52 protein-coding genes and 1 pseudogene (1 of these 53 running past the window's edge) are annotated in these 57,671 nt (G+C 44.8%); 30 read left to right on the top strand and 23 right to left on the bottom strand.

Going from position 1 to position 57,671, the window contains the following annotated elements; genetic code table 11:
* The 3 genes from R7E00_RS18320 to R7E00_RS18310 form a co-directional block, all read left to right on the top strand.
* Positions 1 to 138, top strand: partial view of a cytochrome c-type biogenesis protein gene (locus tag R7E00_RS18320; protein WP_005380519.1) — the 3' end only. 348 nt of this gene lie to the left of the window's left edge; only the last 138 of its 486 coding nucleotides appear in the window; its start codon lies off the left edge, out of view; it ends in the stop codon at positions 136 to 138.
* The gene (gene ccmI, locus R7E00_RS18315) at positions 138 to 1,352 is read left to right on the top strand and encodes a c-type cytochrome biogenesis protein CcmI (RefSeq protein ID WP_005384453.1); all 1,215 of its coding nucleotides are present in this window, start codon (positions 138 to 140) and stop codon (positions 1,350 to 1,352) included. Before R7E00_RS18320 ends, ccmI begins: the two co-directional genes overlap by 1 nt.
* Before the next feature lie 216 nt (positions 1,353 to 1,568).
* On the top strand, positions 1,569 to 2,342 hold the full coding sequence (locus R7E00_RS18310; RefSeq protein ID WP_005380523.1) for a VacJ family lipoprotein: 774 nt from the start codon (positions 1,569 to 1,571) through the stop codon (positions 2,340 to 2,342).
* Positions 2,343 to 2,416: 74 nt separating this feature from the next.
* Here R7E00_RS18310 and R7E00_RS18305 read toward each other — a convergent pair whose 3' ends face one another.
* The 4 genes from R7E00_RS18305 to R7E00_RS18290 form a co-directional block, all read right to left on the bottom strand.
* On the bottom strand, positions 2,417 to 3,733 hold the full coding sequence (locus R7E00_RS18305) for an outer membrane protein transport protein (RefSeq protein ID WP_033907381.1): 1,317 nt from the start codon (positions 3,731 to 3,733) through the stop codon (positions 2,417 to 2,419).
* A 309-nt stretch (positions 3,734 to 4,042) separates the two neighbouring features.
* The gene (locus R7E00_RS18300) at positions 4,043 to 5,302 is read right to left on the bottom strand and encodes an outer membrane protein transport protein (protein ID WP_005384451.1); all 1,260 of its coding nucleotides are present in this window, start codon (positions 5,300 to 5,302) and stop codon (positions 4,043 to 4,045) included.
* A 297-nt stretch (positions 5,303 to 5,599) separates the two neighbouring features.
* Positions 5,600 to 6,331: a DUF3379 domain-containing protein gene (locus R7E00_RS18295; protein ID WP_033907380.1), complete on the bottom strand. Its 732-nt coding sequence runs from the start codon at positions 6,329 to 6,331 to the stop codon at positions 5,600 to 5,602.
* Complete coding sequence (locus R7E00_RS18290) at positions 6,324 to 6,899, bottom strand: sigma-70 family RNA polymerase sigma factor (RefSeq protein ID WP_033907378.1); 576 nt, start codon at positions 6,897 to 6,899, stop codon at positions 6,324 to 6,326. Before R7E00_RS18290 ends, R7E00_RS18295 begins: the two co-directional genes overlap by 8 nt.
* 720 nt (positions 6,900 to 7,619) lie before the next feature.
* On the opposite strand from R7E00_RS18290, the gene fadI reads away from it, so the two are divergent.
* Positions 7,620 to 8,927 carry an acetyl-CoA C-acyltransferase FadI gene (fadI, locus tag R7E00_RS18285; protein ID WP_258494100.1) on the top strand — a complete coding sequence of 436 codons (1,308 nt, stop codon included), beginning with the start codon at positions 7,620 to 7,622 and terminating at the stop codon, positions 8,925 to 8,927.
* Entirely contained in the window at positions 8,927 to 11,038 is a 2,112-nt protein-coding gene (fadJ, locus tag R7E00_RS18280; RefSeq protein ID WP_213915936.1) for a fatty acid oxidation complex subunit alpha FadJ, read from the top strand. The genes fadI and fadJ overlap by 1 nt, the downstream gene beginning before the upstream one ends.
* A gap of 62 nt (positions 11,039 to 11,100) precedes the next feature.
* Here fadJ and R7E00_RS18275 read toward each other — a convergent pair whose 3' ends face one another.
* Both R7E00_RS18275 and R7E00_RS18270 read right to left on the bottom strand, forming a co-directional pair.
* On the bottom strand, positions 11,101 to 11,355 hold the full coding sequence (locus tag R7E00_RS18275; RefSeq protein WP_213915937.1) for a CG2 omega domain protein: 255 nt from the start codon (positions 11,353 to 11,355) through the stop codon (positions 11,101 to 11,103).
* A gap of 166 nt (positions 11,356 to 11,521) precedes the next feature.
* A complete protein-coding gene (locus R7E00_RS18270; protein ID WP_213880827.1) occupies positions 11,522 to 14,299 on the bottom strand; it encodes an insulinase family protein in 2,778 nt (925 codons plus the stop codon).
* Between the two features lie 376 nt (positions 14,300 to 14,675).
* On the opposite strand from R7E00_RS18270, the gene sixA reads away from it, so the two are divergent.
* On the top strand, positions 14,676 to 15,140 hold the full coding sequence (sixA, locus tag R7E00_RS18265; protein ID WP_005380537.1) for a phosphohistidine phosphatase SixA: 465 nt from the start codon (positions 14,676 to 14,678) through the stop codon (positions 15,138 to 15,140).
* Between the two features lie 96 nt (positions 15,141 to 15,236).
* On the opposite strand, the gene smrB is transcribed toward sixA, so the two are convergent.
* The gene (gene smrB, locus R7E00_RS18260; RefSeq protein ID WP_005380539.1) at positions 15,237 to 15,767 is read right to left on the bottom strand and encodes an endonuclease SmrB; all 531 of its coding nucleotides are present in this window, start codon (positions 15,765 to 15,767) and stop codon (positions 15,237 to 15,239) included.
* A 62-nt stretch (positions 15,768 to 15,829) separates the two neighbouring features.
* On the opposite strand from smrB, the gene prmB reads away from it, so the two are divergent.
* Together prmB and aroC are read left to right on the top strand one after the other, a co-directional pair.
* The gene (prmB, locus tag R7E00_RS18255; protein ID WP_005380541.1) at positions 15,830 to 16,762 is read left to right on the top strand and encodes a 50S ribosomal protein L3 N(5)-glutamine methyltransferase; all 933 of its coding nucleotides are present in this window, start codon (positions 15,830 to 15,832) and stop codon (positions 16,760 to 16,762) included.
* A 180-nt stretch (positions 16,763 to 16,942) separates the two neighbouring features.
* Positions 16,943 to 18,028 carry a chorismate synthase gene (gene aroC / locus R7E00_RS18250; RefSeq protein WP_031780893.1) on the top strand — a complete coding sequence of 362 codons (1,086 nt, stop codon included), beginning with the start codon at positions 16,943 to 16,945 and terminating at the stop codon, positions 18,026 to 18,028.
* Between the two features lie 223 nt (positions 18,029 to 18,251).
* On the opposite strand, the gene R7E00_RS18245 is transcribed toward aroC, so the two are convergent.
* Positions 18,252 to 18,875 carry a trimeric intracellular cation channel family protein gene (locus R7E00_RS18245; protein WP_005380544.1) on the bottom strand — a complete coding sequence of 208 codons (624 nt, stop codon included), beginning with the start codon at positions 18,873 to 18,875 and terminating at the stop codon, positions 18,252 to 18,254.
* 332 nt (positions 18,876 to 19,207) lie between these two features.
* On the opposite strand from R7E00_RS18245, the gene R7E00_RS18240 reads away from it, so the two are divergent.
* From R7E00_RS18240 to R7E00_RS18230, 3 genes are all read left to right on the top strand, one after another.
* Positions 19,208 to 19,738 carry an elongation factor P hydroxylase gene (locus tag R7E00_RS18240; RefSeq protein ID WP_005380546.1) on the top strand — a complete coding sequence of 177 codons (531 nt, stop codon included), beginning with the start codon at positions 19,208 to 19,210 and terminating at the stop codon, positions 19,736 to 19,738.
* Positions 19,739 to 19,763: 25 nt separating this feature from the next.
* A complete protein-coding gene (locus R7E00_RS18235) occupies positions 19,764 to 20,027 on the top strand; it encodes a YfcL family protein (protein WP_005380548.1) in 264 nt (87 codons plus the stop codon).
* A 146-nt stretch (positions 20,028 to 20,173) separates the two neighbouring features.
* The gene (locus R7E00_RS18230; RefSeq protein WP_005380552.1) at positions 20,174 to 20,698 is read left to right on the top strand and encodes an NADPH-dependent FMN reductase; all 525 of its coding nucleotides are present in this window, start codon (positions 20,174 to 20,176) and stop codon (positions 20,696 to 20,698) included.
* Between the two features lie 76 nt (positions 20,699 to 20,774).
* Here the strand turns inward: R7E00_RS18230 and mnmC are convergent, their stop codons facing one another.
* Positions 20,775 to 22,793, bottom strand: a complete 2,019-nt coding sequence (gene mnmC, locus R7E00_RS18225; RefSeq protein WP_213908094.1) for a bifunctional tRNA (5-methylaminomethyl-2-thiouridine)(34)-methyltransferase MnmD/FAD-dependent 5-carboxymethylaminomethyl-2-thiouridine(34) oxidoreductase MnmC — start codon at positions 22,791 to 22,793, stop codon at positions 20,775 to 20,777.
* Positions 22,794 to 22,921: 128 nt separating this feature from the next.
* Here mnmC and fabB point away from each other — a divergent pair, with 128 nt between their 5' ends.
* The 10 genes from fabB to purF all read left to right on the top strand — a co-directional run bounded on the left by fabB (position 22,922) and on the right by purF (position 37,336).
* Positions 22,922 to 24,133: a beta-ketoacyl-ACP synthase I gene (fabB, locus tag R7E00_RS18220; RefSeq protein ID WP_005380557.1), complete on the top strand. Its 1,212-nt coding sequence runs from the start codon at positions 22,922 to 22,924 to the stop codon at positions 24,131 to 24,133.
* A gap of 340 nt (positions 24,134 to 24,473) precedes the next feature.
* Positions 24,474 to 25,607, top strand: a complete 1,134-nt coding sequence (locus R7E00_RS18215) for a 4-phosphoerythronate dehydrogenase (RefSeq protein WP_005380560.1) — start codon at positions 24,474 to 24,476, stop codon at positions 25,605 to 25,607.
* Positions 25,604 to 26,617, top strand: a complete 1,014-nt coding sequence (locus R7E00_RS18210) for an aspartate-semialdehyde dehydrogenase (protein ID WP_005380562.1) — start codon at positions 25,604 to 25,606, stop codon at positions 26,615 to 26,617. The genes R7E00_RS18215 and R7E00_RS18210 overlap by 4 nt, the downstream gene beginning before the upstream one ends.
* A 197-nt stretch (positions 26,618 to 26,814) precedes the next feature.
* Positions 26,815 to 31,254, top strand: coding sequence for a FimV/HubP family polar landmark protein (locus R7E00_RS18205; protein WP_262606210.1), 4,440 nt, complete (start codon positions 26,815 to 26,817; stop codon positions 31,252 to 31,254).
* Between the two features lie 142 nt (positions 31,255 to 31,396).
* Entirely contained in the window at positions 31,397 to 32,191 is a 795-nt protein-coding gene (gene truA, locus R7E00_RS18200; protein ID WP_017820799.1) for a tRNA pseudouridine(38-40) synthase TruA, read from the top strand.
* Between the two features lie 197 nt (positions 32,192 to 32,388).
* The gene (gene accD, locus R7E00_RS18195) at positions 32,389 to 33,315 is read left to right on the top strand and encodes an acetyl-CoA carboxylase, carboxyltransferase subunit beta (protein WP_005380583.1); all 927 of its coding nucleotides are present in this window, start codon (positions 32,389 to 32,391) and stop codon (positions 33,313 to 33,315) included.
* A gap of 46 nt (positions 33,316 to 33,361) precedes the next feature.
* The gene (gene folC, locus R7E00_RS18190) at positions 33,362 to 34,624 is read left to right on the top strand and encodes a bifunctional tetrahydrofolate synthase/dihydrofolate synthase (RefSeq protein WP_017820798.1); all 1,263 of its coding nucleotides are present in this window, start codon (positions 33,362 to 33,364) and stop codon (positions 34,622 to 34,624) included.
* A gap of 14 nt (positions 34,625 to 34,638) precedes the next feature.
* A complete protein-coding gene (locus tag R7E00_RS18185; protein WP_017820797.1) occupies positions 34,639 to 35,232 on the top strand; it encodes an SPOR domain-containing protein in 594 nt (197 codons plus the stop codon).
* A 61-nt stretch (positions 35,233 to 35,293) separates the two neighbouring features.
* A complete protein-coding gene (locus R7E00_RS18180) occupies positions 35,294 to 35,785 on the top strand; it encodes a CvpA family protein (RefSeq protein ID WP_005380590.1) in 492 nt (163 codons plus the stop codon).
* Between the two features lie 36 nt (positions 35,786 to 35,821).
* A complete protein-coding gene (gene purF / locus R7E00_RS18175) occupies positions 35,822 to 37,336 on the top strand; it encodes an amidophosphoribosyltransferase (RefSeq protein ID WP_005380592.1) in 1,515 nt (504 codons plus the stop codon).
* 66 nt (positions 37,337 to 37,402) lie between these two features.
* Here the strand turns inward: purF and R7E00_RS18170 are convergent, their stop codons facing one another.
* Positions 37,403 to 38,278, bottom strand: a complete 876-nt coding sequence (locus R7E00_RS18170) for a LysR family transcriptional regulator (RefSeq protein ID WP_005384959.1) — start codon at positions 38,276 to 38,278, stop codon at positions 37,403 to 37,405.
* A 289-nt stretch (positions 38,279 to 38,567) separates the two neighbouring features.
* Between R7E00_RS18170 and R7E00_RS18165 the strand changes: the two genes are divergently transcribed.
* From R7E00_RS18165 to recR, 7 genes are all read left to right on the top strand, one after another.
* Positions 38,568 to 39,674 carry a response regulator gene (locus tag R7E00_RS18165; RefSeq protein WP_005380606.1) on the top strand — a complete coding sequence of 369 codons (1,107 nt, stop codon included), beginning with the start codon at positions 38,568 to 38,570 and terminating at the stop codon, positions 39,672 to 39,674.
* A 223-nt stretch (positions 39,675 to 39,897) separates the two neighbouring features.
* Complete coding sequence (locus tag R7E00_RS18160; protein WP_005380608.1) at positions 39,898 to 40,029, top strand: hypothetical protein; 132 nt, start codon at positions 39,898 to 39,900, stop codon at positions 40,027 to 40,029.
* 33 nt (positions 40,030 to 40,062) lie between these two features.
* Positions 40,063 to 40,449, top strand: coding sequence for a YbaN family protein (locus tag R7E00_RS18155; RefSeq protein ID WP_080276930.1), 387 nt, complete (start codon positions 40,063 to 40,065; stop codon positions 40,447 to 40,449).
* Between the two features lie 162 nt (positions 40,450 to 40,611).
* Positions 40,612 to 41,157: an adenine phosphoribosyltransferase gene (gene apt, locus R7E00_RS18150; protein ID WP_005380615.1), complete on the top strand. Its 546-nt coding sequence runs from the start codon at positions 40,612 to 40,614 to the stop codon at positions 41,155 to 41,157.
* Between the two features lie 8 nt (positions 41,158 to 41,165).
* Entirely contained in the window at positions 41,166 to 43,271 is a 2,106-nt protein-coding gene (gene dnaX / locus R7E00_RS18145) for a DNA polymerase III subunit gamma/tau (RefSeq protein ID WP_262606211.1), read from the top strand.
* An 82-nt stretch (positions 43,272 to 43,353) separates the two neighbouring features.
* Positions 43,354 to 43,683: a YbaB/EbfC family nucleoid-associated protein gene (locus tag R7E00_RS18140; protein ID WP_005380618.1), complete on the top strand. Its 330-nt coding sequence runs from the start codon at positions 43,354 to 43,356 to the stop codon at positions 43,681 to 43,683.
* A 30-nt stretch (positions 43,684 to 43,713) separates the two neighbouring features.
* Entirely contained in the window at positions 43,714 to 44,313 is a 600-nt protein-coding gene (recR, locus tag R7E00_RS18135) for a recombination mediator RecR (protein WP_005380619.1), read from the top strand.
* Between the two features lie 51 nt (positions 44,314 to 44,364).
* Here recR and aqpZ read toward each other — a convergent pair whose 3' ends face one another.
* The 3 genes from aqpZ to R7E00_RS18120 form a co-directional block, all read right to left on the bottom strand.
* Complete coding sequence (gene aqpZ / locus R7E00_RS18130) at positions 44,365 to 45,063, bottom strand: aquaporin Z (RefSeq protein ID WP_053349564.1); 699 nt, start codon at positions 45,061 to 45,063, stop codon at positions 44,365 to 44,367.
* 229 nt (positions 45,064 to 45,292) lie between these two features.
* Positions 45,293 to 45,541 carry a YkgJ family cysteine cluster protein gene (locus R7E00_RS18125; RefSeq protein ID WP_017820793.1) on the bottom strand — a complete coding sequence of 83 codons (249 nt, stop codon included), beginning with the start codon at positions 45,539 to 45,541 and terminating at the stop codon, positions 45,293 to 45,295.
* Between the two features lie 137 nt (positions 45,542 to 45,678).
* Positions 45,679 to 45,927 carry a GlsB/YeaQ/YmgE family stress response membrane protein gene (locus R7E00_RS18120; protein ID WP_005380625.1) on the bottom strand — a complete coding sequence of 83 codons (249 nt, stop codon included), beginning with the start codon at positions 45,925 to 45,927 and terminating at the stop codon, positions 45,679 to 45,681.
* 188 nt (positions 45,928 to 46,115) lie between these two features.
* Between R7E00_RS18120 and R7E00_RS18115 the strand changes: the two genes are divergently transcribed.
* On the top strand, positions 46,116 to 46,556 hold the full coding sequence (locus R7E00_RS18115; protein ID WP_005384948.1) for a YcgN family cysteine cluster protein: 441 nt from the start codon (positions 46,116 to 46,118) through the stop codon (positions 46,554 to 46,556).
* 191 nt (positions 46,557 to 46,747) lie between these two features.
* Positions 46,748 to 48,427, top strand: a complete 1,680-nt coding sequence (locus tag R7E00_RS18110) for a mechanosensitive ion channel family protein (protein WP_005380681.1) — start codon at positions 46,748 to 46,750, stop codon at positions 48,425 to 48,427.
* Positions 48,428 to 48,496: 69 nt separating this feature from the next.
* Here R7E00_RS18110 and R7E00_RS18105 read toward each other — a convergent pair whose 3' ends face one another.
* From R7E00_RS18105 to R7E00_RS18060, 10 genes and pseudogenes are all read right to left on the bottom strand, one after another.
* Positions 48,497 to 48,781: a putative quinol monooxygenase gene (locus R7E00_RS18105; RefSeq protein ID WP_005384942.1), complete on the bottom strand. Its 285-nt coding sequence runs from the start codon at positions 48,779 to 48,781 to the stop codon at positions 48,497 to 48,499.
* A gap of 17 nt (positions 48,782 to 48,798) precedes the next feature.
* Positions 48,799 to 49,194: a VOC family protein gene (locus R7E00_RS18100; protein WP_005380685.1), complete on the bottom strand. Its 396-nt coding sequence runs from the start codon at positions 49,192 to 49,194 to the stop codon at positions 48,799 to 48,801.
* A gap of 140 nt (positions 49,195 to 49,334) precedes the next feature.
* Positions 49,335 to 49,634 (bottom strand): ribbon-helix-helix domain-containing protein, encoded by a 300-nt coding sequence (locus R7E00_RS18095; protein WP_005384938.1) that lies wholly within the window; start codon positions 49,632 to 49,634, stop codon positions 49,335 to 49,337.
* Positions 49,635 to 49,770: 136 nt separating this feature from the next.
* Positions 49,771 to 51,348: an alkaline phosphatase gene (locus R7E00_RS18090; protein WP_005380687.1), complete on the bottom strand. Its 1,578-nt coding sequence runs from the start codon at positions 51,346 to 51,348 to the stop codon at positions 49,771 to 49,773.
* 398 nt (positions 51,349 to 51,746) lie between these two features.
* Positions 51,747 to 52,106 carry a hypothetical protein gene (locus R7E00_RS18085; RefSeq protein ID WP_053349598.1) on the bottom strand — a complete coding sequence of 120 codons (360 nt, stop codon included), beginning with the start codon at positions 52,104 to 52,106 and terminating at the stop codon, positions 51,747 to 51,749.
* Between the two features lie 251 nt (positions 52,107 to 52,357).
* Positions 52,358 to 53,305, bottom strand: a complete 948-nt coding sequence (locus R7E00_RS18080) for a ChaN family lipoprotein (RefSeq protein ID WP_053349599.1) — start codon at positions 53,303 to 53,305, stop codon at positions 52,358 to 52,360.
* Between the two features lie 97 nt (positions 53,306 to 53,402).
* Positions 53,403 to 54,230, bottom strand: a complete 828-nt coding sequence (rlmA, locus tag R7E00_RS18075) for a 23S rRNA (guanine(745)-N(1))-methyltransferase (RefSeq protein ID WP_062730495.1) — start codon at positions 54,228 to 54,230, stop codon at positions 53,403 to 53,405.
* 96 nt (positions 54,231 to 54,326) lie between these two features.
* Positions 54,327 to 56,363 carry a methyl-accepting chemotaxis protein gene (locus tag R7E00_RS18070; protein ID WP_033907353.1) on the bottom strand — a complete coding sequence of 679 codons (2,037 nt, stop codon included), beginning with the start codon at positions 56,361 to 56,363 and terminating at the stop codon, positions 54,327 to 54,329.
* Between the two features lie 197 nt (positions 56,364 to 56,560).
* Positions 56,561 to 57,445, bottom strand: a complete 885-nt coding sequence (locus R7E00_RS18065; protein WP_262606212.1) for a D-hexose-6-phosphate mutarotase — start codon at positions 57,443 to 57,445, stop codon at positions 56,561 to 56,563.
* A 156-nt stretch (positions 57,446 to 57,601) separates the two neighbouring features.
* Positions 57,602 to 57,671, bottom strand: a pseudogene (locus R7E00_RS18060) (glyceraldehyde-3-phosphate dehydrogenase); the annotation flags it as partial.

Raw genomic sequence — 57,671 nt, 5'->3', positions numbered from 1 at the left:
GGTTTTGGTTTGATTGTGCTGCGTAGCCGTAAATCTAAAGTTAAGGCAAAAGCGAGCAGTGACGAGCAATGGGATGAGCAAAAAGAAGCTCGTTTAAAAGCATTGCTTGAAGAAGAGAACAACGGAGATAAGAAGTAATGACACTATTTTGGATTTCCACCGTTGTTCTCACGCTTATTGCTTGTGCGCTGGTGGCTTTGCCGCTGCTTAAACAAAAAGCGAACAATGATGATGTGTTACGCGATGAGCTTAACAAGGCATTTTATAAAGACCGACTATCTGAGCTTGCAGAAGAAACTGACGAAGGTCTAGTTGAAAGTGAAGACGAACTGATTTCTGATCTAAAGCAATCACTGCTTGACGATATCCCTGGTGATAAAGCGCAAAAAGAAACTAAGGTTTCTCCAATCGCGGTTTTAGTTCCATCGGTAATTCTGACGGTGGTGCTGAGCTATGGTTTGTATTATAAATTTGGCGCGTCAGACGATATTGTTCAATGGCAAGAAGTGTCTGCAAATCTACCTGAGTTATCGAAAAAGCTGATGTCGGCTTCTTCTGAGCCGCTGAGTGACGATGAAATGGCGGATTTGACCCTTGCCCTTCGAACTCGCTTACATTACCAGCCGGAAGACTCGACAGGTTGGTTACTGCTAGGTCGTATTGCGTTAGCAAATCGTGATGTCACCACAGCTATCGATGCGATGGAAAAATCGTACCGCCTAGAGCCAAAAGATCCTGATGTGATGTTGGGTTATGCACAAGCTCTGATGCTGTCTCAAGAGGAAATGGATCAAGCGACGGCTCGCTCATTACTCGGCAAGCTGATGCAGCAAGACTATGTCGATCTGCGTGTGTTTTCTTTGTTAGCGTTCGATGCGTTTGAGCGTCAAGACTTCCCGGCAGCCATCAAGTACTGGGGAATCATGCAGCAAATGATTGGTCCAGAAGATAGTCGCTACGAGATGTTGTCACGCAGTATTGAGAGTGCTCGTAAGCAAATGGGCGAAGCGGTTTCACCGGATAAGAGTGTAGCAGTGACAATTAATGTGGCACCAAATGCTCAGTTGGATCCAAACGCAGTTCTGATTGTGTCAGTACATCGTTCAGATGGCTCCCCGATGCCTGTGGCTGCTGCTCGTTATCCGCTAGGTACTTTCCCTCGCACAGTCGTATTAGATGATGGCAATGCCATGATGCAAGGGCAAAAGTTATCTTCACTCGATAAGCTAATCGTCCGTGTGCGTGTAGATTCTGACGGTAACGTAGCAACGCGTGATCAAGATTGGCACGGAGAAAGTGACGTCGTTGAATTTGGCGCACCAGTAGAAGTGACCATTGATCAGCAGTATTAATTGTTAACATCTGTCTCTGAAACATGACAACGAGGTAGAGTCAGTTGCCTTTAGTGGTATGACTCTAAACGATCGAGTAGAATACCGAAGGCCAGCGATTGCTGGCCTTTATTTATTCCCATATCTGAGTCATCTTTACTATGTATCCTGCTCAACATACGTACAATGGTTAATCGGGGTGACTTAGGTACATTAATAGTCGTTATGGAAAATAAAATGTATAACAAGGGTAAATCTACCTTCTTGTTGCTGTTAGCCGTTGGACTGGTTGGCTGTTCAAGTGCGCCTGATGAAGCAGTAACAGGACAAGAAACAAATCAAACGACTTCTGATGTGTATGACCCGTTGGAAGGCTTTAACCGAACCATGTGGGAACTCAACTACGAATATTTAGATCCGTATTTGGTTCGTCCTGTATCACTTGCGTATGTAGAATACACGCCAGTTCCTATTCGTTCTGGTATCGCTAACTTCTTATCGAACTTAGATGAGCCAGCAAGCATGGTTAATAACTTAATCATGGGTAATGGTACGAAAGCCGTGGACCACTTTAACCGTTTTTGGATTAACTCGACGTTCGGTATTTTCGGTTTATTCGATATTGCAAGTGCCGCGGGTATTACGAAGTACGACGAGAAAGCGTTCAGTGATGCAGTAGGCCACTATGGTGTTGGAAATGGTCCTTACTTCATGGTTCCAGGTTATGGTCCGTATACCTTACGTGAAGTGACAGATACCGTAGATAGTACGTATTTACCCCTCTCTTATCTCAACTTCTGGGCGAGTTTGGGTAAGTGGGCGTTTGAAGGAATGGAGAAGCGTGCTTTATTAGTACCGCAAGAAGCGCAGCTAGACTCGTCGCCGGATCCATATATTCTAACTCGCGATGTTTATATCCAGCGTCAAAACTTTAAAGCAGAAGTTGAAACGGTAGAAGAAGTTAACATCGAAGAAGAAGAGTATTTAGATGAATATCTAGAAGACTTTTAAGCGTTGTTCTTCATAATCGAGAAATGAAAAAAGGCTTAGCTGATGCTAAGCCTTTTTTGTATTTTGCAGCTTGGTTAGAAACGGTAGTTTGCTTGAACACCGATTAGCCAAACATTACCCGTAGTTTCGCCTACAAATTGCCCGCCGACTTGTTCTGCAGTGTCGTCTGACTTGTAACCACGAGACTCAACGATTGGTGCGTCTTTCGCAAAAATATAGGTGAAGCCAGCGTCTAGGCTGAAGTCTTTCGTCCAATCGTACGTTGCGCCAATACTTAGCCAAGTACGGTCAGTTTCTGGAATAGTAATCGTGCGGTTTTTGTCGCTTACCGCTGAAGTATCGTATGCAATACCAGTGCGTAGCGCTAGCTTAGGATCAAGCTGGTAAGTAGCACCAACAGCAAAGCGATAGTTGTCTTCCCAGTTTTCTACTTTAACCATATGCGTGCCAGCAGTATTTAGACGTGCTTCCAATTTCTCGAAAGAGCTCCAATCCGTCCAGTTAACGCTTGCGTGTAACGCAAGTTGGTCTGTTACTTGGTGGAAGCTTGCCAACTCAGCCGTTGCAGGCAGGTTTAGATACATGTAGCCGTTGTCGCGTTCAGAAGTACCGAAGCCAAAACCAAGACCTTCAGCATGGCCTTCAAGCTTTAGTTCAACTTCAGATTTGTACGCGAAGCCGATACGGTTATTTTCATTGATCTGCCATGCTGTACCAACTTGCCAGCCCCAAGCGGTATCGTCACCTTCCATGTATTTTAGAGCGGTACCTTGAGGAACACTGATTGGTTGATTAGTTTCAGGATTTAACCCTACAACGTTATTCCTAGGAGCTGCTGCGCCAAAGCTGCCTTCGCCGATGATGTAACGGATACCACCACCAACGCTGATTGATTCATTGACTTTGTAAGCTGCGTTCAAGTTCGCTTCCATTGTCGTTACGCTTGCTTCGTTACCGAAGTGCGAGGCACCAAAGCCTTTACCTAAATCGGTTTCCATGCCGTAGTTGGTGCCAAATGCCAAACCAATCGCGAATTTCTCATTATATTGGTGTGATAGGTAGAAGTTTGGAATGATTGCATCATGTGCGAAGTCATCTGAAGATGCAGAAGAAGTGCTACCGTGGAAGTTTACATCACCTTCAATATCAATATTTGGGTTCACATAGATTGCACCAACGGACACTTGAGTGCCTTCCAAATAAGTTAGCATTGCTGGGTTACGCCATTGTGCACTTGCGTTGTCAGCCATTGCAGCTTCACCAGCATATGCTCGACCTAGGCCTGTTGCAGAATATTCAGCAAGTTGGAAACCTGCTGCGTTAGCCATGCCCGTTGTGCCAAGTAGGCTTAATGCCACTGCTGTTGATAGAAGAGTCTTGTTGGTTTTCATTCGAATGTTCGCTGATTTGTTTATAACGTGGGACGAAAGTTTAAAGGTAGAGTTTTTACTTTAGAAATGAAAATCCAGCGTAAGTGGTCATTTGGAATATTATCCTTTCAAATATTATTTATGTGGTTTAATAATCTAACTGTGAAAGGCTTGTAAACGGAATTCAGCGAACAGCTGTGCGTCCTAATTGTGAGATTTAGATACACGTGTTCACTCAAATTGAGTGGGCAATAAATCGCAGATATGAAAAAAGGCTGGAAATCCAGCCTTTTATATAAAGTATTTTTCTACTAACTAACAGCGAAGCGTTTAGAAGCTACGGCTGTATTGTAAGCCGAATAGAATTGCATCAGCATGAGTTGTTGCTGTTACACCGGTAGAAAGACCAGGAGCTAATTGAGTATTCTCATTAACTTTTACATCTTCACCTAACAAGTACGTGAAGCCAAAATCGATGTTTGAGCTATTATCAATATGGTAAGAGAAACCTGTGGAGAACCACTGGCGATCTGAGTCTGGTACCGAGATAGACGTTACTTTATCTTGAGCGCTTGTGTCGTACATGTAACCAGCACGAAGTGTCCAGTTGTTGTTTAGGTAGTAAGTACCACCAATTGCGTAGTGCCAGCCATCTTGCCATTGATAGTCTTTCGAGTAACCACCTTTAAGTAAACCCTGATTTAGGTTCTCAAAATCAATTTGGTCGAAATCTTTCCAGCCGATGTATTGGATGCTGTAGTGTACAGCAAATTTAGTGTCTTGGATTTTGTGGAAACCGGAAAACTCGGCCATATCTGGTAGAGGTAGCGTGATTTCCTGACCTTTGTCGTCTTTCGCCGTAAATTCAGGGCTGTAACGATACGCTAGACCAAAACGGTTGTTTTCATCTAGTTCGTACACAGTACCTACGTTAAAACCAACAGCCCAACCATCAGCTTTATCTACGTCCAGAATTTTTTGACCGCCAACCCTTGGGACTGAAGAGCTAGTTGTACGCTTCATTGTGCCTTGGCCGTAGATTAAATCTAAACCAGCACCAAAGCTCCATTGTTCGTTTAAACGGTAAGAACCCGCCAATCCAAAGTTGAAGCTTTTTACATCCGTAAGACCACCGTACTCTGTTGCGGTGTAGTTATCTGAAAATTCAGTTTTAGTGCCGAAATTAGAGTATGCGTTTACGCCCCATGCAAACTTGTCATTTACTGGAACGATTAGGTGAATGTTTGGAGCTATTGACGTATCACCCACATCATCAGTATCAGCAACACTTACAGTATTGGAGCCCAAAGGAGTATTAACGTTATATTTCGCATCTTTCACTTCAATCATTGAAGTAATGCTTTCGAAACCTAGCGACAGTTCCATTTTATCAAACAGAGCCATTGCTGCTGGGTTACGAGCCATTACTGCTGCATTATCTGCGATTACCGCATCACCAGCAAATGCACGGCCGATGCCAGTTGCTGATTGAGCGTTGATTTGGAAACCCGCTGCCATCGATTGACCTGAGGCAAAAGCTACCGTTACTGCAAGGAGAGTCTTTTTAAACAGACGCGTGTTCTGAGTCATTTGTTTTTCCTTATTAGATTCGTCTCTTTGGACGATAAATTGAGCTTTTGCTCAGTGGCGCAGATAGTAGTATCAATAGTTGCTTGGACAAATCCGACCATTGGATAAAATTGAATAAAAATTGCAGAAATGATGTCTAAAAGACGGGAAATTGCACTTAAAATGCATAATTTAGAGTTTAAGCTCTAAATGCGATAGGGGTGGTGAATGTTTTGTGTTCTATTTATACAAAAATGCCGCTAAATAAGATCATTTAGCGGCATTTAACCTTTTGAAGGCTGGAAATCGTCGAAGTTGTTACATCGGCTTAATCATTGATGCAAGAGTCGTAGCGAGCGCATCAATATTTTCACCTTCTTCCCCGACTAAAATCAGGCTTGAACTCCCGACGGGCTGAACGATTCCGGTCATGCCATCCTTACTAAAGTCGGTACTTTGTTCGCTTGGAATACCAGTAATAAATAACGTTACTTTACCTTTTGGACCTTGGAACACCATATGCACCGCATTGGATTCGCCAAAACCGCAGTGGTTTAGGTAGTAAACGTGATATGGAAAGTTTTCACTAAACTGGTAATGAAATGGCGACATTTTCGCATTAATTTGCGAGCTCGGTACATCCTCATCAAGATGACGAACAAACGGTTCTTCATGAATAACGTGTTTCATCGCGGTATCCGCTAAACTGGCTTGTGCTGGAGACACCAAAACATTTCCCCAGTTTACTTGGCCAACTAATAACCCTGCGGTGAACGCAATAGAAGCGGCAAGTGCCATTGCTTTGCGGACAAAGTTTGGTCTTACGACCTTCTCTTCATCAAGTGCACTCGACGTCTGGCTAAATAAAATCTTATCTGCGAGATCTTCGGGTACATCCACATTCATGGCTTGTTTAATTTTTACATCGAGATCCAAAACGTCATCAACAAACTTATTGTTGGCGTCGCTACCAGCTAAAGCTTGCAGAATCTCTTCATCCTTTTGTTTTGGATCCGACAAAATACGACGACGAAATTCTAAATCATCCATTCTTTTGTCCTCTCTTGGTATCTTGAGAATCCAACATCTCTTTAAGTTGATTACGAGCGCGAAATAGTCGAGTCATCACTGTGTTTTTATTTAAATCAAGAATGTCACCAATTTCTTCTCCACTGAAACCACCAACAACTTGGAGAAATAAAGGCTCACGGTATTCAACATCGAGCTTCATGATCTGTGCCTGCAGCCATTCTTGCTGATGATGTGGTTCATCGCTGACTTTAGCATCATTGCCGTAATCATCGATATCAACTAAATCAAATTGTTTACGTTCGAAGCGGCGCGCATTTTCTCGTCTCAATATTGTGATGAGCCAAGACTTGGCAGCTTTTTCGTCCTGGAGGCTATCGAGTGACTTCCAAGCTCTAAGACAGGTTTCCTGAACTAGATCTTCCGCGACCGCTTTATCTTTGCACAACCAATATGCGTAGCGGTACAAGTCACGATGATACCCTCGGACGAGCGCTTCGTATTTTCTTTGCTTGTCCATATCAGAGTTGACCGGACTGTTGGAATTTTTCTTTCCAAACATTTTTAATATGGCCACAGGAGCCTCCATCCTCGCTCTGTGAGTTTCTTATTTGTTCTGAGCATGACTTTACTTGCTTCATCGCTTAGCGGTTTTGGTTGCAGGATTTGTCATGCAACCCCTTTGACACAATAAGCCATGTGGTTACCTAAAAGTGTATACGCAAATGTCAGATATCATCGAACACGAATTGATATATATTGTTAACAATATCATCATTAGTAATCAATGGCTTGGATAAGTTCATTCGATGGAGCATTAAAAGGGACTTCTGATGGTGGATTCTTGAATTGTTTTGAATCAATAATCGCTTTAGGTGAGCTTAAAACTCGTAAAATCACTATAAAATTGATCTATTTCAAAATATCAAGCAGTGAAGGGGTTATAGTACACCTTGTCATCTCGTTAGTCATTGCGACTAACATGTTGAGCAAGATGACACTTCCTTTTGAAGGCTGACTTTACTTTCTCCTAATCAGGAAACTGATTACTTTTCAATTGGCGTAAGTTAATTGTTTTATAGATATTCCGACCACACAGTTATGTGTGGTTTTTTTTTGCTTCGATTTTACTTTCCGTATACCTCTTACCGTTTTAACTCTCTATAGTTAACCATTAGTAATCGCATAAGAATCAAAGAAGTAGAGTAATTGAACTACTTGCTTCACGTTTATTTAAACGCACGTTTGATAAATTTAACAAATTCATTACAATGCATCAGGTCAGACCTCTTGTATTTAAGGAGAAACAATGGGCAAGCAGGAAGTAAAAACACGCAATGGTGAGCGTGTCGCTATTGTCGCGGGGCTTCGAACTCCCTTTGCTCGTCAAAGCACGGAATTTAGCCAAGTGCCAGCGGTCGATTTAGGGAAAATGGTAGTAAGCGAAATGCTTGCTCGAACAGATATTGCTCCGAAGCTAATCGAACAAGTGGTATTTGGACAAGTAGTACAAATGCCTGAAGCGCCAAACATCGCACGAGAAATCGTATTAGGCACTGGTATGAACATCCATACTGATGCATACAGTGTGACTCGAGCGTGTGCGACGAGTTTTCAAGCGGCGGTTAATGTCGCAGAAAGCATCATGGCGGGAACCATCGATATTGGTATTGCTGGCGGTGCAGACTCTTCTTCCGTCCTGCCTATTGGCGTATCAAAGAAACTGGCCGCTAATCTGCTTGCTCTTAGTAAGACAAAAACAATGGGTCAGAAGCTTAGTATCCTCAAAAACTTGAGCTTTAAAGACCTGATGCCAGTGCCACCAGCAGTAGCAGAGTACTCTACGGGTTTATCCATGGGACAAACTGCAGAGCAAATGGCTAAAACACATGGTATTTCTCGCGCAGAACAGGATGCGCTTGCACATCGTTCTCATACGCTGGCTTCTCAAGCTTGGAAAGAAGGAAAAATCCAAGATGAAGTGATGACGGCTTTCCCTGAACCATACAAAAAGTGGATTTCGGAAGATAACAATATTCGTCATGACTCAACGGTTGAGGGATACGCGAAATTGCGACCTGCGTTTGATCGTCAGTATGGCAGTGTTACGGCTGCGAACAGTACGCCATTGACTGATGGTGGTGCGGCAGTGATGTTGATGCGAGAAGGTAAAGCGAAAGAGCTCGGAATGGAGATTCTTGGTTACATCCGAGGTTATGCATTCTCTGCTATCGGCGTGGAAAAGGACATGCTGATGGGGCCGACTTATGCTACAGCGAAAGTGCTTGAAAATACAGGCTTGGAACTGTCAGACCTGACGTTGATCGACATGCACGAGGCCTTTGCTGCTCAAGCATTGGCGAATGTGAAGATGTTTGCTTCCGATAAGTTTGCTCAAGAAAACCTTGGTCGCTCAAAAGCGATTGGTGAAATTGACATGGATAAGTTCAACGTGCTTGGCGGATCAATTGCTTATGGTCACCCATTTGCTGCGACTGGTGCGCGTATGATGACGCAAACCCTACGAGAGCTAAAACGCCGTGGCGGTGGTATTGCATTGAATACCGCATGTGCTGCTGGTGGTCTTGGTGCGGCAATGATTCTGGAGGTTGAGTAATGAGCGAGCAAAAAGCATTTAGTCTAAAGGTTGATGAGCAAAATATTGCTTGGTTAGCAATTGATGTTCCTAATGAAAAAATGAATACGCTGCAGGCGGCTTTTGCTGACGAAATGAAAGAAATTTTTGCTCAGCTAAAAGACTCCAGTGGTATTAAAGGGATGATCATCCACTCCCTCAAACCGGACAATTTTGTTGCGGGTGCTGATGTTCGAATGCTAGAAGCATGCACCACAGCAAGTGAAGCGGAAGCCTTAGCAAGGCAAGGTCAGGAGTTGTTCCAGCAGCTATCGGACTTACCTTATCCTGTCGTTGCGGCTATTCATGGCCCATGTTTGGGCGGTGGTTTAGAACTGGCTCTTGCATGTGATTATCGTGTTTGTACGGATTCTGACAAAACGCGTTTAGGTCTGCCAGAAGTACAACTTGGTTTATTGCCAGGTTCTGGTGGTACTCAGCGTCTGCCACGTTTGATTGGCCTGTTACCGTCGTTAGACTTGATCCTGACGGGTAAACAACTTCGTGCGAAGAAAGCTAAAAAATTGGGCGTTGTGGACGCCTGTGTGCCTGACACCATTTTGCTCGACGTAGCAAAACAGTTTATCGACAAAGGTAAAAACAAGGGCACGAAAAAGCTATCGACGAAAGAAAAGGTGATGTCTGGTAGCGGGCTAGGGCGCAAGTTTGTATTTGAGCAAGCTGCGAAGAAAACGAATCAAAAAACTCGCGGTAACTATCCAGCAACGGTTGCAATTCTAGAAGTTATTCAACATGGCTTAGAGAAAGGCTTCGCTAAAGGTCAAGAACTTGAAGCGAAGCGCTTCGGTGAGCTTGTGATGAGCTCAGAGTCAAAAGCGCTCCGTTCGATCTTCTTTGCCACAACAGAAATGAAGAAAGAAAATGGCACGGATGCGAAACCAGCACCAGTTCATAAAGTTGGTGTGCTTGGTGGTGGTCTGATGGGCGCCGGAATCAGCCATGTGTCTGTTGCAAAAGCAAAAGTACCTGTTCGCATCAAAGACGTTAGCAACGATGGTGTTTTAAATGCGCTCAACTACAACTACAAGTTATTTGAGAAACAGCGCAAACGTCGCATTCTATCCAAGGCCGATCTGCAAGCGAAAATGCTGCAACTGTCTGGTGGTGTCGATTTTACCAGTTTTAATCATATTGATGTCGTAATTGAAGCCGTTTTTGAAGACTTAGATCTTAAGCAAAAAATGGTGGCGGACATTGAAGCGAACGCTAAGACAGAAACTATCTTTGCGACCAATACTTCTTCGTTGCCTATCCACAAAATTGCAGAAAAAGCAGAGCGTCCAGCAAACGTAGTTGGTTTGCATTACTTCAGCCCAGTAGAAAAAATGCCTTTGGTGGAAGTGATTCCACATGAAACGACGTCAGATGAAACCGTTTCAACAGTTGTTGCACTTGCTAAGAAGCAAGGTAAAACCCCAATCGTAGTGAAAGACAAAGCGGGCTTTTACGTGAACCGCATTCTTGCTCCATACATGAACGAAGCGGCGCATATTTTGTTGGCTAACGAGCCGATCGAAAAGATTGATACGGCGTTGCTTGATTTTGGTTTCCCTGTCGGCCCGATTACCTTACTGGATGAAGTCGGTGTCGACATTGGCGCGAAAATTATGCCGATTCTGGTTAATGAGTTAGGTGACCGATTCAAAGGCCCGGATGTGTTTGATATCTTGTTAAATGATGGACGTAAAGGACGCAAGAGTGGTAAGGGCTTTTACACTTACAAGGGCAAGAAGAAAGATGTCGACAAATCAGTTTACAAACTGCTTAAGCTCGACCCTGAATCTAAGCTAAGCGATAACGATATTGCGTTGCGCTGTGTGCTGCCAATGCTGAATGAAGCGGTACGTTGTTTGGATGATGGCATCATTCGCTCGCCACGTGACGGTGATATTGGCGCGATATTTGGTATTGGTTTCCCACCGTTCTTGGGTGGTCCGTTCCGTTACATGGACCAATTTGGCATTAAAGAGCTCGTAGAGAAAATGAATGAGTTTGCATCGAAGTATGGCGATCGTTACGCGCCATGTGATGGTTTGCTTACTCGAGCTGGTGAAGGGACAACGTTCTATTAAACGTTGCTTCGGTAGAGAAAAAGGCTTGCCAGTGGCAAGCCTTTTTCATAAAGAAGAAATGGTTACTTCTTCTTGTCTTTCTTATCTTTATTGTGGCCTTTACCTGGGTTGTCGTCCCCGTGAACGCTGCTGTTACCTTTTTTGTCTTTATCATTCCACTGCTTTGAAGAGCAATCATCTGATTTGATGGATACATTGTCTCCGCTAAGGCGCACACAGTCGTCACTTAATTCGAAGCCATCGCCTTTGACTGAGAGTTCAGCGTAAGCAGATGCCAATGGCAGTATAAGAGCCACTAGTAAAAGTGCTTTTTTCATGATTACCTCATTAAGTTATTTTTAGTGCGGTAATTAGAGATAAGCCGCAATGGCGTAATTTCAATTTTCTGCCAATTATGGTGCCGATTCAATCTATGAGACCGACAACCTCATGGGTTTGTAGGTACATTCTAGTAATCGACAATTTTATTTCTGAGCAACTAGATCACCCCAAGCCGCAATCTTTTGGCCGAAGTTGGAACTCTTCAATCGATCCTATTTCTTGTCCTAGATGGATGCGCGGAGCCTCCGAATGCGCTTGACCTTGAGAGTGCATGATCAAACGATTTGCAGTACGAGGTTTCAATTCGTTCACAACGAAGCGAATCATGTCTGCGCGCGTCAGCTTCTTCAACTCCGTAAGTACCTTGTCACGTTGGTTAAACTCAGTGTCTTTGTTTCCTATTGCAACCCAAAGACGTTGAGCTCGTCCTCGAAGAGTGGTGTCAGGCGTTGCTATTTGGTTCCACAAGCCGCGCTTACTGCTGTGCCATTGGTAATCGTTTAACTCTAACAACACCATATAAAAGGCATTTAAAAACTCATCGATTGAGGTAACCAGCTCGGCAGGTGCTGCATTAGGTGACTGCACATACAGTACAATACCAGGGTGACGATTTAGCGGCATATTGCCAGTGCCTACCATGTAACCTAATTGCTGCTTGGTACGGATTTCGTGGAAAAACGTTGCCGACATAAGGTGATTGGCCAATGAGTATAGCGCGATACTGCGAGGCTCAATATCCTCGCACTGGTGGTAAATAACGACTGCGGAATCTTGCTGATTACAATGCACCTCACGTTGAAAACTGCCATTTTTACCTAGCATAATGAGCGGACGAAGTGCTTCTTCATAACGTTGCTCGTTCACTCTTAGAGCATCCTTTAAGGTCGTTGCCATGTCATGGGCTTGCTGGCGTTGCCAGTCTCCGTAGACAAACATTTCGACGTGCAGTTCTGCAAGAATGGATTCTACGAATACCGAGAGTTCATCGACTTCGATTTCTTCTAGCGCTTCGACTAAGGTTGCGAAAGGCGGGTTATTGGGTTGAAGTAACCCAGTAAGTGCGTTAAACAGCTGAGAAATAGGGCGATCTTGTGAAGCATTTCTCCAGTTTCGTAACAGTTGTTGTTTGATGGTTTCAAAGCGAGCAGGGCTGAAATCTCGAGAAGCAAAACGGTGCAGAATCATTTCTAGCAACTGAGGCAGCTTTTGACTGAACCCTGAGAGGGTTAAGGTCACGCCACCTTGGTGAGCGTACATATTGTAACCCATCCCTGCGATTTCTGCTTGATAGGTTTCTTTTGCTAGCGAATCGAGGAACATCTCTACACATAAGCGCGTTTTGACGATGTTCTTTGGTGATGCAACGGCATGAGAGCTGTCGATAGCGACATAAACGACACCTTTTGGCACGCGAAATTCGTCATCTTGTAAATGCCACAGCCGAAACCCTTCGAGATCCTCAATCAACTCTGGCAGTGAATCACCATTTTCGAGTGGCATGGGGTCGAGGTCGTAGCAAATATAAGGGTTCTTTTCCGGTAAGACGAATTGCCAGCTTGGGTCGATTTGTTGATAGAAACGACGTTGGTCTTCACTAAAAGGTGTGACGGAGTACGGGGTAAAGTACCATTCGGCAGTACGGTTGTATTCCAGGCCTTTAGCAATCAAAGTGACGCGTACATTATCGATGGTTAAGTATCGCAGCAATGAACGCTGTAACTCCTCATCGTAGCCCGCCATTTTGTAGTCACCATAAACCGTGTCTTCCGGTTGATAGTGCTGCATGTTGATCACCAGATGGCTGACGAGATCCATTGGGCGCGATGGCTCTTGGAAGCGAAAAGCCGATTCTAATACCGCTTGTTTTTCGAGATAGCGCCATTCATCTAACCCGTCTTGTTTGATCATCGAGAGGTATTGAAAAACTGCTTGAACGATATCATCAACATGATCTAAGCCGTTTGGCGTCAGGGTGCAGCTTACGGTAAAGTCTCGGTAGTTACTGCCACTCGCGCCGCCGCCCGCTGAGAGAGAAGTAATCCAGCCTTTTTCTTTGAGTTGAAGCATCAAACTGCCTTCTCCTTCGTAACCCAACAGGTGCGCAAAGTAGGAGAGTGGCTTCACGCTATAATGCGCATCCATTCCCGGCATGGGAAATGTGAGAATCAGTTTACGGAACTCTTTGAGCGGCTCGACTTGAACCAAAATGCCCGTGCTTTCCTCAGTGCCGATCGGTACATCAATCGATTTTCCACGGAGGTGGTGATTTGGGATGTCGGCAAACATGGCTTCTACCCAAGCTTGCTGTTCATCGAGCGACTGTGGCCCAAATAGAGTCAGTGTCATCAAATCGGCGGAATACTGTGAGTGGTGAAACTCCACAATTTCGTCGCGGATGGATTTACCATCTCGGTCGCCAAGAGTATCTAAGTTTCCGACAGAGAATTTTGAAAACGGGTGCTCTGGATTGATGACTTCTTTGTTAACTTGATACAGGCGACGAGAATCATCATTAAGTTTGAGCTTGTATTCGGAGTCGACAGCCTGTCGCTCTTTGTCTAATGCTTCTTCGTTAAACAAAGGTGCGGTAAAGAATTGGCTAAATCGATCTAAGGCACTTTCAAAGGCATTTGGAGCAATATTGAAAAAGAAACAAGTGTGCTCTGTACCAGTCCAAGCGTTGTTTGTTCCACCGTGTTGGCTAATATAGCTTTGAAATTCGCCCACTTTAGGGTATTTTTCCGTACCCAAAAAAAGCATGTGTTCTAAATAGTGTGCCAGACCTTGGCGATCGTTTGGGTCGTCGAAGTGTCCAACGTTCACTGCCAGAGCAGCTGCCGACTGTTGAGCCGTATCGGAATGAATCAGCAGTACACGCAGATCATTGCTCAAGGTAATGTAGCGGTATTGATTTGAATCGTTAGGACTTAGATGCACGATGCGTCTCCAGATTTCGCATTACAGTAATTTAGGCTCCCCTCGCGGGGGGGGCGCAAAGTTTGCGTTTCGACAAATACTGCTTGCCGTATTTTTGTTATTCGTAGACTTCTGCACAGGCCCATCGCGTTTGCGTATGGGGAAGAACTGTTTGAGTGAATGCTCTGAACTCATTGCACAGTTAAATAGTGTGATGAACTGAGTACATTCTTTTAATAGATTGTTAAGAAAGTCGCTATCTTTAACAAGCGAATTGGTATAATGAACAGATAATTATATCAGTATTTTTGTTTCGTCATTGTTAAAGTTAGCCCCGTCTATCTAATAAAGATAGCAGTCAACCTTTTGGTAGCGTTAGCTATCCCTAGGAAATAACATGAAAATATTCATCATGCGTCACGGTGAAGCCGAGCATTTTGCAGATTCAGACGCAGCACGACAATTGACCCCAAGAGGCAGAGTCGAATCAGAAGCGGTTGCGAGAGCCTGTAAAGAACAGGGTTTTGCGCAATTCGATAAAGTGTTGGTGAGTCCGTACATTAGAGCTCAACAAACTTGGCAAGAGATCAGTGCGTATTTCTCTGCAAAAAGCATTGAAACTTGTGAAGATATTACACCTTATGGCCAGTCCGAGCATGTCTTCGATTTCGCAAGTGCGTTAATAGAAGTCGAACAATTGGACTCGCTTTTGTTCGTATCGCATTTGCCTTTGGTCGGTTATCTGACTTCAGAGTTTGTAAAAGACATGACACCACCGATGTTTCCTACATCAGGGCTAGTGTGCATTGAATATGATTTACAAACACAAAATGGTGAAGTGCTATGGCATATTACGCCATAAGTGTCTAAACCAAAATAAGCGTTTGCAAATTAGAGACCGAATAAGAAAGGCAGGATATCCCTGCCTTTTCGTTTCGTCGTGTCTACAGCAAGCTTGTTACTTTTCAGGAATAGAAAGCAACACTAACAACGCACCATCACCACCAAATTCTAGTGGCGCTTGGTGAAAAGCCATAACGTCAGGATGCTGTGCTAACCAAAGTGGGGCTTTCTGTTTCAGGATGTGTTTCCCAATACCATGTTGCACACACGCACAATGAATCTCGTTTTTGATGCAATAGGCTATCATCGCACCAAGCTCGCGTTTTGCTTCTTGCTGTGTCATGCCGTGCATATCGAGGAACACGTCCGGTACATACACGCCACGACGTAGACGTTTGACTTCATAAGTGGAGACGTCGTCACGTGCATAACGAGTTGGACCTTCATCGTTTAATAGAGGGACAAACTCGTCTGAAAAGTAAAATTCAGAGTCACTCGCTTCACGGTTGGAGCGCTTGATTTCTTTTTGCTTAGTATTTTTTTTTGGTTGCTGGATTATGGTATCCTGTCGCAACTTTTTTACGCCCTGTACTGCTTCCTGAAACAAGGCGAAATCGTCATCGTTCTCGGTGTCTTTTTTGCTCATTAGGTAAACAATTTCATTAATAAACTTTATTGGCAGTATTGTAGCGCTTTTCGGAGGCAATTTTGGATAAGATTTTTGTAGAAGAAGCGGTATCGGAGCTGCATACCCTTCAAGATATGATTCGTTGGACGGTAAGCCGCTTTAATGCAGCGAACCTGTTTTACGGTCATGGTACTGATAATGCGTGGGATGAAGCAGTTCAGCTTATCCTGCCAACCTTATACTTGCCGATTGATGTGCCTCCGCACGTATTGAACTCTCGCCTAACGACAAGCGAGCGTCTGCGTATTGTTGAGCGCGTAGTAAAACGCATCAACGAGCGTACGCCAACAGCATACCTAACCAACAAAGCATGGTTCTGCGGTCTTGAGTTCTTCGTTGATGAGCGTGTACTTGTGCCACGCTCTCCTATCGGCGAATTGATTCAAGCGGAATTCCAACCTTGGTTGGTGGAAGAGCCTACGCGCATCATGGACCTATGTACGGGTTCTGGTTGTATCGCGATTGCTTGTGCGCACGCTTTCCCTGAAGCAGAAGTGGATGCGATCGACATCTCTACAGATGCTCTACAAGTGGCTGAGCAAAACGTACAAGATCACGGTATGGAGCAGCAAGTGTTCCCAATTCGCTCTGATTTGTTCCGTGATCTTCCAAAAGAGAAATACAATCTAATCGTGTCCAACCCACCATATGTGGATGAAGAAGACATGAACAGCCTGCCAGATGAGTTCACGCATGAGCCTGAGCTTGGTTTAGCTGCGGGTACGGATGGTCTAAAACTAGTGCGTCGTATTCTTGCTAACGCGCCAGATTATCTAACAGATAACGGCATTCTTATTTGTGAAGTCGGCAACTCAATGATTCATATGATGGAACAGTACCCAGAGATTCCATTTACTTGGATTGAGTTCGAGAACGGCGGTCATGGCGTATTTATGCTAACGCGTGACCAGCTGGTTGAGTGTGCAGAAGAGTTTAAACTGTACAAAGACTAATAGAGTCTTGCACTAAACATCAAAACACCGAGCTTTATGCTCGGTGTTTTTTTTATGCATACCTCGCCGATATTAACTCTTTACATCAAAACGTAATAAAGCCACTATGAATCCACGAAGAATTGGAAAGCAGCTATGCTCTGTTTTGAGAGAGTGTGGCGATAAAAACTTGAGGAAGTAATGGCAGGAAACAGTATCGGACAACATTTCCGAGTGACGACATTCGGGGAAAGTCACGGTATCGCACTGGGATGTATCGTAGACGGATGTCCTCCGGGGTTGGAAATTACAGAAGCAGATCTACAAATCGATCTCGACCGCCGTCGTCCAGGCACATCACGTTACACCACACAACGTCGTGAACCGGATGAAGTTAAAATTCTTTCTGGCGTTTTTGAAGGCAAAACCACGGGCACATCGATCGGTTTGCTAATTGAAAACACCGATCAGCGCTCAAAAGACTACTCTGACATCAAAGATAAGTTCAGACCGGGTCATGCTGATTACACTTACCACCAAAAATATGGCATCCGCGACTATCGCGGTGGCGGCCGTTCTTCAGCTCGTGAAACCGCAATGCGTGTGGCTGCTGGTGCAATCGCGAAGAAATACTTAAAAGATGAGTTTGGTGTTGAGATTCGTGCTTACTTGTCACAAATGGGTGATGTATCTATCGACAAGGTAGATTGGAACGAAATCGAGAACAATGCATTCTTCTGCCCTGATGCTGACAAAGTAGAAGCATTTGACCAACTTATCCGTGACCTGAAAAAAGAAGGCGACTCTATTGGCGCAAAAATCCAGGTTGTGGCAACTAACGTGCCTGTTGGTCTTGGGGAACCCGTATTTGACCGTTTGGATGCAGACATCGCGCACGCACTAATGAGCATCAACGCGGTGAAAGGCGTGGAAATCGGAGACGGTTTCGAGGTGGTAAACCAAAAAGGCAGTCAGCACCGTGATACGCTTGCTCCTGAAGGTTTTGGTAGTAATCATGCGGGTGGCATTCTTGGTGGTATCTCGACTGGTCAAGACATTGTCGCAAACATTGCGCTTAAGCCAACATCAAGTATCACTGTGCCGGGTGAGACCATCACAAAAGAAGGTGAACCAACTCAGTTGATCACCAAAGGTCGTCATGACCCATGTGTGGGTATTCGTGCTGTGCCTATCGCAGAAGCGATGCTGGCTATTGTGGTGATGGATCATTTACTACGCCACCGTGGTCAAAACCATGGCGTAACAACTGAAACACCGAAGATTTAAGAGCTTTGTGTCATTCCAGCGAGCTATAGCGAGACTAGGAATCTAATTTCAGCGCGATGAAAAGAGAAAGAAACATCTCTGACAACAGAGTGCTCGGATAATAGATCCTGAATCATGCTCCTTCGTCGCTGTTCAGGATGACTGAATATAAAATTATGCCACTCACTGAATCGCGGGTGGCACAATTTTATCAGGCAACCTTTTTTGTTTAAGTAGTTTTTGCTTAATGAATCGAGCCTTCGGTTTCCAAATGAAAAGAAGGCAGACGCCACTTAAAGCGTACCGCAGCCATACGCAACATGTAACCAGTAACCAGTGTAATAATAGTGGCAGTGACATCGGGAACATTGAATTCTAATAGCGCTAAGTACATTCCTGATGCGATAAGAGCGACAGAAGCGTAAAGCTCTTCATGCAGTACCAATGGTGTTTGGCGACAGATCAAGTCGCGAAGTAGCCCACCGAATACACCAGTTACTAACGCTGAAACCATACAAATACCAGGGTGCAAGCCCATGCCCATCGCAATTTTTGTTCCGATGATACTAAACACGATTAAACCTAATGCATCGAGGCGAATGAACAGGCCTTTTAGCTTAATCACCCATTTCGCTAAACCTGTTGTTAGCACACCTGCAACACACGTAATTGCAAGGAACTCTGGGTTTTTTACCCAACCAAGAGGGTAGTGGCCTAATAGAATGTCACGTACGGTGCCACCACCAATGGCCGTTGCGCTGGCCACCAACATAACACCAAACCAGTCCATCTTTCTTCTACCAGCACTTAACGCACCTGTCATGGCTTCAGCCGTGATACCAATGATATACAACACACTTAGCAACATAGGGAAACACTCAACGTAAAAAGTCACTACGTTCTACGAGAATCAGCGTAGGCGAAGTAACAACACTTACAAACGGTTCTATCTCTCTTAAAAAGTGATTAAAACCAGCAACATGCTTGTAATCAAACGGCTTAAAAATAGCGGTTTGAACGGCATCAAAATAAGGCGAGAGTGTAGTGGTAAATAAGTACGCTGACGAATGAGAAATTGTATGGAGAAAGCGACCTTCAGATAAATTCAACTAATAACCAAAAATGTGGGGGTGCCTTTACCTCATAGCTAAAAACAGCGACAATATGCAGCGCATGTCAAACTGAAGTACAAACTCGACGATGACCCACGAATACCAAGACTTAATCACCATTTTTAATGACACCTTTTTAGAACAATTTAATACGAAATTAGAGTTAGGTGGTGATGAGCCTATTTATCTTCCTGCTGATGATGAACACCCTCATCATCGGATTATTTTTGCTCGGGGTTTTTACGCCTCTGCTTTACACGAGATCTCGCATTGGTGTGTGGCTGGTCCAGAGCGTCGTTTGCTGGAAGATTTTGGTTATTGGTATGAACCTGATGGGCGAACAGCAGAAGTTCAAGCGGAGTTTGAGAAAGTTGAAGTGCGACCTCAAGCTTATGAATGGATTCTGGCACAAAGCGCTGGCTTCCCTTTTACGGTGAGTTGTGACAATCTACACGGCGATTTTGAACCAGATAGGCTCGGCTTTATGAAAAAAGTGCATAAAGAAGTGCTAGGTATTTTGGACGTTGGCTTGCCTTTGCGAGTGAAAATGCTTTCTGATGCCCTGCGCGCATTTTATCAAACTAAGCCATTGGAAGCGTCGGACTTTTGCGTTAAATAACCACTAATAACCTCAGAGATACACCATGATTATTGAATTTGAAGAAAAACTACTGGAACTGATTGATGCTCGAATTGAAACAGCATCTGACGATGAATTGTTTGCTGGTGGTTATTTACGTGGTCACATCTCTTTATCCGCGGCGTCTTGTGAAGAAGAAGGGATTAGCGATATTACTGAGCTGAAGTCACGCATTGAGAGCAGCTTAGAAGATGCGCGTACCGAGTTAAGCCCGGCCGATCGCGTGATTGTCAGTGATTTGTGGCAAGAGCTCCAGGCTCAGGCTTAGTCCCTAAGCAGCGTTTTCCCTTTATTTAATCCTAGTCATTTACTACTTCGAAAAATTCGAACCTCTCCATAAAATTTTTGTGGTTGTAGCGAAACTGTTCAACTTTTATTCTGATCAGCATAAAACGTGAACAAAGGATTACAACCATGAAAATTGTCGCATTTGGTGCATCTACCAGCTCTACCTCAATCAACAAACTACTTGCTACATACGCAGCAAACCAAGTCGAAGGCGCTCAAGTGAATGTTCTAGACTTAAACGATTATCAAGCGCCAATGTTTAGCGAGGACAAAGAGAAAGAAATAGGTCAAGCTGAAGGGGCTGTCGCGTTTTTACGTGACTTGGCGGAGGCTGACGCTCTCGTTGTTTCCTTCGCAGAGCATAACGGTTCGTACCCAGCGGCCTATAAAAACTTGTTCGATTGGGCGACGCGCATTGAGCGTAATGTATTTCAAAACAAACCTGTCGTTTATTTAGCAACTTCCCCAGGTCCCGGTGGTGCACAAAGTGTTCTTGCGGCGGCGACAGGTTCTGCTCAATTTTTTGGCGCGGATGTAAAGGCATCGTTATCTGTGCCGAGCTTCTACGAAAATTTTGACGTGGAATCGGGTAAGGTTGTAAACCCAGAAGTGGCAGAGCAAGTGAAACAGGCAGTTGCACTGCTGAAGTAATCTCAGTACGAGCAACTTAGTGAGTTAGCGATTCCCGACACGTATCTGTGTCGGGAATTAAAACGAGAGAATACTCTTACAGCTCGGTAATGGCTTTGCCTTTTCTTAGTTTACGAACCCACATTCGACTTGGGTGAAGTTCGGTCAATACATCAACAGGTAATGGCAGCGGGTCCCCACAGATCTGGGAGGCCAACACTTCAGCTAATAATGGTGCAGAGCTCAGTCCACGAGATCCTAAACCTAAGAAGCAGAATAGGTTAGGGTACTGATGAATGGTTTCTACCTCTTCTTCTTTTTGATTTTGTAAGTTGGCGTATTGCGTTTTGATCGTCTCAAAGTCACCCACATTTCCGACAAATGGTAAGTGATCTCGGCTAACACAACGAATACCTTGGCGAGATTGATTACCAGTGATATCTACCTCTTTTGCCCATGTTTGATTCGGTACACATTTCACTAGCTTTTCCGCATTATCTTTTTGGGCGTTTTCATCAAATTCGTAGTCAAGGTGACTGCGGTCGTAGCTTGCACCGATACACAAGTGTTGATTACTTGGGTTAACAGGTGTCATGTAACCGTCGTAACACAACACCGTTTTCAGCTGACTCAGCGTTTCGGTTGCTGGCGCATGACTGACTTGTCCTTTCACTTGTCCCATTGGTAGGGAAGCGGTTTGACTCAATGTCTGGAACTCATGGCCGTTCGCAATTACAACCGTTGAGTGCTCAAATGTTTGACCACTCGCCGTTAGTAGCCAGAGCTGACGCTTTTCATCCCAATCTAATGCCTCAACAAGATGTTCAAACTTCGTTGAGAGTAACGACGTCTTCTCCAATTGTTTAATTAACCCGCGAGTTAACTCGGCAGGGCACAGCCACCCTCCCATTGGGTAGTGCACAGACGCCATATCAATAGGTAACCCGATAGTGTTCGCAGTTTCCTCGGCGGACAGCTTTTGAATGAGCTCTGGAGTGAAGTTACCCGCAAGCATTTTCTCCAGTTTGTCTGTGGATTTGTCATCCCACATCAACTGAGTTACGCCACACCAGTCATGATCAAAATCGATCTCTTGTGCTGCTTGTTCAACAAACTGACGTGCGAACAAAAATGCAGGAGCAAACACACGCGAAACGCCCGTGTGCGGGCCATTAAGCAGTGGATAAACGGCTCCTTGTCGATTGCCTGAAGCTCCTTTGGCTGGTTGTTTGTCTTTACAGTAAAGGGTGACGTTTTGGCCACGACGAACTAACGTTTTCGCTAACGCCGCGCTAGCTATACCACCACCAATGATGGCAATCGAATCAAGATTGCTAGATGCTGAGCGATTGAACCAAGGGAGATGGTTCGATTGCTTTTCACGTTGCTCCATAGAGCCGGCGATCATTTCTCGCTTAGTGCCGAAACCTTTCACCTTTTTCATTGTAAAGCCAGCTTCGTTCAAACCACGACGTACAAAGCCTGCTGCGGTAAACGTGGCAACTGTACAATCTTGCTTGGCTAGCTTTGCCATGTTGTTGAACAGGCCTTGGTTCCACATTTCTGGGTTTTTGCTTGGCGCGAATCCATCTAAGAACCAAGCATCAATCAAACCTTGTTCGTTGTATGGGACTTGCGGCATGCAGTCTTTAATGTCACCAAACCAAAGGTCGAGTGTGATTGCGCCGTCTTCTAAAACAATGCGATGACACTCCGGCACAGCGGCAGGGTAGTGCTTTTGTAACTTTTCCGCGTATTCAGCTAGCTCAGGCCAAGCTTCATGCGCCTTCTTTAAATCGGCTTTGCTTAATGGGTATTTTTCAAAGCTAATAAAATGCAGCTCTTTCAATGTTGCGTCCGGATGCTGACGACGAAACTCACTAAACCACTGGCATACTGCTAAGAAGTTTAATCCCGTGCCAAATCCTGTTTCACCAATGACAAAACGTCTTTGGTCAAATTCCTGCCATCTTTCTGGGAGATGATTTTGTTTTAAGAAAACGTAGCGTGTCTCTTCAAGACCGTTTACGTTAGAGAAGTAAACATCATCAAATTGGTCTGAAACCGGAGTACCAGCTTCGTTCCAACCAAGTTCTGCGTTTTTTATTGAAGTCATAATGGTGCAAATTTGTGATTTGGTGCGGTAAGAATGGGGCGATTGTACGAATTTATGGGAAAGCTGACCACTTTTGTTGACTATCTTAGTTATCATCTAGCGGATTTTTGAATTATAGGAATGTCATAATGAAACGAGTCGTAATCACCGGTATGGGTATTGTTTCAAGTATCGGTAACAACGTCGAAGAAGTTCTAGCGTCTCTTAAAGCGGGCAAATCTGGCATCACTGCATCTGAGCAGTTCAAAGAACACGGTCTTCGTTCGCAAGTATGGGGTGACCTAAAAATCAACCCGGCGGAACACATCGACCGTAAGCAGATGCGCTTTATGGGTGATGCGGCTGCTTATGCATACCTATCAATGGAGCAGGCAATCGCAGACGCTGGTCTTACAGAAGAGCAGGTTTCAAACGATCGTACCGGTATCGTTGCAGGTTCTGGCGGTGCTTCTGCATACAATCAAACGGTAGCGACAGACACGATGCGCGCCAAAGGCGTAAAGCGAGTTGGTCCTTACATGGTTCCTCGTACTATGTCTTCTACTGTTTCTGCTTGTCTTGCTACGCCATTTAAGATTCGTGGCGTGAACTACTCAATGAGCTCTGCATGTGCAACATCTGCACACTGTATCGGCCATGCTATGGAGCTTATTCAACTAGGCAAACAAGATATTGTTTTTGCTGGTGGCGGCGAAGAGCTAGATTGGTCTCAAACTATGATGTTTGATGCGATGGGCGCACTGTCAACCAAATACAATGACACGCCAGACAAAGCATCTCGTACATACGATGCAGACCGTGACGGTTTTGTTATCTCGGGCGGCGGCGGCATGCTGGTTATTGAAGAACTAGAGCACGCACTGGCACGTGGTGCGAAAATCTACGGTGAAATCGTAGGTTACGGTGCGACATCAGATGGCTACGACATGGTAGCGCCATCAGGTGAAGGCGCAATTCGTTGTATGAAGATGGCGATGCAAGACGTAGATGGTGTGGATTACATCAACACGCACGGCACATCGACACCAGTTGGTGACGTGAAAGAGCTTGGTGCTATCCAACAATTGTTTGGTGAGAACAGCCCTGCAATCTCTGCAACAAAAGCAATGACTGGCCACGCACTCGGCGCAGCGGGCGTGCACGAAGCAATTTACTCAACACTTATGCTAGACAAAAACTTCATTGCTCCAAGCATCAATATTTCAAACTTGGACGAAGCAGCACAAGGTCTGGACATCGTGACAGAAGCACGTGATGCAGAGCTAACGACCGTAATGTCAAACAGCTTTGGCTTTGGCGGCACAAACGCAACTTTGGTTATTAAAAAGTACCAAGGTTAACTGAATTTGTTGGCGCCTTGCGAGAGTACTGTAAACGCCAACAGTCCAGTTTCCAGAGCTTGATCAGTCACACTGATCGAACAGACGCAGACTCTATCCCATGGAGAGCGGGATAGGATCCTTTTGTTCTGGAACTTTGCCCGGCTATTTAGCCGGGCTTTTTCTTTTCTCTGTTTCTGCTTTTCTCTAGGCTTCCCGTCAATCGATTCTATAGGAGTTACCTCCTTGAGGTTTATTGGTGTTATATCTTGAGATTTTTCGGGAAAAGGGCACAATCGCTTTAGTTTCGCATCTTGCGAATAAACGAACTCTTACAAATGGATGTTAGAACGCTGGCGCTATGAAAATTATTGTTGATGAAAATATGCCGTATGCTGAAGAGCTATTCAGCCAACTCGGTAACGTAATTCTAAAACCAGGTCGTACACTGACCGCCGATGATTTAGTGGATGTTGATGCCCTAATGATTCGCTCAGTCACCAAAGTGAATGCTGACCTGATCAGCAAAGCAAACAAGCTGAAGTTTGTTGGTACGGCCACGGCAGGCATGGATCATGTTGACCAAGCACTCTTAAAAGAGAAAGGCATTTTCTTCACTGCTGCGCCAGGGTGTAACAAAGTGGGTGTAGCGGAATACGCGTTCAGCGTGATGATGGTGCTCGCTCAGCAACAAGGTTTCTCGGTATTTGACAAGACGGTAGGTATTATTGGTGCAGGCCAAGTAGGTAGCTACCTAGAGAAATGTTTGAAAGGCATGGGTATTAAAGTTCTCATCAATGACCCATTCAAACAAGAGGCTGGTGATCCTCGTAGCTTTACTCCGTTGACAGAACTGATTGAAAGCTCAGACATCATTACACTACATACGCCAATCACCAAAGATGGCCCATACCCAACGCATCATTTGATTGATGAGAAGGTATTAAATGGTCTCCGCAGCGATCAAATTTTGATTAACGCGGCTCGAGGTCCCATCGTTGACAACGCTGCTTTGAAGCAACGTCTTTTGAAAAATGATGGCTTTACAGCGGCACTCGACGTATTTGAATTTGAACCAGAGGTTGATATGGAGCTTCTGCCTCTGCTAGCATTCGCAACCCCTCACGTTGCAGGCTACGGCTTGGAAGGGAAAGCTCGCGGTACAACGATGATTTTCAACAGCTACTGTGAGTTCTTAAATAACGAATTACGTGCGCATGCCAGCGATTTACTGCCAACCGCGCCTGTTCCTACTATGGTATTGGACAGAGCTTGGGACGAAGCAACACTGCATAACATCACGCAGTTAATCTATGATGTGCGTAGAGATGACGCTCTTTTCCGCCGTGAAATCAGTAAGCCAGGCGCTTTTGACCTGATGCGTAAAAACTACTGGGATCGCCGTGAATACAGCGCTGTCACGCTAGTGGGTAACAAAACATGTAACCTTGCTCCATTAGCAGAACTAGGTTTTCAGATTGAGGTAAGTCAATGAGCCAGCAATATAATGTTGCCATTTTAGGTGCGACCGGTGCGGTCGGTGAAACAATTTTGGATGTGCTTCAAGAGCGCAAATTCCCAGTAGGCGAAATCTTCCTACTCGCGAGTGAGCGCAGCGAAGGCAAGACTTACCGCTTCAATGGTAAAACGGTACGCGTTCAAAACGTAGAAGAGTTCGATTGGTCTCAAGCGCATATCGCACTGTTTTCTGCTGGTGGTGAGCTATCAGCCAAGTGGGCTCCAATTGCCGCTGATGAAGGCGTGATTGTTATCGACAATACATCACACTTCCGTTACGAGTACGACATTCCTCTTGTTGTGCCAGAAGTAAACCCAGAAGCGATTGCAGAGTTTCGTAACCGTAACATCATCGCGAACCCGAACTGTTCAACCATCCAAATGCTGGTGGCACTAAAACCAATTCACGATGCGGTGGGCATTGAGCGTATTAACGTATCAACTTACCAATCGGTATCTGGTGCAGGAAAAGCGGGTATTGATGAGCTAGCAGGTCAAACGGCGAAGCTGCTAAACGGTCTGCCTGCAGACAAGAAGCAATTCTCTCAACAGATCGCGTTTAACTGTATTCCACAAATCGATCAAATGATGGAAAACGGCTACACCAAAGAAGAAATGAAAATGGTGTGGGAAACACAGAAGATCTTTAACGATCCATCAATCACAGTCAATCCAACGTGTGTACGTGTTCCTGTATTCTACGGTCACGCAGAAGCACTCCACATTGAGACTCGTTCACCTATCGATGCACAAGAAGTCGTTAACTTGCTTGAACAAACTGACGGTATCGAAGTGTTCCACGGTGAAGACTTCCCTACACAAGTTCGCGATGCGGGCGGTAAGGACCATGTAATGGTTGGTCGTATCCGTAACGATATCAGCCATCATAGCGGCGTAAACCTGTGGGTTGTTGCTGATAACGTGCGTAAAGGCGCGGCAACTAACGCGGTGCAAATCGCAGAAGTTCTGATCCGCGATTACTACTAAGTCGCTTACAGTTCATTTCAAAGCCTCGCACAGTGCGAGGCTTTTTTGTACGAACGAAACAAAATAGTGTGAGATTAGTACGAATATGGCGAGAGCCACACATTTTTTATTCTCAACGCTATAGTTTTGCATGCGATATCCGATATATTTAACCGATCACCATTTCAAATTGTATTTAGCACAAAACTGAGCCTTCTATGCGTCAAAATTATAAGCGTTTGTTAGCAGCCCTTGTGTTGATGATCGCGACTCAGACATCATCAGTGGTTCAAGCCGAAGGAATTCGTCTTGTTGGACCGTCTGGTGAAGTGCAATCATCTCCGAGCTATGCTGAAGATATTGAGCGAGCATTACCTGCTCCTCCTGCGAATACTCAACCGTCACGTTTCTTTGGTCCGACTGGTGAAAATCAAACACTATGGTCGATCGCTTCAGAATTACGACCTTCACGCGGTGTTACCGTTCAACAAACGCTTCTTGCCATTTACCGAATTAACCCTCAAGCGTTTGAGAACCAAAACATTCATGAATTGATCCCAGGTAGTCGGCTACGAGTACCTTCTCTAGAGCAAGTGCAAAGCGCGACCACAGCGCAAGCTGTTGCGATTATGAAGGCGCATGAAGCTAAGTTAAAACAGCCGAAGCCGACAAATAGAGCGACGCCAGCACAACGAGTCACCGAGCAACCAAAGCCACAAATTAAAGTAGAACCCAAGCCTGCGGCTAAGCCAGAGACAGTGGCAGCAACGGAGCCAAAACCAACTCCGAAAACAATACCCGTCATCCCTGCGCCACCAGTAACTACCTCTCCGCAGGGTGAAAAGCAGGTCAGTGCGCTAAAGGACAAACTTCAAGGCTCACAAAGTGAATTAGAGTCATTAGAAGAGAAGAATCATCGTCTTCGATTGATGCTGTCAGAAGTGCAAAGCGAAGTCGAAACTTTGAAAAGCGAGCTGAATGACGAAGAACGCATTCGCTCGGAAGTCGAGAAGCTGCTTGCTGAAGAACGTCAGCGCCTTGCTGAACAACAACGCATGCAACCAAGCACCATGGACAAAATTTTGTCGAATGGTTGGCTTGTTGGTCTTGCGGCATTAATTCCTGGTGCTTTGATTGCGTTGCTAGTTGTTATGCTTCTTGGTCGACGCTCTAAAGCGAAAGAGGAAGATGCGGCTGCACAGGAACAGAAAAACGTTGATCCTCTTGCGGCGCCAATCGGTTTAGCGGCGGCGGATGAGCTTGATGAAGAGCTCACGCTTGATGATGAATTGTTTGCAGATGAAGATATCAACACACAGTCTTTACAAGAAGAGAAGTCAGATTTAGAAGAAGACGTCTTTGCTAACCTCGACGATGAAGAACTTGATTTCAATCTGGAAGGGGACGATGACCCATTTGCAGATATTGGCGATGACGGTGACCTAGATGTTGGTCTGGATGAGTTTGAGTCATCGAACAATGGTATCCAAGTCAACGGCGAAGAAAAGGCGCTTGGTTTAGAAGAAATGGAGCGAGCCTTAGATGAGGTTGCTCCAGAACTAGAAGTGCTCGATGACGATGAGTCTGGCTTCGATCTTTCGGATGATGCGAATGAGAAATCAGACTCACTTTCAGACGACGCATTTGCCGAGTTACTTGCAGCCGATGAGCCGTCAGAAGAGTTACCAAGTGACACTGTCGACCAGGATATGCTTGATGACTTGTTTGCTGAACTTGGCAACGATGACTTCGATTTAGATACTGATGAGCCTGAGTTAAAACAGCCCGTTTCGGATGATGACTTTAGTGTTGGAGAGGCATCTGACGACGATATCGATAAGCTATTGGCCCAGTATGAACAACCGGCTAGTGAATCGGAAGTTCGAGAAGCTGACGCCAATGAAGGTCCTGTTCTAGATGAAAACAGTACAGAGCTACTCGATGAACTCATTGATTTTGATGAAGATGACACAGACGAGTTTGATCCACTAAACGAGCTAGAAGCAATCTCTGGTTTTGAAGGTGATGACTCGATCGAAGAGTTAGACGCAGATAGCACAGACTTACTGGATGAACTCATTGATGATGTTACCTCTGAACTTGATGAAGAGACTGAAGCTGATTTAGATCCGTTTGATGATCTGATTCGAGAGGACGAGAGCCCAGAGCAGAATAAATCGGAAGAGGAAGAGTTACTGAAATCACTTGGTTTTGGTGAGTCAGACGCCGGCGAAAAGCCATCTTCCGTAGTTGAGTCAGAACAAACTCATGAAGATCCGGATATTGAGTCTGGGTTGGACATCGACGCTTTATTAAGTGAAAGCCAGCCAGACACGCAACAAGCTGTAGAAGACCAACCATTAACCGAGCCAGAGGCTGCTTCAGAGCCATTTAGCAGCGATGAATTTCTTGGTGATTTAGAGGACCTCTCACCAGAGAATGATCCTTTAATGAGCGAGCTAGACGACCTATTTGAGTCAGACAGTGAAGAACTTCTGCCAACAGAACAAGAAAAAGCGGATTTTTCTGCTGAACTTGACGCTCTATTTGATAGTGAAGACGATTTACCGCAGCAAGTTGAAAAAACACAAACGGAGATAGAGGAAGCTTCATCACTACAACAAGAGGCTACCGATACTGATTCAACACAAGAACCATCCGTGGAGTCCGATGCTGAGGTACAGCCTCACGTTGAGCAAGAGGAAGACATTCCAGCCTTCACGCCGACACCAAATACAATAGAAAATGAATTCGGTGTTCCACAAGAAGAAGATTGGCTACTGGATGAGCCTGAATTGGAGCCGGAAACTGAGTCGACCAACGATTCAGAAGAAGAATTCAATTTTGATGAGCTAGATCTTCCAGAATTCAGCGAAGAAGATGCTCTAGCATCTATGGCTGGCGAACCTGCGTTAGAAACGTCCGAGTCCGTTGAACCAGAACAAATTGAAGCCGACTTGCCAGCTGAGTCCGAAGAAGAGTTCAATTTTGACGAGCTGGATCTTCCTGAGTTTAGTGAAGAAGACGCATTGGCGTCCATGGCTGGCGAACCTGCGTTAGAAACGCCCGAGTCCGTTGAGCCAGAACAGGTTGAAGCAGACTTGCCAGCTGAATCAGAAGATGAATTCAATTTTGATGAGCTCGATTTGCCAGAGTTCAGTGAAGAAGATGCACTGGCGTCTATGGCTGGCGAACCTACGTTAGAAACGTCCGAGTCCGTTGAGCCAGAACAAGTTGAAGCCGACTTGCCAACTGAGTCCGAAGAAGAGTTCAATTTTGATGAGCTCGATTTGCCAGAGTTCAGTGAAGAAGATGCACTGGCGTCTATGGCTGGCGAACCTGCGTTAGAAACGTCCGAGTCCGTTGAACCAGAACAAGTTGAAGCCGACTTGCCAACTGAATCAGAAGATGAATTCAATTTTGATGAGCTAGATCTTCCTGAGTTTAGTGAAGAAGACGCATTGGCGTCTATGGCGGATGAGCCGGAGTTAGAAACGTCCGAGTCCGTTGAGCCAGAACAGGTTGAAGCAGACTTACCAGCTGAATCAGAAGATGAATTCAATTTTGATGAGCTGGATCTTCCTGAGTTTAGTGAAGAAGACGCATTGGCGTCTATGGTGGATGAGCCGGAGTTAGAAACGTCCGAGTCCATTGAACTAGAACAAGTTGAAGCCGACTTGCCAACTGAGTCCGAAGAAGAGTTCAATTTTGATGAGCTCGATTTGCCAGAGTTCAGCGAAGAAGATGCCTTGGCGTCGATGGAAGAAGAGCCAGAATTACCGAGCTCTGAGACTGCAGATATAGAACCAATCTCCGGTGAGGATGAAGAGTTAAGTTTTGACGACCAAGATCTTCCAGAGTTCAATGAGGAAGATGTTCTCGCGTCAATGAACGAGGGTGCTTCAGGGAGCCCTAAGGTTGAAGCAGAGACATCGAGACCAGCTATTCAAGCCGATAACGATCATGATGCTTTGTTTGAAGTATTTGCGCAGCAAAACGGCTTTGATACTGACCCAGAAGTGCAGCCAACAGCGACAGAGGGTGAGCCGCTCAGTAATTTGGATGATGAATCATCAATGGCTAACCTTCTTGCGGAAGACGCAAACTCAGAAGTATTTGAAGGTAAACTAGACAGTGACACCATCGCAAGTGCAGGTATGGATTTTGAAACCATGCTTGATGTTGGAGATGATTGGGATGGCTTTAAACCCGCTGCTGATAACGTAAGTTCTACTGAAGAAGTGCCTGAGGACCAGCGTGATGTTTGGAATTCGAGTGATGCACTAAGTCAGCCAGAGATCGCGCAAGAAAACTGGGCAGAGCAAAGCGACTTGGATGACTTCGACCCGAAGAAAAATCAATTTATGACGATTGATGAATTGATGGCTCAGGTCGACAGAGAAGGTGGTGAGTTCGAAGAAGAAGACCTTAAGCTCGATGTCGGATTGAACGAGTTTCCAGATGTTATCGGTGAGATCGGCGATATTGACGTAGATAGCAATGCTGAAGCGGCTGGGAAACTGGATTTGGCTAAAATCTATCTCGAGATGAACGATTCTCAAGGGGCGATTAAACTACTAGAAGAGGCGATTGTTTACGGTGAGGATGATATTCGCCGCGAAGCAAAAAGCCTGATTGACGCCATTAATGGCCGATAAACCGAAACAAAAGGGTAGCGTTTGCTACCCTTTTTGTGTCCCGTTAGTAGGATGCTACCTTTATGTCACCCTTGGTGAAACTGGCAACTTGAGGTGACTTGAGTATATACTTCCCGCCCCATTTTAGAGTTCGAAGGTTAAGATGAGAATCGCATTAGGTATCGAGTACAACGGTACAAACTACTTTGGTTGGCAGCGCCAAAGAGAAGTGAAAAGTGTCCAAGAAGAGCTAGAGAAAGCATTGTCCGTCGTCGCTAATCACCCAGTTGAAGTTCAGTGTGCTGGTCGGACAGACGCAGGCGTGCATGGCACGGGACAAGTTGTGCACTTTGATACCAACGTTACTCGAAAAATGGTAGCTTGGACCATGGGCGCAAACGCGAACATGCCGAGCGATATAGCGGTTCGTTGGGCTCAAGAAGTTTCAGATGATTTCCATGCAAGATTCTCAGCGACAGCGCGCCGTTATCGTTACATTATTTTCAATCATGCTTTACGTCCAGGCATCTTAAACTCGGGGGTTAGTCACTATCATGGTGAGCTCGACGAGAAAAAAATGCATGAAGCAGGGCAGTTCCTACTCGGCGAAAATGATTTTACGTCGTTTCGCGCGGCGCATTGTCAGTCTCGCAGTCCATTTCGAAACTTGATGCATCTGAACGTTACGCGCCATGGAAACTATGTGGTTATTGATATTAAAGCCAATGCGTTCGTGCATCATATGGTTCGTAATATCACGGGTAGCTTGATAAAAGTTGGACGTGGCGAAGAGAGTCCTGAATGGATCAAGTGGTTATTAGACGCCAAAGATCGCAAAGTAGCGGGTGCGACAGCGAAAGCGGAAGGTCTGTACCTGGTAGATGTAGACTACCCAGAAGAGTTTGGGTTACCTGAAGTGCCGATCGGTCCACTGTTTTTACCAGATAATTTGAACTAATTTTACAAACTTATTTCAAAATATCGGTAGTGTTTATATTGAATGTGAACGGAAAACATACGCTATTTACGATATCAAAAATAGGTACAACCAGTTTTTTATCTACAGTAGCTGCAAGATATGGTTTAATCCGTCGGTATTATGTCGAATTTATATCTTTCGCAATGAAGCGGAAGAGTTGAGAGAAAAGGTCTTCCATGAGTTGGCTTGAAAAGATTTTAGAGAAAAGCAATCTAGTAAGTTCACGCAAAGCTTCTATCCCAGAAGGTGTGTGGACTAAATGTACCTCTTGTGAACAGGTTTTATACCATGCTGAACTAGAGCGTAACTTAGAAGTTTGTCCAAAGTGTAACCATCACATGCGTATGAAAGCGCGTCGTCGTTTGGAAACATTTTTAGATGAAGGTAATCGAGTTGAATTAGGTTCCGAACTTGAGCCACAGGATAAACTGAAATTTAAAGATTCTAAGCGATACAAAGAGCGTATCTCTGCTGCACAAAAAAATAGCGGTGAGAAAGATGCGCTAGTTGTGATGCAGGGTGAATTGCTTGGTCTGCCGCTTGTGGCGTGTGCGTTTGAATTCTCCTTTATGGGTGGTTCAATGGGTTCAGTCGTTGGTGCTCGCTTTGTGAAAGCAGTGGATGCAGCCATTGAAAATAACTGTGCGCTTGTTTGTTTCTCAGCAAGTGGTGGTGCTCGTATGCAAGAGGCTTTAATGTCTCTTATGCAAATGGCAAAAACCAGTGCTGCGCTTGAGCGTTTATCAGAAAAAGGTCTGCCGTTTATTTCTGTTCTAACTGACCCTACAATGGGTGGTGTATCAGCAAGTTTGGCTATGTTAGGTGATATCAACATCGGTGAACCTAAGGCCCTCATTGGCTTTGCTGGTCGTCGTGTAATCGAGCAAACTGTACGTGAAGATCTTCCTGAAGGTTTCCAGCGTAGTGAGTTCCTACTTGATCACGGTGCTATTGATATGATCGTTGACCGTCGTGAAATGCGTCAGCGTGTGGGTGGTCTTATCGCTAAGATGACTAACCACAAGTCTCCTTTGGTGGTTTCGGTTAACGAATCTCCAAATGAAGAGCCATATTCTGTACCAGAAGCGGACGAAAAAGGGTAAAGTATCAACTAACATAAAAACCAAAGAATTTAATGGTTAAAGTTAGATGACCCAAAACCCAATTCCTCAAGCCACATCTTCATTAGAGATGTGGCTTGATTATTTAGCAAATATTCATTCCTCAGCAATTGATCTAGGCTTAGACCGTGTCCAAGCGGTAGCAAACAAAGCCAATCTTACCAAACCAGCTCCAACCGTAATCACCGTTGCCGGAACCAATGGCAAAGGCTCAACGTGTGCGTTAATGGAAGCCATTTTACTTGATGCTGGCTATTCAGTCGGTGTTTATAGTTCTCCGCACCTGATTCGTTACAACGAGCGTGTACGCATTAATGGCGTTGACGTTGTAGATGCCAAGCACTGTGAAGCATTCGATTATGTAGAAAAGCAGCGTGGTGATGTTAGCCTTAGCCTCTTTGAATTCGGTACGCTTGCTGCGCTACGTATTTTCCAAGTAGAGAAAGTTGACGTTGTCTTACTTGAAGTAGGACTTGGCGGCCGTCTAGACGCCACTAACGTTGTTGACCATGATGTTTCTGTTATTACGAGCTTAGCGATCGATCATGTGGATTGGCTTGGTGATGACATCAATGTTATTGGTTTTGAAAAAGCGGGCATTTACCGTTCAGGGAAGCCAGCAATTTGTGGTCAACCGACGCCACCAGCGACCGTGGCGGCTCATGCTGACGATATTGGTTCTGAGTTCTTCCAAGTAGGTATTCAGTACGATTACCAACTAACTGATAATGGTTGGAAATGGAGCAGTGGGGCATTTGAGTTAGAGGATTTACCAATCCCATCGCTACCATTACAAAATGCAGCCACTGCACTGATGGCACTAGGGGCTTCGGAATTGCAAATCACTGACATAAATATTGTCAATGGCTTGAATAATGCTCGTTTGGCGGGGCGTATGCAGGTACTGCATCACGAACCTGAAATAGTCCTTGATGTCGCTCATAACCCGCACTCTGCTGAGTATTTGGTAGAGAGAGTGAAGCAACAATATCTGGGTAAGAATATCCATATTGTGGTTGCAATGCTGCATGACAAGGACATTAAAGCAACCATTGAAGCTCTAACTCCAGTTGCAACACAATGGTATCCAGCGTCGCTTACTGGACCGAGAGCGGCGACCGCTGATGAATTGTGCCAATACTTACCTGATGGGCAAGTTCATTTTGAAAACCCTGTTGACGCCTTCGAGAGTGCGAGAAGCCACGCAAAGACAGGAGACGTTATTCTGGTGGTTGGCTCATTCCATACCGTCGGAGAGGTATTGGAACATTGGCAATCAAATAATAAATAAGTAAAGGTATTTTGATGGCAAGTAAATTCCAAAGTCGTTTAGTCGGCACCATCATTCTAGTCGCAGTCGGAGTCATTGTTCTTCCCGATGTGCTAGATGGTAAGAAACTGCACTACAAAGAAGAATTTGCCAGTATTCCTATCAAACCAGAACTTGATAGTGATGTGGAAAACTTCGAAATATTAGAGCCAGTGGAAGACGACATTACGTTACCGGATTCTCCGGTTGAAGCTGTAGTGCAAGAACGTGAGGATGCTCAAGTAGCCGTTTCTGAGCCCGAGCCAGCGCCAACATCTAAACCTGAGGTCATCAAACAACCAGAGCAAGTTGAGGTCGTCACTCGTCCTGTTCAAGAGAAAAATCAATATGAAGATTCAGCTTGGATCATTCAGTTGATGGCACTTAAGAATCACGAAAATGCTGTCGCGCTTGTCGCGGATTTGCAAAAGCGTGGTTATCAAGCTCACACAAAGAAAGAAAACGAGTTTACGAGAGTGATTGTTGGCCCTGATGTGTCAAAAAGTAAACTTGAACGACAAGTTCAAGAATTACAAAAAATTACAGGTTCAAAAGGTCAATTGCTTAAATTTAAGCCATTAAATCCATAAGAAAACGTTTGCGTCAGCATTTTTTCTGTTAAAATGCGCGCCAACTTAAGATGAAGAAAAGATGAATTGGATAGATTTTATCATTTTAGGTGTGATCGGATTTTCAGCTCTGATCAGTTTAGTTCGCGGTTTTGCTAAAGAAGCTTTGTCTTTGGTGATTTGGTTCGGAGCGTTTTTTATCTCCAGTAATTACTATGCCAAATTGGCGGTGTACTTCACCAACATCGAAGATGATATGTTTCGTAACGGAGCGGCGATTGCGGCGTTATTTGTCGCAACCTTGGTAGTTGGTGCAGTGGTGAATTACGTCATTGGTCAACTGGTACAAAAAACAGGGCTATCAGGTACGGACCGAATTCTCGGGATTGTATTTGGTGGTCTACGCGGAGTCTTAATTGTTTCTGCGGTGCTGTTTTTTATGGATGCGTTTACTGCATTCCCAAGCTCGGATTGGTGGAAAGATTCACAGTTGATCCCTGAGTTCAGCCGTATCATCGCCCCATTCTTCGAGCATTTACAAGCAACATCAAGTTTTCTGTCTGGCACTATCTAGTAGTGCCAGCTACTGTCGCAAATCGAGGATTAGGACATGTGTGGTATTGTTGGAATCGTGGGCACAACGCCTGTAAACCAGTCTATTTATGACGCGTTAACGGTGTTACAGCATCGTGGCCAAGATGCCGCTGGTATTTGTACCATAGAAAGCAATCGTTTTCGTCTGCGTAAGGCGAACGGTTTAGTCAAGGATGTATTTGAAGCAAGACACATGCAGCGCCTGCAAGGCGAGGTCGGAATTGGTCATGTTCGTTACCCTACAGCAGGCAGTTCAAGTGCTTCAGAAGCTCAACCTTTCTACGTAAACTCTCCTTTCGGTATTACACTTGCCCACAACGGTAACTTGACCAACGCTAACGAAGTTCGTCAGAAGCTGTTTGAAAAAGATCGCCGTCATATCAATACCACTTCAGACTCTGAAGTATTACTAAATGTACTGGCGCACGAAATTGACTCAGTAAAAGGAAATGTCACGACCGAAGACGTATTCCGCGCAGTCACCAATGTTCATCGCACAATTCGCGGTGCTTATGCTGTGACCGCCATGATCATTGGTCATGGTATGATTGCATTTCGTGACCCACACGGTATTCGCCCGCTGTGTTTAGGTAAGCGTGAAGTTAACGGCAGAGCAGAGTACATGGTTGCGTCTGAATCGGTGGCATTGGATGCGGTCGGTTTTGATTTCGTCCGTGATGTTGCACCTGGTGAAGCGATTTACGCAACGTTTGACGGTGAGCTTTACACGAAGCAGTGTGCAGATAATCCTAAGCTTAACCCTTGTATTTTCGAGTTCGTGTACTTTGCTCGTCCGGATTCGTTCATCGATAAAATTTCGGTATACAGCGCTCGCGTTGAAATGGGTAAAAAGCTGGGCGAACGTATTCGTGAAGATTACGCAAACCTTGATATCGATGTTGTCATTCCTATCCCTGAAACGTCTTGCGACATTGCACTGCAAATCGCTCAAGCGATCGATATCCCTTATCGCCAGGGTTTCGTGAAAAACCGTTATGTTGGACGTACGTTTATCATGCCTGGCCAGCAACAACGTAAGAAATCAGTACGTCGCAAGTTGAATGCTATTCGTTCGGAATTCAAAGGTAAGAATGTGTTGCTGGTGGATGACTCTATTGTTCGAGGTACAACGTCAGAGCAGATTATTGAGATGGCTCGTGATTCTGGTGCCAAGAAAGTGTACATGGTCTCAGCGGCTCCTGAAGTTCGTTTCCCGAACGTATACGGCATTGATATGCCAAGTGCTACAGAGCTTATTGCCCATGGCCGTGACAACGATACAATTTGTAAGCAGATTGGTGCCGATGCGCTTATTTATCAACGTCTAGAAGATTTGGTAGAGGCTGTAGGTCTTGGAAACCAAGACATTACTCAGTTCGATACTTCCGTGTTTAACGGCGAATACGTAACGGGTGATATCGACCAACAATACCTAGATTTCTTAGATGGTCTTCGTAATGATGATGCGAAAACACAACTTGAAATCCAACAGGATTTAGCAAACCTAGAGCTTCATAACGAAGGCGCATAGGGTGCGTTTTCTTAAGTCGTAAAAAAACCAGAGCTTCGGCTCTGGTTTTTTGTTTTCGCTACTTAATTAGTGAATGTTATAAGCGATCACAAAGTCAATAAAGAGGCGAACTTTCTCTGGCAGGTGGTCTTTGTGGTTGTAAAGCATATAAATGTCGCGCGGGTTTGCACTCCAATCTGGCAGTACGCGTACCAAATCGCCGCTCTCGATGTACTCTTTGATCATGACATCTGGCATTAGTGTGATGCCTAAACCTTCGGAACAAGCACTGCGCACCACATTGAGCGCGTTTGCTTGAAAACGACCACGATCAACATTCACCACAGACTCGCCTTTGCTATTAATCAAGGTCCACTTAATAAGTGGGTACCCTTTTAGCAATGAATGGTTAGAGAGCTCTTCTGCATGGTGTGGCGCAGGATTTGAGGTTAGATAGTCAGGGCTTGCAACGAGAATATCCTTCACTTCGCCAATCTTACGCGCGATGAGGCTAGAGTCGCGTTGCGGTCCCACTCGAAAAATTACATCCCATTCAGTAGGGTCAAGCTTGTCCGCATTATTCTCTGTCGTTAGCTCAATGTTGATGTCCGGGTACTGCTTCATAAAGCTGTTGAACATCGGCATCATCATTCGTTTAGTTAAGTTGTAAGGCGCGGAGATCTTAATCTTGCCGGATGCTCCTCGGCAGTCGTCAGTGATTTCCTCTGCTGCGGTTGTTAGCCTTTGTAGTAAAGGAGAGCACTCATGGTAAAAACGTTCCCCTGCTTCAGTGAGCGAAAGTTTGCGAGCATGACGGTTCAATAGTCGAAGATTGACAGAGTCTTCTAGCGCTTGAATGCGTCGGGTGATGGTCGCAACCGGGATCATGGTTTTTCGCGAAGTTGCGGTGTAGCTCCCATTTTCGACAACCAGTCGAAACAGGTTTAAGTCATCTAATTTCATATTTCCAGACACATTAAATTACCGATTACGGTTAATTTATAATTAACTTTGTGATCAAAGCTTGCTTTAAGTCAACATGTTGCATCATTTGAACACAGCAACCCTGTTTGAGTAAATACTGTTATACGCCGTAATATTTGTATTAATGCAGTTTCCGAGCTAAGTTTTATAACAAGGCAAAGCGGCCTCAGGTCTTGCTGTGACACGTTTTGCTGGAAGTAAACACAACAAAAATAATGACTTAATAATAAATCTGTTTTTTTGACTGAGCTTTGTGAGGGATAAAGGTATGTTTAAGACTCACAGTCAAACGGCAATGGTCTCGGCACAGGAAGTGATTAATCAAAAACTAATAATGTTGGTGGACGATGATCCAATATTTCGTAAAGTAACCAATGCCTATTTAGAAAGTCAGGGTTTTAAAGTAGTAGAAGCAGAAAACGGCCTAGAAGCGCTTCAACAACTCAGGGAATGCCAACCCGATCTTATCTTATGTGATTTATCGATGCCGGTCTTAGATGGTATCGAGTTCGTCGAAGAAGTTAGTCTCGAATACCCATATATGCCGCTTATCGTGGTATCAGGCACGGATGAAATGTCCGATGTCGCGAAAGCGTTGCGATTTGGTATTAAAGATTTTCTTCCTAAACCGATAGGTAATTATGAGCACCTATCTCAGGCGATAGAGAATACGCTAGAAGATACCGATAGCCACTTCTCAGAACAACGTGACTTTTCAAGTCAGTGGTTCAGGGTTGATGATGGTGGTGAAATCCCAGATGAACAAGAGCTGTATTGGCATCTGGAATATTTACAACAGAATCCGAGTGCGGCAAGAGATTTACTGCAAGCTCTATTGCCAGAAAAGGATGCTGCTCAGGGAGATTGGCGCTGCTCGTACCGTTTATTACAATCGACGGATGTGATGCCCTTGGTTTTCGATTATCGTTGGTTAATGAATGGTCAATTTGCGTTTTATCTAGTTGATTCTGCTTCCCAAGCTAATGATGGAGTTGCGACGACATTGCTCGTTAGGGCATTGTTTGACGACTATCTCCGTAACTTGAAAAGTTTCAGTGCTGATCTCAAGGACATGGTAGGGATCATTGAAAAAGGAATTGAGTGTTCGGAGTGTGCGGGTGCAGTCAATGCTGTGTTTGGTGTCGCCGACCTCGCTTCATCCTCGGTCTCTATATTGCCTGCGGGTTTAGATAGCCATTGGTCTGACGGAAATACGAATCAACACATCGCAGCAGGTAACCGTTTAGGGGGAGGAAGTATGAAAAACTTCATCACCCGCGATTTACCGCTTAGTGTTGCAGGACAGTTATCTATCGGGTGTTTAGGTTCTTCAAGTTTTAGTTTAAGTATTACCCGGAAATCCCGACTAGTATAATTATGACTTGCAAACCAATAAGCAGCGTCCTTACGCTGCTTATTATCTTTTTAGAACCACCAAAACAACATACGTTTAGTTCAATAACCTTACTTTTTACTGGTGTTTAGATTTGGCTGTTTAATGTATAGTCAGCGCTTAAAACAATAATGACCCATTTGTGCAACGATAATTTAACGCTGTGCCTTGGGAGAAGCAAAGTCAACTAGTGAGAAGACACATCATGGCAGACAAAGATTTTAAAGAGCCTTATAATATTTTTTACTTTTTAGGTTTTATTGCAGTTCTTTTGATCCCAACACTTCCTGCAACGCTAACCTGGCTTCGTGTAATGAATGGTTACGCAGGCTTTTAATCTAGCTATTTTGTACCGGAGTTCACCATTCGTATTAAGCGTTACTTTTTCAATACTGTTGGTGGACTCTGTATTGTGCTCGGCATAGCCGGCATAGCCCTTCCACTGTTACCCACCACACCTTTTATTTTGCTTGCTAGCGCATGTTTTATGCGTGGTAGCCCCGCATTTCATCAATGGTTACATAACCACAAAACGTTTGGACCAATTCTCGACAATTGGCATAAGCATCGGGCTGTTACTTCAAAAGTAAAAAAGCGTGGTGCGATTTTTATTGCGCTTAGTTTCATGGTTTCAATCGTTGTTGTCCCCCTCGTTTGGGTAAAAATTGGTCTTTTAGTGATGCTAATCGTTTTACTCAGCTGGTTTATGCGTCTGCCTGTGATTGAGTTGGTTGCTGACCGAGAAGAAAATCACTAAGATTGTAGAGAATAGTGTGCCCGCTCTTCGAGTGGGCGTTTGTATTTTCAGCGCCTGTGACTTTTACGAAAATAAGCACATAGTGGTGAAAACCTATTGTTCGTTGCCCTCGTGATACTGCGATTAGAGAGGGCGATGAGCCAATCTAAGTAAATCGGTATTATGACTACAGAAACAATTTCACTGATCAAATCTAGCATCAAAAGCATCCAAGACTACCCAAAGCCAGGCATTCTATTTCGTGATGTGACGAGCCTTCTTGAAGACGCGAAAGCATACCAAGCGACGATCAACTTACTTGTTGAACGTTACAAAGATATGGGCTTTACCAAGGTTGTGGGTACGGAAGCCCGTGGCTTTCTATTTGGCGCGCCTTTAGCGCTTGAGCTAGGTGTTGGTTTTGTACCAGTGCGTAAACCAGGCAAGCTACCACGCCCTACTGTTGCTCAATCTTATGAGCTTGAATACGGCGTTGATACACTAGAAATCCATACAGATGCCATCGTTGAAGGCGACAAAGTACTGGTTGTCGACGATTTATTGGCAACGGGCGGTACTATTGAAGCGACGACTAAGCTGATTCGCCAACTGGGTGGTGAAGTTGAGCACGCTGCGTTCGTTATCAACCTACCAGAAATCGGTGGCGATAAACGTTTAGAAGCACTAGGTCTAAACGTGTACAGCATCTGCGATTTTGAAGGACATTAATACATTCAATGAGTTATTTAGCTTTAGCGCGAAAATGGCGTCCTAATCAGTTTGACCAAGTTGTCGGACAAAAACATGTCCTGACGGCGTTGGAAAACGCACTGGCGCAAAACCGTTTACACCATGCTTATCTGTTCAGCGGGACTCGTGGTGTGGGTAAAACGAGTATCGGTAGGCTGTTTGCCAAAGGCTTGAACTGCGAAACCGGCATTACCGCGACACCTTGTGGTAAGTGTGATACTTGTCGTGAAATTGATGAAGGTCGCTTTGTCGATCTTCTTGAAATCGACGCAGCATCACGTACTAAAGTTGAAGACACTCGTGAACTGTTAGACAACGTTCAATACAAACCTGCTCGTGGACGTTTTAAAGTGTACCTCATCGATGAGGTGCACATGCTATCGCGTCACTCTTTCAATGCGTTGTTGAAAACCCTGGAAGAGCCGCCAGAGTATGTGAAGTTCTTACTCGCAACAACTGATCCACAAAAGCTGCCTGTCACTATATTGTCGCGTTGTCTTCAGTTTCATCTGAAACCAATCAGCGTTGATGATATTCACCAGCAACTTGATTACATCCTAGGTCAAGAGCAAGTTTCAGCAGAGCCAAAAGCGTTGGGTATGATCTCACATGCTGCAGATGGCAGTATGCGTGATGCTCTCAGCTTGACTGATCAAGCAATAGCTTTAGGTAACGGTGCGGTGCAAGCCGATATTGTCAGCCACATGTTGGGGACGATTGATACCGACCAAGCGATTCACTTACTAGAGTCAATCAGCAGCAAGAAACCTCAACAAGCTATGGATAAAATCCAACAATTAGCGGCAAATGGTGTTGAGTGGGATGGTTTGTTGCAGCAAGTCGCAACACAGTTACACCGAATTGCGATGTATCAAGCGTTGCCCGCGTCGTTAGACCGAGCACAACCAGATGCAGAGAAAATTGAGCTGTTGAGTAAAGCTCTAAGCCCGCAAGACGTTCAGCTTTACTATCAAATTGCATTGAAAGGTCGTGAAGATTTGATCCTCTCGCCAAATGGGCGAGTCGGTCTGGAAATGATTGTGCTGCGTATGATGGCGTTCCGCCCATCAAGTAACAGTGGGGCAAATGTTGTTTCCAGTAACTGCGAATCAGCTTCAGCCCCAGTTCAAAGTGCCAGTCAATCAAAGACTGCACCAGCTCAGACAGTAGCAGCTCCTCGAGCTCAGCAGCCGAGTCCAGCACAAAGCTCACCACAAGTGGCGCCTCAACCTTCATCCAATTCACAACCTGAATATCACGCGAGTGGATATGAGAGGGTTCCGCCACAGTATGATATGGCGCCGCCGATGAGCGAAAACCCTGCACCGCAGCATGAAACGCCACCTCAACAAGTGCAAGAGAGCGTTTCAACACCGGCGCGCGGTGGTCTAAGCGGTTTACGTCACCAATTACGTTCTCAGCGTCAAGGCCTACAACAGAACACTCCTCAAAATGGTGGCTCAAAAAAGCCTAAAGCGGCATCTGCACAACCAGAATCGGTTATCGACCGAGTAGCGCAATTGCATGGCAATTCCGCGCAGGTGTCGCCAAACTCAGCTCCGAAGTCGACGGAGCCACAAGTTGAGGAAGCGTATCGCTGGCGTCCAAGCAAGCCTGTTGAGACAAAAGTAAATACAAAACTGACACCTACGCAGCTCAAGCAGGCACTTGAGCATGAGAAAACGCCTGAAATGGCACAAAAGCTCATCGATGAGTCATTAGAACATAATGAATGGGCGAAGCTCATCAGCTTAATGGAGATCCCTAAGCTGGTAGAGCAACTTGCGCTAAACTCTCATTATAGTAAGCAAGGAACAACCGTTTCGTTACTATTGAGAAGCAGCCAAGCTCATTTGAATACTGATAGAGCTCAAGCCGAATTGCTCAAAGCACTTAATACCGTGTTAGGTGAAGAGTGCCACATGAGCATCGAAATAGGGGAGAGTGGAGAAACACCACTTGAACTGAGAGATAGGCTCTACCAAGAGAAATTACAGCAAGCGCTGAACAGTTTAGAAAACGATCCAAATGTTCAATTTATTGAACGTCGTTTTGCTGCAGAGCTTGATAAAGATAGTGTGCGCCCTATCTAATAATCGAATGGAATGGGGTTGAAAACCCAAAGGTATAACCCCATTAATTGATGCAACACCTCATTAAACCAGAGAGATAAACATGTTTGGTAAAGGCGGTATGGGCAACCTAATGAAGCAAGCCCAGCAAATGCAAGATCGCATGCAAAAGCTTCAAGAAGAAATCGCGAATATGGAAGTAACTGGCGAGTCTGGTGCTGGCCTAGTTAAAGTTACTATCACTGGTAGTCACAGCGTACGTCGTGTTGACATCGATGAAAGTTTGATGGAAGACGACAAAGAAATGCTTGAAGATCTGATCGCTGCGGCGTTCAATGATGCAGCCCGTCGTGTTGAAGAAACTCAAAAAGAGAAAATGGCTTCTGTAACTGGCGGTATGCAACTACCACCAGGTATGAAAATGCCATTCTAATCTGCTGATATTTAATTAAGCGGACTTTTAATGCGTACCAGTCATATGCTGGAACAATTGATGGAGGCCTTACGTTGTCTACCTGGGGTTGGCCCCAAGTCAGCGCAGCGTATGGCCTTTCATTTGTTACAGCGCGATAGAAAAGGCGGTTTGCAGCTTGCAGATGCGCTTAGTCAGGCAATGACAGAAATAGGTCATTGTACTGAGTGTCGAACCTTCACCGAAGAAGAAGTCTGTCACATTTGTACCAACCCAAAACGCCAAGAAAATGGTCAAATTTGTGTGGTAGAAAGCCCGGCAGACATCGCAGCCGTTGAAGCAACAGGCCAATATTCTGGTCGGTATTTTGTTCTTATGGGGCATTTGTCGCCATTAGATGGTATTGGTCCAAGTGATATTGGATTGGATGTCCTTGATTACCGCTTACGTCGCGGTGATATTACCGAAGTGATTTTGGCGACAAACCCAACAGTTGAAGGTGAAGCCACTGCCCATTACATCGCAGAGCTATGTAAAGAGCACCAAGTTGATGCCAGCCGCATCGCGCATGGTGTGCCTGTCGGTGGGGAGCTAGAGCTTGTTGATGGCACGACGTTGTCACATTCGCTATTAGGTCGACACAGAATTTAATAAAAAGCCGCTGAACTCAGCGGCTTTTTTGATCTTGGGAGTTGGGAACGATTAATCGTTCGATTCTTCACTAAGAAGGTTTTTGTAGATAACCGCACCAAGCACGCCACCCACAATAGGCGCAACCCAGAACAGCCATAGCTGAGAAACCGCCCAGTCACCCACATATACTGCGACTGCCGTGCTACGAGCAGGGTTTACTGACGTATTGGTGACAGGAATGCTGATCAGGTGAATGAGAGTCAAACACAGGCCAATTGCGATAGGTGCAAAGCCTTGTGGCGCACGTTTGTCTGTTGCACCCATAATGACAATCAGGAACATCATCGTCATGACAACTTCAGTCACAAGTGCAGCGATCATCGAGTATTGGCCTGGAGAGTGTTCACCATAACCATTGGCGGCAAAGCCAGAACCCACAACATCGAATCCTGCTTGTCCAGATGCAATAACGTAAAGCACGCCACCTGCGATAAGCCCGCCGATCACCTGTGAGATGATGTAGGGAGCAACGTCTTTTGTCTCAAAACGACCGCCAGCCCAAAGGCCAACTGTCACTGCAGGGTTCAAGTGACAACCTGAAATATGACCGATAGCAAATGCCATCGTCAGAACGGTTAAACCGAATGCCAAAGAAACGCCCAACAGACCAATACCCACTTCAGGGAAACCCGCAGCCAACACCGCGCTACCACAGCCGCCTAACACTAGCCAGAACGTGCCAAAAGCCTCAGCCAAATACTTATTCATGTTCTTTCCTGATCTTTAATTAAATGACCCGCTGAACATAGTCGAGAATTGTCAATAAATTGTGAGGGAGATCGCGCAAAAACCGCAAATGGAACGCTATGTGGCAAGAGTTCTCAAGGGTGAGATAAAAGGCTGAGGGGGGGAGTGCTAAATCTTGAGTTTGCTTTGATTACTGCCTCGGAGAGAAACAACCGAGGTACTAACTTTAAACGTGTGGTCTAGAGTCGCATTACGTCAATTGTTCTAATTCAGTGATGTTGTCGAGTGCTTCTTGATTGGTGTTGCCGCATACAATCGGACACGGTTTAAAATCGTGACAGACTTTTGGGCGTTCAGGCTTACCAAATAGCTTGCACAAATTGTCGTCGTTGAGTTGTACACAACGAACACCTGCAGGTTTGCCCTTGGGCATTCCAGGTATTGGTGAAGAGATACTTGGCGCAATACAGCACGCTCCACATCCTAATCGACAATCCATAATGTAAACCTCTTAAAAATTAAGGGGGCAATTATGGTCATTTTGACGTGGATTGGAAGAGTGAAGAAAGAAAAAAATAAAAGGGCGCGCTTAACATTACGCTCCCTTTTTGGTTTTTTGCTTTTAAATCATCGTGATTATTTTAAGAAACGGTTATAAACAAACAACAGAATAAATGCGCCTAGTGTTGCGGTAATGATACTACCAATGTTGACGCCAGTTGCTCCGCCGAAACCGAGAATGCCGCCAAGGAAGCCACCTACAAATGCCCCTGCAATACCAAGTAACATTGTTGCAATCCAACCGCCCCCATCTTTTCCTGGCATGAGCCATTTAGCAAGTGCGCCGGCGATTAAGCCCAAAATAATCCAAGAAATAATACCCATGAAAACTCCTTAATGCCTTCTTGATCAATTGAGTAATGGAAACTTGTTTAAGGATAGAACAGTAAAACGAAAGTAGTTGAATATCTCCACCGTTATGTGGGAAGGATGCAAGATCTTCTCAAAACTTGAACTTTTGCGTTGAGAAGAGTATAAATCGCCCCCTAAATTCCCTTGGTGAGACCTGAAGTATGAGCACTCCATTTTGGCAAAGTAAATCGTTAGAGCAGATGACAGAAGAGGAATGGGAATCTCTCTGTGATGGTTGTGGCAAATGTTGTTTGCATAAGCTGATGGATGAAGATACCGATGAAATCTACTATACCAATGTGGCTTGTAGCTGGCTGAACAGTAAAACGTGTTCATGTAAGGATTACCCAAACCGTTTCACTTCGGGTGAAGAGTGCACCAAGCTGACCCGAGAAGACATCGACGATTTTACTTGGCTGCCACACACGTGCGCTTACCGTCTGTTGGCTGAAAAGCAGCCTTTACCAGAATGGCATCCGTTGATTACAGGCTCTAAGTCCGCAATGCATGCGGCAGGGGAAAGTGTCCGTAACAAAGTTGTTTACGAGATTGATGTGGTGGATTGGGAAGACCATATTTTAAATCATCCCAACCGTCCTTAGTCGAATACAAACAAGCCTTTCATTGATTAAATGAAAGGCTTGTTTGCTATTGGGGCTCCCAACTTTGACGTCTCGCTAACGAAATGCTGCTCAGTTTATTATTTAGTGTTGTAAACTTAGGAGTATGATTTCAACGCTTTACACTTCTATTCCTGATTGTTTTGATCAGGATTGTTCCCTATGAGGTAAACATGACGTTTCATTTCCCCCAGAAACTGCGCCTGACATCTTGGGTGACATTATTCGCACTTGCCGTCATTATGTTCTCCCCAATGGCTGTTCATGCGACTGCTACTGACGATATCCAAGAGCCTTCTGCTGCCGAAATCTCGATTGACAACTTGAACCGAGAGATTGTGGATTTATCCCAAAGCCTCTCGCAAGCGAGTGGCGACGAGCGTGATGCCCTTCAACTGCAACTATTCCAAAAGAATGAAGAATTAAGAAGCCAGTTAGCGTCAGCGATTGAACGTGAAACTATCTCTCGCGACAAGCTGATCTTGCTAGTTAAAAAACAAGAACAATACTCTGAGGATGCGACGAACTATCTATCGGAAAAAATAAAGAAAGTCGTCGAGGATTTAAATAAGGCTAAGGATGAAGAGAAGCTTGCTCTTGTTAATGATTATCGAGAGCTACAGCGTTATCTTGATGTTAGCTTCGATTCGAGCTGGCAAAATCTCGCTTGGTTGAAGGAGCTAGGGGCCCAAAACGAGCGCGCAGAAGCGGAACTAAAAGATAAAATTGATAAACGTATGCGCTTACTGTCTGCTTCAATTGAGTACTTGAGTCAGCAAAGTGAGATCATTGGCTCCCAACTTTCGTCTAGCCCAGAGTCGGAAAAAGCGTCGTTGCAACTTAGTCAGCTCATTACTAAACAAAGGCTAAATATTGCAACAGAAAGCTTACGCAACCTGATTTCAATTGGTGATAAAGTCGGTTTAGAAACGTCTGAATACAAACGCCAAATTTTTGAAGTGACGGGTAATATCACCCATGATTTACTGAATACCAAAGTTGTGTGGTCAATACTGAGTCACTGGTCCAACTCGGCACTGGATTGGTTTGCCGAGAATGCACCGCAGCATATCTTCCAGTTGTTTGTTTTTGCGCTGATTTTATTGATCGCTCGTGGACTGGCTAAGTTAACGCGCAAAGTGGTCCGTAAGGCAGTTGCATCGAAAAACTTAAAACTTTCCCACTTGATGCAGGACTTCTTTATCTCGATGTCCGGCAAATTCGTGTGGGTGATCGGTATCATGGTAGGCTTATCTCAGCTTGGCTTGAACCTAGCGCCAATCCTAACCGGTTTCGGTATTGCTGGTGTGATTATTGGTTTCGCGTTGCAAGACACGTTATCCAACTTCGCGGCGGGTATGATGCTGCTTATTTATCGCCCATTTGATGTTGGTGATTTTGTGTATGCTGGCGGTGTAGATGGCAAGGTAAGCCATATGAGTTTGGTGAACACCACAATCCGTACGTTTGATAACCAAATTATTATTGTGCCTAACAGCAAAATCTGGGGAGATGTTATTAAGAACGTCACGCATGAACGCATTCGCCGCGTGGATATGGTGTTTGGCATTGGCTATGCGGATGACCTCTTAAAAGCGGAGTCAGTATTGTCTGATATCATTACCTCTCACCCTTCGGTACTTCGCACTCCAGAGCCAATGATCAAAGTTCATACATTAAATACGTCTTCTGTAGATTTTATTGTGCGTCCTTGGGTAAAAACGGATGATTACTGGGATGTATACTGGGATGTGACAAAAGAGGTGAAACTACGCTTCGACCGAGAAGGTATTTCGATTCCTTTCCCACAACAAGATGTGCATTTGCATATGGTGGAGAAGCAAGACGCTTAATCACAGGTCCCAACTAGTGAAAGGCACTCTAGATAGAGTGCCTTTTTTGATCTTCGGTTAGCGCTATAGTTACAGTTCGTTAAAGAACACCAGTTTAGGCTCGCATTCTAACAAGTTGTCGATCTGGCTAATCAAAAGAGCAAAGTGTTCTGTTTTACCATGAAGCTCAAATGCTTGTTGGTTTTTAAATTGCTCCTGAAAAACGAAGTGGCATGTATTGTCTTTATCTTGGAACAATTGATAACGAACGCAACCTTCTTCATTGCGAGTAGGTTCAAGCGCTCGGGTAAGTACCTCTTTCAACTCTTGTTCTTTTCCCGGTTGTGCATGAAAGGTAGCCGTCAAGTGAATCATAATGTTTACTCTTTTTGTTATAGGTAACGCCCTTGGCGTTGCAGGAACTCAATTTTGTAACCATCAGGGTCGGTTACAAAAAAGAACGTTGCTAAATGCTTTTGTTGATGGTCAAAGGCTTTGATGTCACCAGTTTCAATGCCGAGAGATTTAATGCGTTTGTGGGCTTGTTCAATGTCCTCCACGCTGACGGCAAGGTGGCCGTAACCTGAGCCGTGAGTGTAGGGCTCACTTTGGTCGTGATTGTGCGTCAGTTCCAATTCAAAGCCAGTTTCTTGGTTGGCTAGATAGGTTAGAGAAAAGCCATCAAAGATGTATTGATCAGCGACTTCTAGTTCAAGTACGTCACAGTAAAATTGTAGAGAGCGGTCCAGATCACTTACTCGGATCATGGTGTGAATCATTTTTGTCATAGGTACTCCTTGATAGTCCGCACAGGTTAGCGATTTCAAAAGGAGTCTGGGTAGTACTCTAGTACGACAAATTAGAAGATGCTCAAGGGTTTATAATACGGATGCATAGCCTAGGATGGTTATTGCTCGGTTGGTTGCTATTAACTGTTAAGTTGCGCAAGTGCTTGACGAGTGGTCTCTTGAGGTTGGCGGGCGTAAGTGAGGCAAGCGCATCGAAGTAAGGAGGCAAAGTTGTTCACTTCACCATTGTATTCGAGTGCTTCTTGATAAACAGTGCTTATGAATTTAGGAACCGTCATGTTTTGAGCACTAGCGATTTCCTCAAGAATTGTCCAAAAGCTCGCTTCAAGTTTTACACTGGTCGCGTGACCATCAATACGGATAGAGCGGGTGATGAACTGATAGTTGTCTTGGGGTTGCTTAGCAAAGATTTCGCACATTTTCTTTATTCATATAATTAAAGACCCATAATTATTGTGGTGTACGATTTAAAACGTCAACTGTTTTCATGCATAAAAAAACGCTCCCTTGCGAGAGCGTTGAAACATCACGAGTTGTGAAGTAAGTGCAAGTTGATTATTTAATTTGTTGCTTCAAGTACTCGCCTAGTTGCGAGTGGTGCATGATTTTTGATACCGGAAGGATAGTTTCTGCAGGTCCCCAAGCAAATACGTTGACAGGAGTATGCGTATGAGTACCCGTCCCCCATACTGTGTTTTGCTTTGTTGCATGCTCACGCGCTAGCAAGTTGCCACGGTCGTTGTAAGGAAAGAAAGCATCAAAGTCATTGATTGTCGGTACGTTCTCTTCGCTTAAGTATTTGTGTCCAGCGAGTCGGTATGGATTTGGTTTACTTGCTAATACGCGTTCTGCTTGCTCAGGCGTAATCGAAAAATCGCTATTTGCGTTCACGACTTCCGCAAACTTCTCTGGAGTTTGCTCTTTCTTATCAAGCGCTTGGAATTCACTGATCATGCCGTAGTAACTTTTCTTTTGGTTGTATAAACCATCGAGGATCTCGAACTGACCAAAGTTGAAGTTTGGCGCGTAATCCTGATTTTTGAATGCTTCGCCGTCGCGTTTTTGTGGTTTAGGCAAGTTTGCTGATGAGTAGCTAAAGCCAAAAGAGCCGGTTTCGTGGTCAGCAGTAACAATGATCAGGGTGTCATCACGGCCTTTTGCCCACTCATAAACTGAGTTTACCGCTTCATCGAATTTAAGCATTTCATGCAGCATCGTACCTGCATCGTTACTGTGGCCAGCCCAGTCAATTTGGCCGCCTTCAACCATCAAGAAAAAACCGTCTTTGTCTTTTGAAAGAATGTCGATTGCTTTGGTGGTCATTTCTTTCAGCGATGGCTGCGTGCGTTTTGGATCGTTTTTGCTTTGACTGTAGGCAATACCATCGTTCATGCCCGAGTAAGCAAAAAGTCCAAGTAATTTGTCACCTTTAGCTTGTGTGAGCATATCGCGGCTGAAAGCTAAGCTATAGCCTTGGTCTTGCGCTTCGGCAAGCAAGTTGCGTTCGTCTTTGCGTTTCGATTTTAGGTAGACATTACCTTGAGTGAGCTTTTCAAGTTGCTCGTATGTCTCTCCCTTGTCGTTTGTCGACTTTGGAATCCAATGACGAAGTCCACCAGACATCATCACGTCTACGCCTGTTTCGAGCATATCCGCCGCAATATTGTTTTCTAGGGAGCGATGTGGTTGATGAGCGGCAAATGCTGCTGGCGTTGCGTGGGTCATACGCGTATCAGAGACGAGCCCTGTCGCTTTACCTTTACTTTTGGCTTTTTCCAAAATAGTTTCGACATGGTTGCCTTGGCTATCAATGCCAATGACTTCAGAAGCGGTAGGGATTCCTGTCGCTAGCATCGTAGCTGAGCACGCAGAGTCGACGACAATTGCGTCTTCTGGATTGGTTAGTGATGATCCAATCACACCTTCTTGAGCGAGTTTGTATAACGCTGTGCTTTCGCCTTTGTAAACCGAGTTAGGTGCGTGTTTTGCGTAGGTCTCGAGTAAACCAACTTGTTGAGGACCCATGCCGTCGCCGATCATCAAAATGACGTTTTTGATTTCAGCTGAGAGTGCGTTGAAAGAGAGGGTAGATGCAGCCACTGCCGTAACGATTGGAGATACTAAGCGCTTCATTATATTTTCCTTGTTTATTGAAAGCGCAGGCATTAAAGCAATGATTTATGAAAGTTTTGTGTCGGTAATAAAAGTTTAACCAAATTGTCGTTTTTGTTTGGTTTTGCAGAAAAAATGAGTCGCTCTCTAACGTTCGTTAGTTTGGAAAGAAGAAAGCCCACAAACGTGGGCTTGGATTACGCTTAGGAGTTGAAAGCATGGACTAAAGTTATCCATTCAGTGCCTTCACAAGAAACCTAGTTTAGGGAGCAATAAACGAGCATATATTATCGGGCCACAAGAGCGGTCGAATTCACTTACGTTTGCATCATATCGTTCTTTGGCTTATTAAATTATGGGCTGCAGTAAGTGTTTGGTTCAAATAGGATTTGTTGTCGTGACGATTATCAGACTGGTTATCAGACTAATGCCAGTATGATGCCACCAACGGTAAGTGCCGCAGAAAGGTATTGACCCGCAGAATATGAGCCATCCTCTTCTTTCTCGATTTTATCGGGGTGATCCATGCCAAGCGCACCATGTGTGAAAGATTCGACCTTTTCACCAACAGATTTATCTTCTGCTTCTATTTTTTTGCTGTCGTGCTCGATTTGTTGCAGAGCGGCAAGTAGCGCTTTGCCTTCGGTCGAAAGCGTCACCTTATTGTGTTCGACTTTCAGCGGCGAAGCACTAGTTTCTTCTTGTGCAATACTTGCTTGTTTAGAGGCGACAGGTTGTTTGGCATAGCTATTAACAGAAGTGCTTCCTACTGGATTCATCGAATACTCCTTGGAACATCGACACTCGGTCACTGAGTGCGGGTAAAAAGCAGTTATATTTTTATCGGCGGCAAAGTTTATTTCTGAAGCTATTTGGATAAAAACAGGTCTGCTTTTGCCGCTTCTAGTTTCTATTGGTGATCATTAGCAAAAAATAGACCAGCAGGAAGCAGACCCTTGTCACTCTATGAACTTGAAGCGGTGTGATGATGCAACGCAACGGCAAGGTAGTAACTTAAATTGAAGACCAGCTACTTACATTGAAGATCGTTATTGCGTTTAGTTAGATGTTGATATGCCGCCATGCGGTGAGCATCTTGTACATACCGTACTGGTGGTGCGAGAACCTCTAACTGATAGTCTGTATTATCAGAAAGCACGTTATCTGTTGGGCTAATTACAACCACTTTTAAGCTCGGGTTGCGGCTTAAGATTGATGCTGCCGTACCCAACCCTTGCTCGGTGTGAAACTTGCCCGCAACATGGACAATCTGAGCGCCTGGGTTGTCGTCTAGATAGCTAACGATAGATTCCGCCATAGTTTCATCCCAAGTAACTTGAGCTGCAAACTGTTTTTCCGTCTGCTCTGGCTTACCGTGATGCATGGATGCCATGAACTTTTCTTTGTACGGACTACTACCAGTGTTGATGGCTTGTGCAATGAACATCCGCTGATCATCATCGAGCTTGTTAATGTAATCTAGCCCTTGTCGACCAATGCATCGGACAATGCTCTTTGGTGCATTTGCTGCAATGACCGGGAGATTTTTCTGCTTAGCAAACTCCACGAGAGGGCGATAGTCGCTTTCATAATTGGGCCAAGCGTTGGCTTGTTTCATTAAGTACTGTTCGCCGATCTCCCCACGTAGGTAAGCGTCAACAACAGGTTGTTTGTCGCGGGTAAATTGTTCCATAGATAACGCGAGTGAGCGGTCGTAGGACGTAAGTTGTTTGAGCATATCGGTTTGAAAGCGATGAATGCCGGCGTGTGTGTGCCATTCACCAATAAGAATGACATCTGCTTGTTGCAGCTCAATTGGCAGTTTGCTTAGAGCGATGTGCTCGCCAGAAGGGGTGTATAGTTGGTAGTCGTAAAAACTAGTGACTTCCGCTGAGGTTGCGTGAGAGTTGGTGTGCGTATATGAAGAGCAACCAGTAAGTAAGCCTGCAAAGAGCAAGCTCAAAGTAGAAAAGCGCATTGAAAAGCCTCCAAAAATGTCCGGATGATATTAATGGAGGCTGAGCAATGAATCAATATAAATGATAACTATTTGCGTTTGTTGTTTTTTTGACGTATTAATTGAGTGTTTTTTTGCGATATACACGCAACATAAAATCAGCCTCACATTGGAAAAGTGTAGCGGATTTCAACTCTTCACGAAGAGCATCGGTTGCTTTCCATGCGAATGGCGTCATTTGCAATAAATCGACTGCGGCTCCGTTTTTCAAGTCCATAACATAGTTAAGATGCTGCTGGTGCTCTAATTCAAACCCTTCAATATGTTCTGGTTCTTCATTGTGAAGACGAACTTCTTGATAAATCCGCTCACGCAGTTGGTATAAGTGGCGACTAGCAGGAGTAACCGTGACAACAACGCCGTCGTTTTTTACAACGCGCTGCAGCTCCTCAGCTTTACACGGGGCATAAATGCGCAAAATGGCATCTAAGGATTCATTTGCGAAGGGAAGTCGGTGACTAGAAGCCACACTAAAGTTGCAGTGCGTGTAACGCTTCGCCGCGTAACGAATGGCAACTTTGGAAATGTCTAAGCCATAAATCGTGGCATGGTTCGCTTGTGTTTCTATCGTCTTTTGTACTTGATCTGTGTAGTAACCTTCACCACAACCAATATCTAATAATTGATGGGTGCTCCCCTCAGTGTATGTTGCACACAGCTGCGCCACTTCTTGGCGCATTGGGTTGTAGTAATCTCCTTCGAGGAATCGACGACGAGCTTGCATCATCTCTTTGTTGTCACCAGGATCTTTAGAACGTTTGTGGTGCGCTGGCATCAAGTTAACGTAGCCTTCTTTTGCTAAGTCAAACTGATGATTGTTTTCGCACTTAAACGTTTTTTCATTTAACGCTAGAGCTTGGTGGCATAGAGGGCATTGATAGTTCATGACGATCTCGAACAGAAAGTAGGGCGGCAAATTCTATCAAAAAGCGTGGTATCAAGTGAAACAAAAAGAGCCGACTGGGTCGGCTCTTATTAAGTATTAGTGGAAGAAGTCGACTTGCTCTTTCAAGTTTCGTGCTTGTTGTTGAAGTTCAATGGCACTTTGCGAGGTTTTTGCGCTCGTGTTGCGGCTTTCTCGGTTAAGTTCACTGATAGAATGGGCATTTGCTGCAATTTCTTGTGAAACTTGAGCTTGTTCTTCTGAAGTCGCTGCAATGGCGTCGGCTTGAGAGGCTATCGACTGCACTTGTACTGCGATGGCTTCTAATGCTGTGCCCGCGTCTTGTGCTTTGTCCAAGACCTGGTTTGCACTGCGTTGGCTGTCTGTCATCATATTAACTGCATTATGAGTCGACCCTTTTAGTTTCTCGATAATTTCCACGACATCCTGAACTGAGCTTTGGGTTCGGTGCGCAAGTGTGCGCACTTCATCTGCTACAACTGCGAAGCCACGACCTTGTTCACCTGCTCGTGCTGCTTCAATGGCGGCATTCAAGGCAAGTAAATTGGTTTGCTCAGCAATTTCATCAATCATTTTAGTGACGGTTTGAATACTCTCGCTATCGCGATTTACTTGCTCGATAGCCGTTGCTGATTGATCCAATTGATCGTTAAGTTGAGCAACGTCGATACATACGCCTTCAACAATCGCGAGACCAGACTGGCTATCGGTATTTGCTGAGCGTACGTTTTCCGCAATGCTTTCGACTTGTTGTGCGACAGATTGAGCGGAAGAGGCCATTTCTTCAATCGCTGTCACAACTTGCTCGACTTCTTGTTGTTGTCGGTCGGCTTGGGTCAAATTGCTATGTGCATCGTTGGCAACGCTGGTGGAGTTGCTCTCCACTAAGTCGCTTGTTGAACGGATCTTACCGACAAGTTCATTGAGCTGACTTGCCATACTGGCGACACCCGAGCTCAGGTTCGTAATTTCATTCTTTGATGCTTTACGAGACGCTGGGATGCTCAAGCTGACTTCGCCGCCGGCTAAGCGAGTCATGTATGAGTTTAGAGTCGTGAGAGGTTGTAAGCTGTGATTCAAGAAAAGTGTCAGTACAACAAAAGTAATGATTGCCGCTACCGAAGAAATGATGGCAATGAGTGTGAGAAGCGTGTCGCTACCTTTTGTAACTTCTTTGATAAACGTACCGCCTAGCAGTTTCCAGTTCCAACCTGGAACCTCTGTGTAGACAAGATACTTTTCGCCTACGTTACCTTGGTACTCAAAAGGGTAGCGAATTAATCCACTAGATTGTTCGAAAATCTGGCCAAAAGGCTTGTGACCATTGTAGTCGGCGACTTCTAGTATTGACGAATCTGAGCCGCTTTTTGCTGGATGAAGTAGGTATTTACCAAGATTGTTTTCGTCGTTATCAACGATAATGGTGTAACCAGTGTCGCCCCATTTTATCTCTTCGAGTGCATCGAATAAGGTTTGTGTCGCTTGGTCTACTGGTAAGCCAATAAACGATAGGCCTGCTACCTTTCCTGTCGCATCTTTGATTGGGGCATAGTAGGTAATGTAGCGCTCGCCATACAATTTAATTTGAGCGTAATACGGTTGTCCTGCTTTAAGTTGCTGATAACCAGGATGGTTGATGCCTAGCGTGGTTCCGACCGCTCGCTGACCTTGTGGATCTTTTAGGGAGGTGGACACCCGAATAAAGTCGTCACCCAATGGTGCGAATAGCGTTGCTATAGCGCCGGTATCACGTGTGAAACTGTCGACCAACTTGGTGTCATTAATTAAGCTTTCACTGTATTGAGTGATGTTTGGTACTTCATGTCCCATGAAGTCAACCGTGTAATTTTCGACATAGACACCGGCAAGGTAGCCATTGCGAAAAGTAGATTCGAGGACTTTAGCGGTGTGCAGGTAAGCATCGAATTGGCCAGCAATGGTTTTTGCCATTGATTCTACTTTAGATTGGTGTTCTTTCAGTGTGCTTTCCAATAGAACATCGGAAGCGTTGCGGTAAACAAGCGCTGCAATACTGCTGAAAGCAATGAATAGACACAAAGTGATCACCAGTTTCAACTGGAATCCGACACTTTGATTTCGGTATCTCTCTAACATAGACTAATTCCTGATATTTTTATTATTTATGAGTTTTGTATCGGTATGCTATCGGTTTATATGATCAATTTTTTTGATATTTATTAATGAAACCGTCAAAAGTGACCAGTAACCAATAAGTTAGTAAAGATAGGACCATCTAAGCAGAGCTTTTATTACAAAAAAAGCCGGGTATCCCGGCCTTTATATGGTGATTCTTACTGCGCTGAAATGACAGTGACAAGTTCATGTGTCTCACCTGGTTGGAGGGTTTGACCTTGCTCAATACTTGGTGCATGAACAGTAGACTCCACACACAACATGGTTTGATAACCATCGTCAGCCATGTCACCCATGCTTTGCGCACCTTCTGCCCAAGGGTTCCATAATACTGCTGAGTTGTGGCCTTGGTTGTGTACGCTTAGCGTACGATCCAATACCGGGTCTTTTACCAAAATTTTCGCTTCTGGTTGCGTGTAAACGCGGTCAATGGTGTCAGTTAGTTGTAGAACATTACCACCTTGGCATACCGCATCAGCTTTCAAGCTATCAATGTACTCGGCACCCATGCCTGTCGTTTGTGCTTGCTTAATGTCTCCAACGTTTATGTAAGTATGTAATGCGCCAGAGAAGGTCCAAGCCTCGTCATCAATGTTCATGACTTTGAGCGTCACTTTTAGCTCATCGCCCACTTCAATCACCAAACGAGCGTCAAACATATGGGGCCAAATATCGTGGATTTCTTCTGTCGGGAACAGAGCAAGTTCAACAATCACACCGTTATGGTTCTCACGATGTTCAACCAACTCCCATTCTGCGGTGCGGGCAAAGCCGTGAGCTGGAGCAGCAATACGCCCAAACCAAGGCCAACAAACCGGAATACCACCGCGAAGAGCAGCTTTACCATCGAAGACAGCTTTTTCGCTCATCCAGATCAGATCTTCTTGACCTTCAGGCGTGAACGACACGACATGACCACCGTGTAGCGAGATGCCTGCCGTTGCTTTGTCATGAATCACGCGGACGATTTTTATCTGATCAACTTCAACGATAGTGACGTTATCAGATAGCACCGTTAGGGCTGGGAGAGTTTTTAAATCCATGTGTAGTTTCCTATCGCTGGGGGAGAGCTTTTAGACGCGCTTCGCACATTAAATGCAACATCGCGCCTGCATTCTCTCAAATTCCAGATACAAAAAAGGCGACTCTAGAGCCGCCTTTTCTTTAACGAAGTTATTCGCTAATTGCTAACTTTCTAATTACTTAGAGATGTGAGCGATTAGGTCTAGAACTTTGTTTGAGTAACCGATTTCGTTGTCGTACCAAGAT

Source organism: Vibrio sp. Vb1755 (genome assembly GCF_033338635.1).
Taxonomy (GTDB): Bacteria; Pseudomonadota; Gammaproteobacteria; order Enterobacterales; family Vibrionaceae; genus Vibrio; species Vibrio alginolyticus.
Note: the sequence above shows the minus strand (reverse complement) of the source record. Positions and strands in the feature narration are given on the sequence as shown.

Coding starts and splice junctions, on each gene's coding strand:
- ccmI (WP_005384453.1), top strand. CDS start 138: ATGACACTATTTTGGATTTCCACCGTTGTTCTCACGCTTATTGCTTGT.
- R7E00_RS18310 (WP_005380523.1), top strand. CDS start 1,569: ATGTATAACAAGGGTAAATCTACCTTCTTGTTGCTGTTAGCCGTTGGA.
- R7E00_RS18305 (WP_033907381.1), bottom strand. CDS start 3,733: ATGAAAACCAACAAGACTCTTCTATCAACAGCAGTGGCATTAAGCCTA.
- R7E00_RS18300 (WP_005384451.1), bottom strand. CDS start 5,302: ATGACTCAGAACACGCGTCTGTTTAAAAAGACTCTCCTTGCAGTAACG.
- R7E00_RS18295 (WP_033907380.1), bottom strand. CDS start 6,331: ATGGATGATTTAGAATTTCGTCGTCGTATTTTGTCGGATCCAAAACAA.
- R7E00_RS18290 (WP_033907378.1), bottom strand. CDS start 6,899: ATGGAGGCTCCTGTGGCCATATTAAAAATGTTTGGAAAGAAAAATTCC.
- fadI (WP_258494100.1), top strand. CDS start 7,620: ATGGGCAAGCAGGAAGTAAAAACACGCAATGGTGAGCGTGTCGCTATT.
- fadJ (WP_213915936.1), top strand. CDS start 8,927: ATGAGCGAGCAAAAAGCATTTAGTCTAAAGGTTGATGAGCAAAATATT.
- R7E00_RS18275 (WP_213915937.1), bottom strand. CDS start 11,355: ATGAAAAAAGCACTTTTACTAGTGGCTCTTATACTGCCATTGGCATCT.
- sixA (WP_005380537.1), top strand. CDS start 14,676: ATGAAAATATTCATCATGCGTCACGGTGAAGCCGAGCATTTTGCAGAT.
- smrB (WP_005380539.1), bottom strand. CDS start 15,767: ATGAGCAAAAAAGACACCGAGAACGATGACGATTTCGCCTTGTTTCAG.
- aroC (WP_031780893.1), top strand. CDS start 16,943: ATGGCAGGAAACAGTATCGGACAACATTTCCGAGTGACGACATTCGGG.
- R7E00_RS18245 (WP_005380544.1), bottom strand. CDS start 18,875: ATGTTGCTAAGTGTGTTGTATATCATTGGTATCACGGCTGAAGCCATG.
- R7E00_RS18240 (WP_005380546.1), top strand. CDS start 19,208: ATGACCCACGAATACCAAGACTTAATCACCATTTTTAATGACACCTTT.
- R7E00_RS18235 (WP_005380548.1), top strand. CDS start 19,764: ATGATTATTGAATTTGAAGAAAAACTACTGGAACTGATTGATGCTCGA.
- R7E00_RS18230 (WP_005380552.1), top strand. CDS start 20,174: ATGAAAATTGTCGCATTTGGTGCATCTACCAGCTCTACCTCAATCAAC.
- mnmC (WP_213908094.1), bottom strand. CDS start 22,793: ATGACTTCAATAAAAAACGCAGAACTTGGTTGGAACGAAGCTGGTACT.
- fabB (WP_005380557.1), top strand. CDS start 22,922: ATGAAACGAGTCGTAATCACCGGTATGGGTATTGTTTCAAGTATCGGT.
- R7E00_RS18215 (WP_005380560.1), top strand. CDS start 24,474: ATGAAAATTATTGTTGATGAAAATATGCCGTATGCTGAAGAGCTATTC.
- R7E00_RS18210 (WP_005380562.1), top strand. CDS start 25,604: ATGAGCCAGCAATATAATGTTGCCATTTTAGGTGCGACCGGTGCGGTC.
- R7E00_RS18205 (WP_262606210.1), top strand. CDS start 26,815: ATGCGTCAAAATTATAAGCGTTTGTTAGCAGCCCTTGTGTTGATGATC.
- truA (WP_017820799.1), top strand. CDS start 31,397: ATGAGAATCGCATTAGGTATCGAGTACAACGGTACAAACTACTTTGGT.
- accD (WP_005380583.1), top strand. CDS start 32,389: ATGAGTTGGCTTGAAAAGATTTTAGAGAAAAGCAATCTAGTAAGTTCA.
- folC (WP_017820798.1), top strand. CDS start 33,362: ATGACCCAAAACCCAATTCCTCAAGCCACATCTTCATTAGAGATGTGG.
- R7E00_RS18185 (WP_017820797.1), top strand. CDS start 34,639: ATGGCAAGTAAATTCCAAAGTCGTTTAGTCGGCACCATCATTCTAGTC.
- R7E00_RS18180 (WP_005380590.1), top strand. CDS start 35,294: ATGAATTGGATAGATTTTATCATTTTAGGTGTGATCGGATTTTCAGCT.
- purF (WP_005380592.1), top strand. CDS start 35,822: ATGTGTGGTATTGTTGGAATCGTGGGCACAACGCCTGTAAACCAGTCT.
- R7E00_RS18170 (WP_005384959.1), bottom strand. CDS start 38,278: ATGAAATTAGATGACTTAAACCTGTTTCGACTGGTTGTCGAAAATGGG.
- R7E00_RS18165 (WP_005380606.1), top strand. CDS start 38,568: ATGTTTAAGACTCACAGTCAAACGGCAATGGTCTCGGCACAGGAAGTG.
- R7E00_RS18160 (WP_005380608.1), top strand. CDS start 39,898: ATGGCAGACAAAGATTTTAAAGAGCCTTATAATATTTTTTACTTTTTA.
- apt (WP_005380615.1), top strand. CDS start 40,612: ATGACTACAGAAACAATTTCACTGATCAAATCTAGCATCAAAAGCATC.
- dnaX (WP_262606211.1), top strand. CDS start 41,166: ATGAGTTATTTAGCTTTAGCGCGAAAATGGCGTCCTAATCAGTTTGAC.
- R7E00_RS18140 (WP_005380618.1), top strand. CDS start 43,354: ATGTTTGGTAAAGGCGGTATGGGCAACCTAATGAAGCAAGCCCAGCAA.
- recR (WP_005380619.1), top strand. CDS start 43,714: ATGCGTACCAGTCATATGCTGGAACAATTGATGGAGGCCTTACGTTGT.
- aqpZ (WP_053349564.1), bottom strand. CDS start 45,063: ATGAATAAGTATTTGGCTGAGGCTTTTGGCACGTTCTGGCTAGTGTTA.
- R7E00_RS18125 (WP_017820793.1), bottom strand. CDS start 45,541: ATGGATTGTCGATTAGGATGTGGAGCGTGCTGTATTGCGCCAAGTATC.
- R7E00_RS18120 (WP_005380625.1), bottom strand. CDS start 45,927: ATGGGTATTATTTCTTGGATTATTTTGGGCTTAATCGCCGGCGCACTT.
- R7E00_RS18115 (WP_005384948.1), top strand. CDS start 46,116: ATGAGCACTCCATTTTGGCAAAGTAAATCGTTAGAGCAGATGACAGAA.
- R7E00_RS18110 (WP_005380681.1), top strand. CDS start 46,748: ATGACGTTTCATTTCCCCCAGAAACTGCGCCTGACATCTTGGGTGACA.
- R7E00_RS18105 (WP_005384942.1), bottom strand. CDS start 48,781: ATGATTCACTTGACGGCTACCTTTCATGCACAACCGGGAAAAGAACAA.
- R7E00_RS18100 (WP_005380685.1), bottom strand. CDS start 49,194: ATGACAAAAATGATTCACACCATGATCCGAGTAAGTGATCTGGACCGC.
- R7E00_RS18095 (WP_005384938.1), bottom strand. CDS start 49,634: ATGTGCGAAATCTTTGCTAAGCAACCCCAAGACAACTATCAGTTCATC.
- R7E00_RS18090 (WP_005380687.1), bottom strand. CDS start 51,348: ATGAAGCGCTTAGTATCTCCAATCGTTACGGCAGTGGCTGCATCTACC.
- R7E00_RS18085 (WP_053349598.1), bottom strand. CDS start 52,106: ATGAATCCAGTAGGAAGCACTTCTGTTAATAGCTATGCCAAACAACCT.
- R7E00_RS18080 (WP_053349599.1), bottom strand. CDS start 53,305: ATGCGCTTTTCTACTTTGAGCTTGCTCTTTGCAGGCTTACTTACTGGT.
- rlmA (WP_062730495.1), bottom strand. CDS start 54,230: ATGAACTATCAATGCCCTCTATGCCACCAAGCTCTAGCGTTAAATGAA.
- R7E00_RS18070 (WP_033907353.1), bottom strand. CDS start 56,363: ATGTTAGAGAGATACCGAAATCAAAGTGTCGGATTCCAGTTGAAACTG.
- R7E00_RS18065 (WP_262606212.1), bottom strand. CDS start 57,445: ATGGATTTAAAAACTCTCCCAGCCCTAACGGTGCTATCTGATAACGTC.